General features: G+C 69.0%; 57 protein-coding genes and 1 tRNA gene (2 of these 58 running past the window's edge). 29 read left to right on the top strand and 29 right to left on the bottom strand.

All coding sequences use genetic code 11. The features are described from left to right. The 5 genes in view from F8566_RS29475 to F8566_RS29495 are tightly spaced (at most 52 nt apart) and all read right to left on the bottom strand, a layout consistent with a single transcriptional unit that may run on beyond the window. Positions 1–29: the start of a penicillin-binding transpeptidase domain-containing protein gene (locus F8566_RS29475; protein WP_151565110.1), read on the bottom strand. The gene continues 1,429 nt to the left of window position 1, outside the view; the window shows 29 of its 1,458 coding nt (coding positions 1–29); it begins with the start codon at positions 27–29; its stop codon lies beyond the left edge, outside the window. Positions 30–81: 52 nt separating this feature from the next. Further along, positions 82–1,668: an FtsW/RodA/SpoVE family cell cycle protein gene (locus tag F8566_RS29480; protein ID WP_151565111.1), complete on the bottom strand. Its 1,587-nt coding sequence runs from the start codon at positions 1,666–1,668 to the stop codon at positions 82–84. Further along, complete coding sequence (locus tag F8566_RS29485) at positions 1,665–3,266, bottom strand: Stp1/IreP family PP2C-type Ser/Thr phosphatase (RefSeq protein WP_151565112.1); 1,602 nt, start codon at positions 3,264–3,266, stop codon at positions 1,665–1,667. The genes F8566_RS29480 and F8566_RS29485 overlap by 4 nt, the downstream gene beginning before the upstream one ends. Next, positions 3,263–3,742: an FHA domain-containing protein FhaB/FipA gene (locus F8566_RS29490; protein ID WP_151565113.1), complete on the bottom strand. Its 480-nt coding sequence runs from the start codon at positions 3,740–3,742 to the stop codon at positions 3,263–3,265. Before F8566_RS29490 ends, F8566_RS29485 begins: the two co-directional genes overlap by 4 nt. An 11-nt stretch (positions 3,743–3,753) precedes the next feature. Continuing rightward, entirely contained in the window at positions 3,754–4,506 is a 753-nt protein-coding gene (locus tag F8566_RS29495; RefSeq protein WP_151565114.1) for an FhaA domain-containing protein, read from the bottom strand. A gap of 133 nt (positions 4,507–4,639) precedes the next feature. Between F8566_RS29495 and F8566_RS29500 the strand changes: the two genes are divergently transcribed. Then, positions 4,640–4,722, top strand: a tRNA-Leu gene (locus tag F8566_RS29500). Positions 4,723–5,255: 533 nt separating this feature from the next. Here F8566_RS29500 and F8566_RS29505 read toward each other — a convergent pair. Together F8566_RS29505 and F8566_RS29510 are read right to left on the bottom strand one after the other, a co-directional pair. After that, the gene (locus tag F8566_RS29505; protein WP_151565115.1) at positions 5,256–5,732 is read right to left on the bottom strand and encodes a pyridoxamine 5'-phosphate oxidase family protein; all 477 of its coding nucleotides are present in this window, start codon (positions 5,730–5,732) and stop codon (positions 5,256–5,258) included. Positions 5,733–5,742: 10 nt separating this feature from the next. Further along, on the bottom strand, positions 5,743–7,122 hold the full coding sequence (locus F8566_RS29510) for an MFS transporter (RefSeq protein WP_151565116.1): 1,380 nt from the start codon (positions 7,120–7,122) through the stop codon (positions 5,743–5,745). Positions 7,123–7,264: 142 nt separating this feature from the next. Between F8566_RS29510 and F8566_RS29515 the strand changes: the two genes are divergently transcribed. Next, complete coding sequence (locus F8566_RS29515; RefSeq protein ID WP_151565117.1) at positions 7,265–7,861, top strand: TetR/AcrR family transcriptional regulator; 597 nt, start codon at positions 7,265–7,267, stop codon at positions 7,859–7,861. Positions 7,862–7,967: 106 nt separating this feature from the next. Here the strand turns inward: F8566_RS29515 and F8566_RS29520 are convergent, their stop codons facing one another. Genes F8566_RS29520 through F8566_RS29530 form a run of 3 tightly spaced genes read right to left on the bottom strand, consistent with a single transcriptional unit; the run spans position 7,968 to position 10,392 of the window. Then, positions 7,968–8,744 (bottom strand): ABC transporter permease, encoded by a 777-nt coding sequence (locus F8566_RS29520; protein WP_151565118.1) that lies wholly within the window; start codon positions 8,742–8,744, stop codon positions 7,968–7,970. Continuing rightward, entirely contained in the window at positions 8,741–9,700 is a 960-nt protein-coding gene (locus tag F8566_RS29525; protein ID WP_151565119.1) for an ATP-binding cassette domain-containing protein, read from the bottom strand. The genes F8566_RS29520 and F8566_RS29525 overlap by 4 nt, the downstream gene beginning before the upstream one ends. Positions 9,701–9,726: 26 nt before the next feature. Next, complete coding sequence (locus tag F8566_RS29530; protein ID WP_151565120.1) at positions 9,727–10,392, bottom strand: DUF4097 family beta strand repeat-containing protein; 666 nt, start codon at positions 10,390–10,392, stop codon at positions 9,727–9,729. 306 nt (positions 10,393–10,698) lie between these two features. Here F8566_RS29530 and F8566_RS29535 point away from each other — a divergent pair, with 306 nt between their 5' ends. Continuing rightward, positions 10,699–11,283 (top strand): TetR/AcrR family transcriptional regulator, encoded by a 585-nt coding sequence (locus tag F8566_RS29535; RefSeq protein ID WP_225993637.1) that lies wholly within the window; start codon positions 10,699–10,701, stop codon positions 11,281–11,283. Between the two features lie 187 nt (positions 11,284–11,470). Here the strand turns inward: F8566_RS29535 and F8566_RS29540 are convergent, their stop codons facing one another. The 3 genes from F8566_RS29540 to F8566_RS29550 all read right to left on the bottom strand — a co-directional run bounded on the left by F8566_RS29540 (position 11,471) and on the right by F8566_RS29550 (position 13,362). Next, complete coding sequence (locus tag F8566_RS29540; RefSeq protein WP_151565121.1) at positions 11,471–11,938, bottom strand: hypothetical protein; 468 nt, start codon at positions 11,936–11,938, stop codon at positions 11,471–11,473. 262 nt (positions 11,939–12,200) lie between these two features. After that, the gene (locus F8566_RS29545) at positions 12,201–12,638 is read right to left on the bottom strand and encodes a hypothetical protein (RefSeq protein WP_151565122.1); all 438 of its coding nucleotides are present in this window, start codon (positions 12,636–12,638) and stop codon (positions 12,201–12,203) included. A 58-nt stretch (positions 12,639–12,696) separates the two neighbouring features. Further along, a complete protein-coding gene (locus tag F8566_RS29550) occupies positions 12,697–13,362 on the bottom strand; it encodes a DUF4097 family beta strand repeat-containing protein (protein WP_151565123.1) in 666 nt (221 codons plus the stop codon). Between the two features lie 230 nt (positions 13,363–13,592). On the opposite strand from F8566_RS29550, the gene F8566_RS29555 reads away from it, so the two are divergent. Together F8566_RS29555 and F8566_RS50185 are read left to right on the top strand one after the other, a co-directional pair. After that, positions 13,593–14,348 (top strand): GbsR/MarR family transcriptional regulator, encoded by a 756-nt coding sequence (locus tag F8566_RS29555; RefSeq protein ID WP_151565124.1) that lies wholly within the window; start codon positions 13,593–13,595, stop codon positions 14,346–14,348. Between the two features lie 278 nt (positions 14,349–14,626). After that, entirely contained in the window at positions 14,627–14,782 is a 156-nt protein-coding gene (locus F8566_RS50185) for a hypothetical protein (RefSeq protein ID WP_192809918.1), read from the top strand. A gap of 58 nt (positions 14,783–14,840) precedes the next feature. On the opposite strand, the gene F8566_RS29560 is transcribed toward F8566_RS50185, so the two are convergent. Beyond that, the gene (locus tag F8566_RS29560) at positions 14,841–15,314 is read right to left on the bottom strand and encodes a hypothetical protein (protein WP_151565125.1); all 474 of its coding nucleotides are present in this window, start codon (positions 15,312–15,314) and stop codon (positions 14,841–14,843) included. 317 nt (positions 15,315–15,631) lie between these two features. On the opposite strand from F8566_RS29560, the gene F8566_RS29565 reads away from it, so the two are divergent. The 4 genes from F8566_RS29565 to F8566_RS29580 are packed head-to-tail and all read left to right on the top strand — an operon-like array spanning position 15,632 to position 18,008. Next, positions 15,632–15,907 (top strand): helix-hairpin-helix domain-containing protein, encoded by a 276-nt coding sequence (locus F8566_RS29565; RefSeq protein ID WP_192809919.1) that lies wholly within the window; start codon positions 15,632–15,634, stop codon positions 15,905–15,907. A gap of 16 nt (positions 15,908–15,923) precedes the next feature. Then, on the top strand, positions 15,924–16,553 hold the full coding sequence (locus tag F8566_RS29570) for a TetR/AcrR family transcriptional regulator (RefSeq protein WP_225993638.1): 630 nt from the start codon (positions 15,924–15,926) through the stop codon (positions 16,551–16,553). 56 nt (positions 16,554–16,609) lie between these two features. Continuing rightward, a complete protein-coding gene (locus F8566_RS29575; RefSeq protein WP_151565127.1) occupies positions 16,610–17,470 on the top strand; it encodes an SDR family oxidoreductase in 861 nt (286 codons plus the stop codon). After that, on the top strand, positions 17,463–18,008 hold the full coding sequence (locus F8566_RS29580) for a carboxymuconolactone decarboxylase family protein (protein ID WP_151565128.1): 546 nt from the start codon (positions 17,463–17,465) through the stop codon (positions 18,006–18,008). Before F8566_RS29575 ends, F8566_RS29580 begins: the two co-directional genes overlap by 8 nt. Here F8566_RS29580 and F8566_RS29585 read toward each other — a convergent pair. Next, positions 17,965–18,756: an alpha/beta fold hydrolase gene (locus F8566_RS29585; protein WP_151565129.1), complete on the bottom strand. Its 792-nt coding sequence runs from the start codon at positions 18,754–18,756 to the stop codon at positions 17,965–17,967. The genes F8566_RS29580 and F8566_RS29585 overlap by 44 nt on opposite strands. 294 nt (positions 18,757–19,050) lie before the next feature. Beyond that, entirely contained in the window at positions 19,051–19,845 is a 795-nt protein-coding gene (locus F8566_RS29590; protein WP_151565130.1) for a glutamate ABC transporter substrate-binding protein, read from the bottom strand. Between the two features lie 300 nt (positions 19,846–20,145). Here F8566_RS29590 and F8566_RS29595 point away from each other — a divergent pair, with 300 nt between their 5' ends. Next, positions 20,146–20,757, top strand: coding sequence for a TenA family protein (locus F8566_RS29595; RefSeq protein WP_151565131.1), 612 nt, complete (start codon positions 20,146–20,148; stop codon positions 20,755–20,757). Here the strand turns inward: F8566_RS29595 and F8566_RS29600 are convergent. Both F8566_RS29600 and F8566_RS29605 read right to left on the bottom strand, forming a co-directional pair. Further along, complete coding sequence (locus F8566_RS29600; RefSeq protein WP_151565132.1) at positions 20,754–21,842, bottom strand: alkene reductase; 1,089 nt, start codon at positions 21,840–21,842, stop codon at positions 20,754–20,756. The two genes, F8566_RS29595 and F8566_RS29600, sit on opposite strands and share 4 nt — an antisense overlap. A 322-nt stretch (positions 21,843–22,164) precedes the next feature. Beyond that, complete coding sequence (locus F8566_RS29605) at positions 22,165–22,551, bottom strand: RidA family protein (RefSeq protein ID WP_151565133.1); 387 nt, start codon at positions 22,549–22,551, stop codon at positions 22,165–22,167. Between the two features lie 65 nt (positions 22,552–22,616). Between F8566_RS29605 and F8566_RS29610 the strand changes: the two genes are divergently transcribed. Then, positions 22,617–23,066 carry a MarR family winged helix-turn-helix transcriptional regulator gene (locus F8566_RS29610; protein ID WP_225993639.1) on the top strand — a complete coding sequence of 150 codons (450 nt, stop codon included), beginning with the start codon at positions 22,617–22,619 and terminating at the stop codon, positions 23,064–23,066. 161 nt (positions 23,067–23,227) lie between these two features. Further along, positions 23,228–24,763, top strand: a complete 1,536-nt coding sequence (locus F8566_RS29615; protein ID WP_225993640.1) for a M28 family peptidase — start codon at positions 23,228–23,230, stop codon at positions 24,761–24,763. Between the two features lie 57 nt (positions 24,764–24,820). Here the strand turns inward: F8566_RS29615 and F8566_RS29620 are convergent, their stop codons facing one another. After that, positions 24,821–25,588 carry an SDR family oxidoreductase gene (locus F8566_RS29620; protein WP_151565134.1) on the bottom strand — a complete coding sequence of 256 codons (768 nt, stop codon included), beginning with the start codon at positions 25,586–25,588 and terminating at the stop codon, positions 24,821–24,823. An 83-nt stretch (positions 25,589–25,671) separates the two neighbouring features. After that, positions 25,672–26,499, bottom strand: coding sequence for a hypothetical protein (locus F8566_RS29625; RefSeq protein ID WP_225993641.1), 828 nt, complete (start codon positions 26,497–26,499; stop codon positions 25,672–25,674). Positions 26,500–26,628: 129 nt separating this feature from the next. On the opposite strand from F8566_RS29625, the gene F8566_RS29630 reads away from it, so the two are divergent. Then, positions 26,629–27,054, top strand: a complete 426-nt coding sequence (locus F8566_RS29630; RefSeq protein ID WP_151565135.1) for a hypothetical protein — start codon at positions 26,629–26,631, stop codon at positions 27,052–27,054. Between the two features lie 73 nt (positions 27,055–27,127). Beyond that, the gene (locus tag F8566_RS29635; RefSeq protein WP_151565136.1) at positions 27,128–27,373 is read left to right on the top strand and encodes a hypothetical protein; all 246 of its coding nucleotides are present in this window, start codon (positions 27,128–27,130) and stop codon (positions 27,371–27,373) included. A gap of 116 nt (positions 27,374–27,489) precedes the next feature. On the opposite strand, the gene F8566_RS29640 is transcribed toward F8566_RS29635, so the two are convergent. The 3 genes from F8566_RS29640 to F8566_RS29650 are packed head-to-tail and all read right to left on the bottom strand — an operon-like array spanning position 27,490 to position 31,096. Beyond that, a complete protein-coding gene (locus F8566_RS29640; protein ID WP_151565137.1) occupies positions 27,490–29,817 on the bottom strand; it encodes a heavy metal translocating P-type ATPase in 2,328 nt (775 codons plus the stop codon). Positions 29,818–29,847: 30 nt separating this feature from the next. Beyond that, a complete protein-coding gene (locus F8566_RS29645) occupies positions 29,848–30,882 on the bottom strand; it encodes a hypothetical protein (protein WP_151565138.1) in 1,035 nt (344 codons plus the stop codon). Between the two features lie 7 nt (positions 30,883–30,889). After that, positions 30,890–31,096 (bottom strand): heavy-metal-associated domain-containing protein, encoded by a 207-nt coding sequence (locus F8566_RS29650; protein WP_151565139.1) that lies wholly within the window; start codon positions 31,094–31,096, stop codon positions 30,890–30,892. Between the two features lie 323 nt (positions 31,097–31,419). On the opposite strand from F8566_RS29650, the gene F8566_RS29655 reads away from it, so the two are divergent. After that, positions 31,420–32,283: an Fpg/Nei family DNA glycosylase gene (locus tag F8566_RS29655; protein WP_151565140.1), complete on the top strand. Its 864-nt coding sequence runs from the start codon at positions 31,420–31,422 to the stop codon at positions 32,281–32,283. Positions 32,284–32,452: 169 nt separating this feature from the next. On the opposite strand, the gene F8566_RS29660 is transcribed toward F8566_RS29655, so the two are convergent. Further along, positions 32,453–32,866, bottom strand: a complete 414-nt coding sequence (locus tag F8566_RS29660; protein WP_225993642.1) for an SSI family serine proteinase inhibitor — start codon at positions 32,864–32,866, stop codon at positions 32,453–32,455. Positions 32,867–32,969: 103 nt separating this feature from the next. Here F8566_RS29660 and F8566_RS29665 point away from each other — a divergent pair, with 103 nt between their 5' ends. The 4 genes from F8566_RS29665 to F8566_RS29680 all read left to right on the top strand — a co-directional run bounded on the left by F8566_RS29665 (position 32,970) and on the right by F8566_RS29680 (position 37,755). Beyond that, entirely contained in the window at positions 32,970–33,305 is a 336-nt protein-coding gene (locus F8566_RS29665; RefSeq protein ID WP_151565308.1) for a rhodanese-like domain-containing protein, read from the top strand. Positions 33,306–33,469: 164 nt separating this feature from the next. Then, positions 33,470–34,855, top strand: coding sequence for a purine-cytosine permease family protein (locus tag F8566_RS29670; RefSeq protein WP_151565142.1), 1,386 nt, complete (start codon positions 33,470–33,472; stop codon positions 34,853–34,855). 115 nt (positions 34,856–34,970) lie between these two features. Continuing rightward, positions 34,971–36,833: a sensor histidine kinase gene (locus F8566_RS29675; RefSeq protein ID WP_151565143.1), complete on the top strand. Its 1,863-nt coding sequence runs from the start codon at positions 34,971–34,973 to the stop codon at positions 36,831–36,833. A gap of 397 nt (positions 36,834–37,230) precedes the next feature. Continuing rightward, positions 37,231–37,755 (top strand): ATP-binding protein, encoded by a 525-nt coding sequence (locus F8566_RS29680; RefSeq protein WP_151565144.1) that lies wholly within the window; start codon positions 37,231–37,233, stop codon positions 37,753–37,755. Positions 37,756–37,977: 222 nt separating this feature from the next. Here F8566_RS29680 and F8566_RS29685 read toward each other — a convergent pair whose 3' ends face one another. Beyond that, positions 37,978–39,192 carry an arginine deiminase gene (locus tag F8566_RS29685; protein ID WP_151565145.1) on the bottom strand — a complete coding sequence of 405 codons (1,215 nt, stop codon included), beginning with the start codon at positions 39,190–39,192 and terminating at the stop codon, positions 37,978–37,980. Positions 39,193–39,259: 67 nt separating this feature from the next. Here F8566_RS29685 and F8566_RS29690 point away from each other — a divergent pair, with 67 nt between their 5' ends. The 4 genes from F8566_RS29690 to F8566_RS29705 all read left to right on the top strand — a co-directional run bounded on the left by F8566_RS29690 (position 39,260) and on the right by F8566_RS29705 (position 44,811). Beyond that, positions 39,260–40,549 (top strand): MFS transporter, encoded by a 1,290-nt coding sequence (locus F8566_RS29690; RefSeq protein WP_192809920.1) that lies wholly within the window; start codon positions 39,260–39,262, stop codon positions 40,547–40,549. A gap of 109 nt (positions 40,550–40,658) precedes the next feature. Next, on the top strand, positions 40,659–41,705 hold the full coding sequence (locus F8566_RS29695; protein ID WP_151565147.1) for an NBR1-Ig-like domain-containing protein: 1,047 nt from the start codon (positions 40,659–40,661) through the stop codon (positions 41,703–41,705). Positions 41,706–42,500: 795 nt separating this feature from the next. Next, the gene (tuf, locus tag F8566_RS29700; RefSeq protein WP_151565148.1) at positions 42,501–43,685 is read left to right on the top strand and encodes an elongation factor Tu; all 1,185 of its coding nucleotides are present in this window, start codon (positions 42,501–42,503) and stop codon (positions 43,683–43,685) included. Positions 43,686–43,911: 226 nt separating this feature from the next. Beyond that, positions 43,912–44,811 carry an endonuclease/exonuclease/phosphatase family protein gene (locus tag F8566_RS29705; RefSeq protein ID WP_192809921.1) on the top strand — a complete coding sequence of 300 codons (900 nt, stop codon included), beginning with the start codon at positions 43,912–43,914 and terminating at the stop codon, positions 44,809–44,811. A 552-nt stretch (positions 44,812–45,363) separates the two neighbouring features. Here the strand turns inward: F8566_RS29705 and F8566_RS29710 are convergent. After that, positions 45,364–46,926 (bottom strand): long-chain-fatty-acid--CoA ligase, encoded by a 1,563-nt coding sequence (locus tag F8566_RS29710; protein WP_151565150.1) that lies wholly within the window; start codon positions 46,924–46,926, stop codon positions 45,364–45,366. Positions 46,927–47,040: 114 nt separating this feature from the next. Continuing rightward, positions 47,041–47,178 carry a hypothetical protein gene (locus F8566_RS50190; RefSeq protein WP_192809941.1) on the bottom strand — a complete coding sequence of 46 codons (138 nt, stop codon included), beginning with the start codon at positions 47,176–47,178 and terminating at the stop codon, positions 47,041–47,043. Between the two features lie 239 nt (positions 47,179–47,417). On the opposite strand from F8566_RS50190, the gene F8566_RS29715 reads away from it, so the two are divergent. After that, the gene (locus F8566_RS29715; RefSeq protein WP_151565151.1) at positions 47,418–48,128 is read left to right on the top strand and encodes a response regulator transcription factor; all 711 of its coding nucleotides are present in this window, start codon (positions 47,418–47,420) and stop codon (positions 48,126–48,128) included. Further along, complete coding sequence (locus tag F8566_RS29720; RefSeq protein WP_151565152.1) at positions 48,125–49,243, top strand: sensor histidine kinase; 1,119 nt, start codon at positions 48,125–48,127, stop codon at positions 49,241–49,243. Before F8566_RS29715 ends, F8566_RS29720 begins: the two co-directional genes overlap by 4 nt. A 68-nt stretch (positions 49,244–49,311) precedes the next feature. Here the strand turns inward: F8566_RS29720 and F8566_RS29725 are convergent, their stop codons facing one another. Then, positions 49,312–49,683, bottom strand: coding sequence for a hypothetical protein (locus tag F8566_RS29725; RefSeq protein ID WP_151565153.1), 372 nt, complete (start codon positions 49,681–49,683; stop codon positions 49,312–49,314). Positions 49,684–50,015: 332 nt separating this feature from the next. Between F8566_RS29725 and F8566_RS29730 the strand changes: the two genes are divergently transcribed. The 3 genes from F8566_RS29730 (at position 50,016) to mptB (ending at position 52,915) form a co-directional block, all read left to right on the top strand. After that, positions 50,016–50,354, top strand: a complete 339-nt coding sequence (locus F8566_RS29730; protein WP_151565154.1) for an STAS domain-containing protein — start codon at positions 50,016–50,018, stop codon at positions 50,352–50,354. Between the two features lie 150 nt (positions 50,355–50,504). Beyond that, on the top strand, positions 50,505–51,236 hold the full coding sequence (locus tag F8566_RS29735) for a glycosyltransferase family 2 protein (RefSeq protein ID WP_151565155.1): 732 nt from the start codon (positions 50,505–50,507) through the stop codon (positions 51,234–51,236). Continuing rightward, positions 51,233–52,915 carry a polyprenol phosphomannose-dependent alpha 1,6 mannosyltransferase MptB gene (mptB, locus tag F8566_RS29740; protein WP_151565156.1) on the top strand — a complete coding sequence of 561 codons (1,683 nt, stop codon included), beginning with the start codon at positions 51,233–51,235 and terminating at the stop codon, positions 52,913–52,915. The genes F8566_RS29735 and mptB overlap by 4 nt, the downstream gene beginning before the upstream one ends. Here the strand turns inward: mptB and F8566_RS29745 are convergent. After that, positions 52,797–55,067 (bottom strand): hypothetical protein, encoded by a 2,271-nt coding sequence (locus tag F8566_RS29745; protein ID WP_151565157.1) that lies wholly within the window; start codon positions 55,065–55,067, stop codon positions 52,797–52,799. The two genes, mptB and F8566_RS29745, sit on opposite strands and share 119 nt — an antisense overlap. A gap of 113 nt (positions 55,068–55,180) precedes the next feature. Here F8566_RS29745 and F8566_RS29750 point away from each other — a divergent pair, with 113 nt between their 5' ends. Then, positions 55,181–55,653: the beginning of a glycosyltransferase 87 family protein gene (locus F8566_RS29750; RefSeq protein WP_151565158.1), read on the top strand. It continues 970 nt past the right edge of the window; the window shows 473 of its 1,443 coding nt (coding positions 1–473); its start codon is at positions 55,181–55,183; the stop codon falls past the right edge of the window.

Genomic DNA, 55,653 nt, shown 5'->3' on the forward strand with positions numbered 1-55,653 from the left:
ACTCGGCGAAGCGGCTTGTCCATGTTCATGAGTGATCGCTCCACATCCTGCGTTCGACGGGCGTGCCGTTCATGACGTTCCCTACCTCGTGCTCACGATCTGGGTCATGCCCTCGTCCTGGATCGCCTGCGGGGCGGGCTTGCGCGCGTCGTGGCTCATCCGGACCAGGATCGCGATCAGGATCCAGTTCGCCATCAGCGAGGACCCACCCTGCGAGAGGAACGGTGTCGTCAGACCGGTGAGCGGGATGAGCCTGGTCACGCCACCGACGATGACGAACACCTGCAATGCCAGTACGAACGAGACTCCACCCGCGAAAAGTTTCAGGAACGGGTCGCGAGCGGCGATGGCGGTCTTCATACCGCGTTGCACGATCAGCGCGTATACCAGCAGCAACACCATCAACCCGGTCAGGCCGAGCTCCTCGCCCAGCGAGTCGAAGATGAAGTCGCTGAAGGACAAAGGTGTGCGCCAGGGCTCGCCCTGGCCGAGGCCGGTGCCGAGGACGCCGCCCTCGCCGAGCGAGAACAGGCCCTTCAGCAGCTGGCCGCTGTCGGAGTATTCACCGCCGAGCTTCCTGCATGCGGTCTGGCCCGGGAGTTGGCTGCCGGCGGCTGCGGCCTGCTTGTAGAGGTCGGTGTCGGGATTGACCGGAACGACCTCACCGCTCTTGACCAGGCAGCCGCCGTCGAAGTACGGGCCGGGGTTCTGCCAGATGTCGATGCGCTGGTTGACGTGGCCCATGAACGGCAGCAGCGTGGCGACGAAGATGCCGATGGCGAGCAGACCGACACCGATCATGACCCAGGAGACCCGCTGCGTGGCGATGTAGAGCATCGACACGAACAGTCCGAAGTAGAGCAGCGCGGTGCCCAGGTCCTTTTGGACGAACAGCACGCCCAGGGCGAAGAACCAGATCACCATGATCGGGCCCAGGTCACGGGCGCGGGGCAGGCTGAGCGGCCCGATCTTCTTGCCGATCAGCGACATCGCCTGCCGTTTGTTGACCAGATAGCCCGCGAAGAAGACGACCAGCATCAGCTTGGCGAACTCGCCGGGCTGCACCGAGAACGGGCCGATGAAGATCCAGACACGGGCGCCGTTCACCTGGCCGCCGAGCCCCGGGACGATGGGCAGCAGCAGGAGGATCATGGCCGAGAGGCCGACGATGTAGGTGTAGCGCTGCATGGTCTTGGGGCTGATCGCGAAGCGGCCCTCACCGTTCTTGGTGTCCCGCATGATCAGCACCGCCACCACGAACATGGCGATCCCGATGAACGTCCACATCAGCTGGCCGGGTGCGGACGCCTCGTCCTCGGCCAGCTTCTGGCCGGCCGCCCTGGCGTCGAGCTTGGTCTTGCTGGTGTCCAGGTCGAGCCGGTAGATCATCGCCAGGCCGATCCCGTTCAGCGCCACCGCCAGCGGCAGCAGCAACGGGTCGGCGTACGGGGCGAACTTCGCCTGGACGAAGTAGGCCGCGAAGCCCAGGATGACCAGGCCGCCGCCGTACAGGGGAAGCCCGAGCGGGAGGCGGCCGTCGCGCGCCAGGCCGACCTCGGCGAAGGCGGACAGCGTCAGCACCATCGCGAAGATCAGCAGCGCCAGTGACGCCGCGTTCCGTTTCGTGTACGGAAGCTGTGCTCGGATCTGCTGTCCGATCGAACTCATTGCTTGTTGGCCCCGTCCTGCGGGCAGTCCTTGACCTGCGGGTCCTTGGCCACGCACCGGTCCCGGAGCCGGGTCAGGTCGATCAGCTTCCGGTCGGCGGCGGCGACCCCGATGAACGAGTACATGCCCTTCGTCACGGCGTCGGCGTCGGCCTGGGGCAGCTCGGCCGTCTTCAGCTCGCTGGTCTTGACCTTGGCTTCCTTGCAGCTCTTCTGTTCGCGGCCCTTGATGATGACCACCTTGCCGCCCTCCTGCTGGAGGGAGTACTTGCAGACGACCGCCTTGAGGTCGTTGACGGCGGCGGGGCCCTTGACCTCGTAGGTGTCCTGGACGGCCTGGGCCCGGTCGACGGGCAGATCGGCGAGCAGGATCGGCGGGTTGGGCTGGTCCCTCTGGGCGGCCTTCTTGGACAGGGGAAGGCCCGGGACCTTCTGGGGAGTGCCGCGGAAGAGGACGGCCTGCCCGTTCTCCGCGCCGATGTAGTAGCCGCCCTGCAGGTACCTCACGACGGCGAAACCGCCGGCGATGAGCGCAATCACGACAACGCCGGCGGTCACGATCAGCCAGGTCCAGCGGCGGATGCCACCGCCGGTGGCCCGCCGCTCGTCGCGCCGCGACATCGGCTGCGGCATCGTGCCGGGAGGCGGTGCCGCGCCCATCGGCTCGTTCATCGGGCCGGCTGGAGGCGGCGGCATCTCGTCCACCGCGACCGGCGGCTGAGGCATGGTGTCGCGCAGTTGCGCGGCGCGTCCGGCCGGCGTGTCGACCGCCGTGGGGGCCGCGCCGCCGGGACCGCCTCCGGGCGGCTCCGACGCGGGCGTGGCGTTGGCCGCCGCCCCCACCGCTCGTCCGGGACCGGTCGGCGGCTGCTGCTGGCCCAGGTCGACGACGTCGGCCACCACGCAGGTGATGTTGTCGGGGCCGCCGCCGCGGTTGGCCAGGTCGATCAGGTTGCGGACCGCCTGGTCGGCGTCGTCCACATCGGTGAGCACCTGGAAGATCGTCTCGGCGGTGACCACGCTGGACAGGCCGTCGGAGCACAGCAGATAGCGGTCGCCGACCTTGGCCTCGCGCAGCGACAGGTCGGGGTCGACCTCGCCCCGGCCGTCGAGCGCGCGCAACAACAATGAGCGCTGGGGGTGCGACGCCGCCTCGTCCGGGCTGATCCGGCCCTCGTCCACGAGCGACTGGACGAGGGTGTGGTCGTGCGTGATCTGGAACAGGCTGCCGTCGCGCAGCAGATAGGCGCGGGAGTCGCCGATGTGCACCAGCGCGACCTGGTTGCCCGCCCACAACATCGCCGTCAGCGTGGTGCCCATGCCCTGCAGGGCGGGGTCGGACTCCACGATGCGGTGCAGGTTGTCGTTGGCCGATTTGACCGTGTGCTCGAGCGCGGCCAGCAGCTCGGTGGCGGGCAGCTCCTTGTCGAGCTTGCGGAGCGCCTCGATGGCGGCGGCACTGGCGATCTCGCCGCCGACGTGCCCGCCCATCCCGTCGGCCACCGCGAGCAGGTGGGCGCCCGCGTAGGCCGAGTCCTCGTTGCCCTCGCGCAGCATGCCTACGTCGGAGCGCGCGGCGTAGCGGATTCCCAGAGTCATTTGCGCAGCTCGATCACGGTCTTGCCGATACGGACCGGCACGCCCGGGGGCACCGGCATCGGCCGGCTCACCTTCGTGCGGCCGAGGTAGGTGCCATTGGTCGACCCGAGATCTTCCACGATCCACTGACCGTCCTGCGCGTAAATTCGGGCATGCCGGCTCGAAGCGTAGTCGTCGGTCACCACCAGCGTGGCGTCATTCGCCCGACCGATGGTGATCGGCACCCCCGTGAGGTCTATGACGGTCCCTGCCCGTTCGCCTTGGACGACGACCAGTTTCGTCGGGGCGCTGCGCTGCTGCTGAGCCCGCGGCTGCTTGGGCAGCTTGGCCGCTCTGGCAGGCTGGGGCTGGGCGGCCCGCGTGGCAGCCTTCGAACCGAACAGGTCGGCCCGGATCACACCGACGGCCGCGATGACGAAGAGCCAGAGCACCGCGAGGAATGCCAGCTTTATCAGCGTGAGGGTGAATGGGGTCATCGGAGTCGGGGTTACTCCCTGTCGCGGCGGAACACAAGGGTCGTTCGGCCCATCGTGACGCGGGAACCGTCGACGAGCGTCACCCGCCGTATTGGTTGACCGTTTACGAAAGAGCCATTGGTCGACCCTAGATCCACGAGAACGATTTCGGGACCTTCTACGCGGATCTCGGCATGGTGCCGGGATACGCCCGGGTCGACGAGTCGCAGGTCGCAGTCGGTGCCGCGGCCCAGCAAGGTCACCGGAGTATTGATCTCATACGTGCGTTGCGTCGCGGGCGTGCCCTCCACGGCCGTGGTGACCAACAGCCGCGGATTGCCGCCGAACGCCCCCGCCGGGCCCCGTGGCACGTCCGTCGGCGGCTGGCGGATCTCGCCGCCCTCCACCGTCGTGCCGCGGATGACGCCGGACCTGATCCGGAACATGCCCGTGGCCAGATCGCCGGCGTTCTCGAAACGGACACGCACCGGCCCCACGAAGGAGTACCCCTGCTCCTTCGCGTACTCGCGGGCCAGATTCGCCAGCTCCTGGCTCAGGCTGTCTGCGTACACCTGTAGCCGCTGGCCGTCCTGTTCCGAGATCTCGACGACGAAGTCGTTCGGCACCAGCGTCCGGCCCTGAGCCACGATCGCAGCGCGATCGTCCATCTCGCGCTGGACAGCACTGGCCACCTCGACCGGCTGCAGCTCAGACTTGAAGGCCCGGGCGAAGGCTCCTTCGACCATGCCCTCAAGCCTTCGCTCGAAGCGCTGAATGACGCCCACGGGCACCTCCCTTCCCCACTGGTAGACGATCGTATCGGTGCGAAGGTTCGCTCCAAGTATCTGGATACCTAACCACTGCTGGGCACGTGCTAGCCTTTTCGAGCACGCCCCAAGTGGGCCGATGCGACACCCTGGGCGGGTGGCGGAACGGCAGACGCGCACGGTTCAGGTCCGTGTGTCCGAAAGGATGTGAGGGTTCAAATCCCTCCTCGCCCACTCGGAGTTCGGAGTGGTGTGGTCGCGGGCTGAAGCCCGTCACCCCGCCACTCCTTCGTTGTGTTTGCCTGGAGGGCGACCCCCAGACCCCCGATGTGGGGGCTCCGCCCCCACGCCCCCGATGGGGCTTCGCCGCATACCCCGGCGCCTTCGGGGGTGCGAGCCTTCCGCAGCGTCTTCTGGTGAGCTCTTCGCGGTGTCGATCGCACGCCTCGACGCGCGGGCCGCTGGGGTGCGCGGACGTGCGTCGCGGAGGGGTGCGAGAGGACATGTCCTTACTCTCCCTGGCCTGGAGCGCTCTGGCCACCCGTCCTGGTCACGGCTTTACCTCTGGCGGGATGTTATGCATGGATTTGTGCGTTTCGGAGGCTTACCGAGGTTCTGATCGCGAGACTCGCGCCCGTGATCTCTCTGCCCTTTGCCCGCGACGGAGATCTCGAATCTCTCGGATCAGCGGAGACGTGGACGTGCCCGATGACGGGTCGGTCCGCCGTCACCGGGCACGGTTAGTTGGGCATCTCAGTAGGAATGGTTTAGGACGGCTGCCAGATCTTGCTGCGGAGGTCCCTGCCTCGGATGACCTGGACGCGCCAGGGCTCGAGGCGCAGGACGTGGAGCTTGGGATCGGCGGGGCTCGTCCAGAACTGCCCCAGTTCGTAGCCCGCGCCCTTGGGGCTCGTCCTGCTGTAGAGGTCCCAGACGCGTTTCTTGATGTCGAGGTCGTCGACCCATTCGGCGACGGTGTCGACGGCGACCGCGTTCTGCCGCTTGGTCCAGTAGGAGAACGTGGTGTGCGGGTTGTTCGCCAGGTGTGCCTCTTTGACAGGGGTCTTGTACGTGGCGAGCCAGCCGACCGGCTTGCCGTCCACGACCTCCCAGATGGGGATCAGGACGCGGGCGCGCGGGCGGCCCTTCTTGTCGACCGTGGTCATCGTGGCGTAGACGATGTCGCCGATGTAGGCGTCGAACTCGTCCTGGAGCTCGGCGAAGGTCTTCACTTTCGTGGCCATGACGTTCTCCTCAGACCTGGGCGGGGACGGGCATGGGGGTTCTGCGGGCGAGGCCGGTGGCGGTGACGGCGGAGCCGATGACGGCCGCGGCGACAGGGACGATCAGGGCGGTGCGGAAGCCGTCGAGTCCGGCGCCGGCGGCGACGTTGACGGCGCTCACGGTCGAGATGCCGAGCGCCATGCCGAACTGGATCGAGGTGTAGAGCAGTCCGCCCGCCAGTCCGTGCTCCTCCTCCGCGATGCCGTCGGTGGCCGCGATGGTGAGCGGCCCGTACGTGATCGAGAAGGCCAGGCCGAGCAGCACCATGCTCGGGAGCATGAGCGTGTAGGCCCAGTCGAGACCCGCTGGAAGGAAGAGGGCGTAGGCCGCGACGGAGAGCAGCAGGCCGACGAAGATCACGCGGACGTTGCCGAAACGCTCGACCAGCTTGGGCGTCAGCGTCGGGGCGAGCACCGTGTCGATCCCGATCACCAGCATCGCCAGGCCTGTCTGGAGCGCCGACCAGCCGCGGAGTTCCTGCAGGTAGAGGGTCACCAGGAACTGGAAGCCGGCGAACGAGCCGACGAAGAGCAGGGCTCCGAGGTTGGCTCGGACCAGCGGACCCGATCGCAGGATGCCCAGCCGGACCAGCGGTGCGGCCGAGCGCCGCTCGATCATCACGAACGCGGCCAGGAGCACGAGGCCGACGGCGAATGAGGCGATGGTCCAGTTAAGGCCTTTCGTGGGGTGCTCCAGCCGCACGACGCCGTACGCCAGCAGCAGCATTGCGCCCGTCGCGGTGACCGATCCGGCGATGTCGAAGCGGCCGCGTTCACGAACGGCGTCGTCCTTGATGAGCGGGATCGCGGCCAGCAGGATCACCGCCGACAAGATGACGGGTGCGAAGAACACCCAGCGCCAGCCGAGCGCGGTCAGCAGGCCGCCGGCGACCAGGCCGAGCGAGAACCCGCCCGCCGCCGTCCCCGCGTACACGAGCAGTGCCTTGTTGCGCTTCGGGCCCTCGGAGAAGTTCGCGGTGACCAGGGACAACCCGGCGGGCGCCATGAACGCGGCGGCGACCCCGGTCACGAACCGCGCCATGAGCAGCTGCCAGCCCTCGGTCGCGAACCCGCCCAGGCCCGAGAACGCCAGAAAGACCCCGAGCCAGAACAAGAACATCCGGCGACGGCCCAGCAGGTCGGCGGCGCGGCCGCCGAGCAACATGAAGCCGCCGTAGCCGAGCACGTACGCGCTGACCACCCCGCTGAGCATCCCGGTGGAAAGTCCCAGGTCGGAGCGGATGGCGGGCAACGCCACGTTCAGCATCGCCACGTCGATCCCCTCCAGGAAGATCGCGCCGCACAGGACGAACAACACGCTCCACGCTCGCGCGTCCCATCGATCGGACATGCCGACTCCTTCGTCAGTTCTTTTTGGTAACCGGCAATAGCGTGGGACGGCTCGCGCGGGTCCGGAAGAACGCACTTTGCGGTGCGCTCGGTTACTCCAGAGGAACCACCAAGATTTGTATCGACCGCTATACAATGAGGTCATGAGCAGAACGCCCGGCCGCCCCCGCGCCTTCGACCGTGACGCGGCGCTGGAGAAGGCCCTCAGGGAGTTCTGGCGGCACGGCTACGAGGCGACCTCGATCGCAGGGCTGACCGCCGCCATGGGCATCCGCCCGCCGAGCCTGTACGCGGCGTTCGGCGACAAGCGGAAGCTCTTCGGCGAGGCCGTCGAGCGCTACCAGCAGACCCACGGCGCGTTCACCACGCGCGCTCTCGCCGAGGAGCCCACGGGCCGCCAGGCCATTGAACGTGTTCTTCGCGAGGCCGCCGTCAACTACTGCGATCCCGAGCACCCGCCCGGCTGCCTGATCATCACCGCCGCGATCAACCACGGCCCCGAGGCCGAGGAGGTCGAGGAGGAACTGCGCGCTCATCGTCTCGCCGCCAAACGGGCGTTCGCCGAACGTATCGAGAGCGACGTCAAGGCGGGCCGTATCCCGGCGGATACTGACGTTGAAGGACTCGCCACGTTCTATGCGGCGACGGTGCAGGGGATGTCGCGCCAGTCCCAAGACGGTGCCACCGCCGAAGAGCTCGACCGCGTGGCCACACTCGCCATGCAGGTTTACCCCGCATGAACGCCGCCTGGGCTGCGCTCTCCGCGGGAGTCGTGGTCCGCACTACAGAAAAGGCTCAGGGCCGTCAGACCTTTTGGTCTGACGGCCCTGTTCGGCCGGTTCATGGTCAGGCCTTGTTGAAGGTGTTCTTGGCCCAGAGGTAGGAGACGAGGGCGATACCGGTGCACCAGGCGGTGGCGATGGCGCCGCTGTTGCCGATCGGGGTGCCCATGAGCAGGCCGCGGAGGGTCTCCATGACGGGGGTGAAGGGCTGGTACTCGGCGAACCAGCGCAGGACGGTGGGCATGGAGTCGGTGGGGACGAAGCCGCTGCCCAGGAAGGGCAGCAGGATCAGCGGCATCGGGGCGTTGCTGGCGGCCTCGGGGGTCGGGGACTTCATGCCGAGGGCCACTGCCAGCCAGGTGATGGCCGCGACGAACAGGGTGAGCAGTGCGGTGGCGGCCAGCCATTCGATGGCGGTGGCGTTGGGGCGGAAACCGAGCGCGAAGGCGATGCCGATGACGGCGGCCATGCCGAGCAGTTGCTGGATGACGCTGCCGACGACGTGGCCGGTCAGGACCGAGGCGCGGGAGATGCGCATGGTGCGGAAGCGGGCGATGATGCCTTCGGTCATGTCGGTGGCGACCATGACGGCGGTTCCGGTCGCGGCGGTGGCGACGGCCATGAGCAGGATGCCGGGGACGACGTAGTTGACGTAGGCGTCGCGGCCGCCGCCGCCGAGCCCTTCGCCGAGGGTGCCGCCGAAGACGTAGACGAACACGATCAGGATGATGACGGGCGTGGCGACCAGCTGCACGGTCATGGACGGGTAGCGGAGCAGGCGCTTGAGCTGGCGCCGGACCATGGTGGAGTTGTCGCGCATGGCGAGGGTGAGGGTGCTCATCGGGTGATCTCCTGCTTCTGGCCGGTGAGGGTGAGGAAGACGTCGTCGAGGTCGGGGGTGTGCACGCTGAGGTGGGCCGGTTCGATGCCCGCCGCGTCCAGCTGGGTGAGCAGTTCGCGCAGCGACGCGACATCGCCGTCAGAGGGGACCTGCAGGGTGAGCCGGTCGTCGTCGGAGGGGTCCACGAAGCCCCGGCCGAGCACGCCGAGCGCGTTCTTGAGCGCGTTGTCGTCGGCGAACCGCAGTGACACGTGACCGCCGGGGATGAGGCGCTTGAGCTCGTCGGCGGTGCCTTCGGCGATCAGCCGTCCGTGGTCGAGGAGGGCGATGCGGTCGGCGAGCTGGTCGGCTTCCTCCAGATATTGGGTGGTGAGGAAAATGGTGACGCCGCTGGCGACCAGTTCACGGACGATCTGCCACATGGAGCGGCGGCTGCGCGGGTCGAGCCCGGTGGTGGGCTCGTCCAGGAAGATCAGGCGGGGGTCGCCGACCAGGGTCATCGCCAGGTCGAGGCGGCGTTGCATGCCGCCGGAGTAGGTTCCGGCCGGTTTGCGGGCCGCGTCGACCAGGTCGAAGCGCTCCAGCAGTTCGGCGGCCTTGCGCTTGCCGTCCTTGCGGGACAGGTGCTTGAGGTCGGCCATGAGGAGCAGGTTCTCCTCGCCGGTGAGCAGCTTGTCGACGGCTGAGTACTGGCCGGTGACACCGATCGCGCCGCGCACGTCGTCGGGTTGGCGAGCCAGGTCGTGGCCGGCGACCTGGACGGTGCCGCCGTCGGCGCCGATCAGGGTGGACAGGATCTGGACGGTGGTGGTCTTGCCGGCGCCGTTCGGGCCGAGCAGGGAGAAGATCGTTCCTTCGGGGACGGCCAGGTCGACGCCGTCGAGCACGACCTTTTCGCCGTTCTTGTCGCGGTAGGACTTGCGCAGCCCGGTCGCTGCGATGGCCAGGTTCGTCATGATGGGTGCTCCTTAGAGACTGCGGGTCACAGGCTGCGGGCGGTGATGTCGCCGTAGGCGGTGGTGGCGTGGATGGTGAGCCCGGCGGCACCGTCGTTCTTGAGGCCGTTCTCGATGCGGCCGTAGCTGGTGCCGGCGTCCAGCGAGGCCGAGACTCCCGGCGCCGCGGAGACCTCGATGTCGCCCATGTCCGTGCGCAGGACGACCTGGCCGCGTACGGCCTCGGCGACGCGGATGTCACCCTTGCTGGTGCTGATCTCCCCGGGGCCGGCGAGGCGGCCGACCTCGACGTCACCGGCGACGGCGGTGATGCGGGCGCTCGCGGCCTCGTCGACCTTGATCTGGTCGTACGCGCCTTCGAAGGTCACATCGCCCAGCCGTCCCACGGCCCGGAACTCGGTGGCGGCGGCCTTGGCCTCCACTCGTGAACCGGCGGGCAGCTGGATCATCACCTCGATGGACCCGGATGGGCCGAGGATCTGGTTCTTCTTGTGCGTGGCCTGGATCCGCAGGACGCCGTCGGCATATTCGACCGTGGTCTGCTCGGCCAACTTCACGTCGCGGCCCTTGGAGGGGTTCGCGGGCCGGACCTCGACCGCGGTGTCGGTGCGGTCGGCGGCGACGACCTGGACGCGTCCGGCGGGGATGTCCAGGACGGCGGCGATCGGGGCGGGGGTGTCGAACGTCTGCATCGTTCTCTCCTTGCAGGCTCGTTGTTTCTGATGTTGGAAACGCTACGTTGCCTTCAAGGATCTCGCAACGAGATCTTTGCATCCAAACAATATTTACGCAGGTCAAAGCAGTATAATCATTGCAACAACCATGGAGATTAACGCAACAACACTCATCTGATTGTTGCAATGGATTGAGGGTGAACGCTAAGCCGACCGGTGAGCGGAATGGACCGGCACGTGCCGTGCCGTTTCCAAACGCGATCAGTGTGGACGAAGTCGGGGCCCGTCGTCAACACGGCACGTGCCGTGCCGTAAAGTGGCGGCATGGTTGACAACCAAAGCGCCCGAGTCGCCGACAAGACCGAGGCCATCATGCGCACCACGATCGAGCTGGCCCAGGAGATCGGCTACGCCAAGCTCAGCATCGAGGCGGTCGCCGCCCGTGCCGGCGTCGGCAAGCACACGATCTACCGCCGCTGGTCCTCCAAGGGCGCCCTGTTCCTCGACTCGGTGCTGTCGCTGAACGTCTCACTCGACTACCCGGACACCGGCGACATCCTGGCCGACCTGCGCGAGCAGACCTACACGGCCGTCGATCTGCTGGGCCGGCCGCCGTTGGGTCCTCTGTTCCAGGCCCTCGTGGGCGAGGCCCAGCGCAATTCCAAGGTCGCTGCCGCACTCAACGAGCGCTTCATCACCCCTCAGGCGGAGAAGAGCGTCGCCCGGCTCAAGAAGGCCCGCGACGAGGGGCAACTGTCACCCGAGTTCGACCTGGACCTGGCCATGTCGATCCTTTCGGGGCCCCTGTACTTCCAGTTCCTGATCACGCAAGAGCCGCTGACGCACGAGTACGTGGACCGCGTGTTCGAAGCCCTCTTCGCTGGAATGAGGCCAAGGCATCACGAATAGGGGCTTGGCCAAGTCGGCCTCGCCGAGGTGCAGCGCCCGAGCACCCGAGCTACCGCCTGACCGGTACGGAGCGGATGGCCCCGCCCGGCCACGATGATGTCGTGCTGGGTGACGTCCTGCTGAGGCGTCAACCGCCACCTGGGCTTCCGCCTGCACCCACGGATGCCTTCTCGACCTCACCGGGCGCTCAAGCTGAGGTGACCACACACCAGGGGACGACATCGTCCCTGCGCTCGGAGAGCGAGTTCACGACCTGGGGCGCCGAGCCCGTGGAGTCCTCCGGGGTAGGCGCGAGTTTCCAGTCGCCGTCCCACTTCACGGTCGTGGTCCGGGCTGTGCGGGCGCCGCGCGCGGGGTCCCGCGACACCGTTTCGACCACCGCGGTCTGGGGCGTGTAGGAAACGATCCGAAACCCTGCGATCTGCGCCGCCTCCCCGTCCGATGGCACCTGACGGGAGGCCCGCACCCGCGCATAGGCCGCCTTGCCCTCGCCCGCCACGACCTGCTGCTCCAGGATCTTTTGCCACCGTGTCGACCGGTCGAGCCGCACGCTGATCTGCACCGCGGCGATCAGGGCCCCGCGCGGCGTGTGCGCGTAGCAGCGCGCAATGTCGCCCTGGATGTCCAGTGGTCCGACCGCCGGCGAGAACGGCACCGCAACGCCCCTGAAGCGCTCCCACCACACCTGCCTCGGCGCCGTCCGGGGAACGTCCGGGTGACTGTTGTCGGGACTACACACCTTTGCCCTCGCCGAACTCGCGGCCAAGGGCGCGGACTTCGCGGTGGCCGCGGTCTTCCTCCGGCCCTCCCCTGAACAACCGGCGACGCCCAGGACGACAACGAGGACCGGCAGACACGCTCTCTTGAATATGGGGGGTCACTTCGCACGGCGGATCTGACCGAAGGAACCTGACATGCTAGGCCCTCTTGATCACGCGGCCCTGCCCCGCACGGCGTTTGCAGGCACGCAAGTCCGGCGTTCTGAGTGCCAGGCGTGAGATGGCCGCGAGGGCTGAGGAAGAGAGTGTCAGCCGGGCGTGGGCCGTTCGATGGTAGTCACTGTGGGGGTCTGAAGAGCTGGCGCGGTTGGTGATTTTCAGCACGCGGCGCAGGCTGGTGCGTGCGCCGGTGGTGCTCATCGAGGCTTGGCGGCGACGGAGTGAGCGGTAGGTCGCGAGGGCGATGCGCTCCCAAGGGATCAGCCAGGCGATGGCGACCAGGGCGGCGATCAGCTCGGTGTGGACCAGGGCGTCGAGGAGTTCCTGGGCGGTGATCGTGTTGAGGCCGATGTTCCCCAGGCGGGCGGCAAGGCGGACGGGGGTGAGCTGCCAGAGCGCGAGGAGTGCTTCCTGCATTGCGGCCCACCACCCTTCCTGTCTGTCCGCCGTGATTGGTCATGAATGAGGTGCTCGGTCAGAGGCTGCGGGCGACGATGTCGCCGTAGGCCGTGGTGGCGTGGATGTTCAGGTCGGCGGCGCCGTCGTTCTTGAGGGCGTTGTCGATGCGGCCGTAGGACGTGCCGGCGTCCAGGGATGCCGAGACGCCGCGGGCGGCGCCGACTGACACATCGCCGGCCTGGGTGCGCAGCACGACCGTGCCGCGTACGGCCTCGGTGATGCGGATGTCGCCCTTTGTGGTGCTGACGTCCGCGGGACCGTTGAGCCGGCCGACCTCCACGTCACCGGCATCGGTGGTGAGGTGGACGCTCGCGGCCTCATCCAGCTTGATCGAGCCGTGTGAGCCCTCGAAGGCGACCTCGCCGAACCGTCCGACGCCCCGGAAGTCGGCGCTGGCCGCCTTCGCCTCGACCCGGGAACCGGCGGGCAGCTGAACCGTCACCTCGATCGATCCGGACGGGCCGAGGATCTGGTTCTTCTTGTTCGCCGTGGCCTCGATCCGCAGGACGCCGTCGGCGTAGTCGACCGTGGTCTGCTCGGCCAGCTTCACGTCGCGGCCCTTGGAGGCGTTGGCGGGCCGGACCTCGACCGCGGTGTCGGTGCGGTCGGCGGCGATGAACTGCACGCGTCCGGCGGGGATGTCCAGGACGGCGGCGATCGGGGCGGGGGTGTCGAACTTCATTGCGTTCTCCTTGCGGCTCGTCGTTTCGGATGTTGGAAAAGCTACGTTGCCTTCATGGATCACGCAACGAGATCTTTGCATACAGATGATGTTTCTGCTGGTGAAGGTCGGTAAATCGTTGCAGTGGTCTTGAGGGTAAAGCAACAGAGATTCCTCTCTCTGTTGCAATGAATTGAAGGTGAACGCTATCGTGGAGGTGCCAAGGCTCAAGGAGCACCAAGGAGATCGCGATGCCGGGAGGCAGGCTCACCCAGCAGGACCGCCAGCAGATCGCGCTGGGCTTGGCCGACGGCCTGGCCTACGCCGAGATCGCCAGGCGTCTCGACCGTCCTACCTCCACGATCACGCGTGAGGTGATGCGCAACGGTGGCCCCACTGCCTACCGTGCCGACCTGGCCCACCGCGCCACCGAACGCCGCGCCCACCGGCGCCGCCAGGGCACACCCCGAGAGCAAGCCGCAATCCCGCAAGCCCACGGACGCGATCCCGAGGCCGTGCGGGAGTACGAGGAGACGTTCACCACCGTCCTCATGCAGTCGGGGCTGCCCAAGATGATGGCCCGGGTGATGGGCTGTCTCTACACCACCGACTCAGGCAGCCTCACCGCGTCCGAACTCGCCCAGCGCCTCCAGGTCAGCCCGGCGTCCGTCTCCAAGGCGATCGCGTTCCTGGAGGGCCTGGATCTCGTCCGCCGGGAACGTGACGAACGCCGCCGCGAGCGCTACGTCGTCGACGACGACCTCTGGTACCAGTCGATGATCCGCAGCGCCCGGGACAACGCCCAGTTCGTCGAGACCGCACGGCAGGGTGTGGCCGTCCTCGGTCCCGGCACCCCGGCCGCCACCCGCCTGGAGAACACCGCCCGCTTCCTGGACTTCGTCACCGAAAGCCTCACCCGCGCTGCCGAACAGGCCCGCGAGGTCCTCCACACCAAAGCCGAACCGACCTCGGGCGACTCTGCCAAGACAGGTTCAGCCCGCGAATAGTCAGGCCTGTTTCTGCTGCTTCTTGAGCGCCGAGGCCATGGTGTCGAATCGCTGCGGCGACATCGTCGGCAGGTGCCGAGGGATGATGCTCGGGCCAACCCCTCAGGGCAGGCTTGGCAAGGCTGCCCAGCCCAAATGACTTGCGAGATCGAAGCGCACCAGGGACCCGTGCGTACTCCATGGGCCCCGTCCCCGGCCGTGTTCCTTCGCACGTTCGTCGGCTGCTCGGAACGAGGCGTCGCCAGGCTCGGGCCAGTAGCCAACCCGCGCATGGGCAGATGAAGGTCAGCAAGGGAAAGACCCACAGCGGCTGTAAGAACAGGGGATACCGGTCGCTCAAGAACCTCAAGCTCAAGACCGGCAGCGCCTGCGTTCACCTCTACGTCAGCGGCCGCCAGATCGCCAAGCAGTGCCACCAAATCAGCAAACGATGACCTGAGTGCGGCACTTCCGGGGCCGCAGACCAGTACGGTCTGCGGCCCCTCATCGTGGTCAGGAGGTGAGGTCGCCCACGGCGTCGGCGTAGTACGCGGACTCGGTCAGGTGGAAGGCGATCTGGCGGAACGTCCAACCGTCACCGGGCGAGCGGTCGAGCTGGTCGGGAGACAGGGCGTCCAAGCGGACCGTCCAGATCTGCGCGAGCCGGGTGAGGCGGCTGCGTGCCTCGTCCAGGTCCTTCTGCGTGAACGGGGCCAGGTCCGCAGCGTCGGTGAACGACGACGCGTGCCAGTGGTCGGGGATCGGCCCGACTCCGGCCAGGCGTGCCTCGACCTCGGCCAAGTGGTCCACCAGGTGGTCGGCCACGCGGCGGATCGCCTTGTGCGGGGTGTAGATCCGGTCGTCGATCGGGCAGGGTGTGCCGTCCCAGGCGGTCCAGGTGGCCGCGAGCTCCAGGACGTGATCGACCATCTCGTTGACGACCTGGGACGGCGGCCGGTCGTCGGTGGCCGGTGTTTCGTCTGCCATGGCCAGACGCTAGGCCGCCGAAATCTCGACGCATGTCGAAGTGTGTCCGCCGAGGGGTATCGCCGTGCCACGCGGCGGTTTCTGTCATGGAGGTGAGCGTCGCCGCCGCCCCTCGGCGAGCGACCGCACCCGATGTACAGCCAGATTTACAACTGAAGGTCCGACGAAGAGCCGCGCAAATGACCAGGGGCAACTTCAAGCGATGCACCGGACCGGTGACGTGCCCGCCTCTGCCCGCCGGGTGAATGTATCGCTGGGATGGTCGCGTGTCCGTTTCCGACAAGACGGAACCTGGGCCGGGCTGGTCTTGTGGAGTCATGAGTACTGAACGAGATGACCTGGTGACATTGGCGAACGTCGGTCCGGCCATTGCGCGCAAGTTCGGGCGGATCGGGATTACGCGGGTCGGTCAGCTGGCGGGGCGGGACGCGTTCGAGGTGTTCGAGGAGATGTGTGCGGCGGACGGCGTGCGGCATGATCCGTGTCTGCTCGACACGGTGATGTCGGCCGTGGACCAGGCAGACGGGCTGCCTGGCCGGCCCTGGTGGGAGTACACCGGGGAACGCAAGCGCATCCTCGCCGGGAGCCGCTGACTTCTAGCATGGCCGCGTGGAGAAGCCGTCCTCGTTGCGCACGCATTCCGCCGAGCCGTTGTCGGGCGGGTCGCACGGCCTGACCCGGGAAGAGGTCGCGGCACAGCAGCGAAGCCGTCTGCTGGTGGCGATGGTGGAGGTGGCCGCCGAGAAGGGGTACGTCGCGACCTCGGTCGCCGATGTGCTCAAGCGCTCCCGGGTGTCGCGGCTGACCTTCTACGAGAACTTCGCCAACAAGGAAGCGTGCTTCATCGCCGCGTACGAGCTGGTCACCGACATCCTGGCGGAGCGGATGGAGGCGGCGCTGCGGCTCGGAGGCACCCCGCTGGAGCGGTTCGACCGGGTGATCGGCGCGTACCTGGCGGGGCTGGCGGCGGAGCCCGAGGCGGCGCGGGTCTTTCTCGTGGAGGTGTACGCGGCGGGCGTCGAGGTGCTGGGCCGGAGGCTGACCGTGCAGGCCACGTTGACCGAATGGGTGGCCGAGCTGTTCGGTGCCGTCACCGCAGAGCAAAGGCTCGCGTGCGAGTCGGCCGTCGGTGCGCTGATCTCGTTGGTCACGACCCGTGTTCTTACCGGCGATCACGCGGGGCTGGCGGCGCTCAGGGAGCCGTTCGTCGCCATGGTCGCCCGGTTGATGAACGCATAGACACTGGCGTCTACAGCGATAGACATCAATGTCTATGGCTGTCTAGGTTGTGTGCCGTGACGAGTTTGTCCGGCAAGACGTGCCTGATCACCGGCGCGGCGAGCGGGCTGGGCCGGAGTACGGCGCTGGTCGCGGCGGCACGAGGCGCCGCCCTGGTGCTCACCGACATCGACGCCGGCGGCCTGGCGGAGACGGCCGGTGCCATTCGCGCCACCGGCGCGACGGTGGTCCTCGCCGAGCCCGTGGACGTCGCCGACCACGCCGACGTGCTGCGCCTGGCCGAACGCGTGCACGCCGAGGTCGGAAGCGTGGACGTGGTCATGAACGTCGCGGGGGTGTCGGCCTGGGGCACGGTCGACCGGCTCGCGCACCGGCACTGGCGGCGGATGGTGGACGTGAATCTCATGGGCCCGATCCACGTCATCGAGGCGTTCGTCCCGCCGATGATCGACGCCGGGCGCGGCGGTCATCTGGTCAATGTGTCTTCGGCGGCGGGCCTGTTCGGGCTGCCCTGGCACGCCGCGTACAGCGCGAGCAAGTTCGGCCTGCGCGGGGTGTCGGAGGTGCTCCGCTTCGACCTGCGTCGACATCGGATCGGCGTGAGCCTGGTGTGCCCCGGCGGCATCGACACACCGCTGGTGAACAGCGTGGACATCGTCGGCGTCGACCGGGAGGCGCCCCGGGCCCGGCGGGCGATCGCACTGTTCCGCAAGCGCGCGGTCTCACCGGACCAGGCGGCACGGGCCCTCGTGCGGGGCGTCGAACGCGACAAGTATCTGATCTTCACGTCCGGCGACGTCCGGTTGGTGCATCTGGTCCAGCGCCACGTTCCCGGGGTGTACAACTTGATCATGCGGGCACTGAACGCCGCGATGACCAGATACCTCGACGAGCCGGAGAAGGACGCCCGTGCCTGAGCCCCGTATACCACCCGGTGGACTTCGTGAGGTCGGGCTGCCCAACTGGGTGGCCATCCAGCTGGTAGGCCTCGCGGGCGGCACCACCGCCCCGAACCTCTTCCTGACCTTGGCGAGGCATCGCAAGCTCTTCCGGGCCTGGGTCCGGTTCGGCGGGCGGCTGATGCCGCGCGGCATCCTCCCGCGTCGCGAGACCGAGCTTGTGATCTTGAGGGTCGCGCATCTGCGGGACTGCGCGTACGAGTTCGAACACCACATCCGGCTCGGTCGCCGTGCCGGTGTGGACGCGGACGACGTCACGCGGCTCGGCGTCGGCCCGGTCGCCGACGGCTGGACGCCGCGCGAGCGGACCATGCTCACCGCCGTCGATCACATGCACGAGCATGGCGATCTCGATGACGCCGCCTGGGCCGGGCTGCGCCGGCATCTGTCTCCCCGGGAGTGCGTCGAGCTGTGCATGCTCGCCGGGCATTACGAGATGCTCGCCACCGTGATCAAGTCGCTGCGCATCGAGCTCGACCGGCCGCGCCGGCGATGAAGTCAGTGATCAGCTTGGCCCAGGACTCCGGGCGTTCGGCGAACGGGAGATGACCCGTGTCGAGCTCGGCCAGGCGGGCGCCGGTGATCTGGGCGGCGACCTCGCGGTGCAGGGACGGCGGCACGAGCCGGTCGCGGGTCGTTGAGATCACCAGGGTGGGGACGCTGATCCGGGCCAGATCGGCGCGGACGTCGACCCGGGGCAGGATCTCGGTGTGCTCAGGGGTGCCGGGCGGCAGAGAGCCTGCGGTCGCGTGCACGACCCCGGCAAGGTCGGCCGCGGGTATCGAGTCCAGCGCGGCCGGGCTGTTGGCCAGGAGCAGCAGGAACTCGGCCAGCAGGGTGTGATCGCCGGAGGCGTGGAGCTTGGACCAGATCGACGCCGCGAGGCGGAAGTGGGTGTCGGGGCGGGCGAACGGGGCGGTCAGGACGAGGGCGGTCACCCGTTCGGGATGGCGGGTCGCGGCGCGCACGGCGACGGCGGTGCCGAGGGAGTAGCCGGAGATCGCAAAGGTCTCCAGGCCTTCGGCGACGGCGGCGTCCACGAGCTCGTCCGCCAGTTCGTCCAACTCGAACGGGGTTGCGGCGCGGGGCGTCTCGCCCGTGCCGGGGTAGTCCACACCCACGACGGTGTGCTCGGCCGCGAGGGCGTCCAGGATCGGGCCGTAGTTGGCGGCGATGCCGCCGCCCGCGCCATGGGCGAGGGCCAGGCCGGGACCGGAGCCCTGGACGGTTCGGGCGAGGGACATGAGGTCTCCCTGGTTTCTATAGCGTCTGCTACAGATTAGCCATATTTTGTAGTGGACGCTACATATTGAGGCCGGGAACAACGTGGAGGCGGTCGCGGTTACATCTGATGGTCGGTGTGCCTGGTGTCCCCCGGGCCTAACCATTGCCTTTGCGGAATACCGTTCGGCTGGAGCCGCATTGAGCCTTCCGCCGTGAGGCGACCCGCGCATCGGCCCCGACGAAGGACCCCGTGTCGAGCGGGGTCTTTCGTCGTTCAGGGGTGACTCCCGACGTTCAGGAGCGGCGTCCGACGTTCAGGAGCAGCCCTCGAACTCCGGGACCGACTCGGTCAGCTGGAGCCCGGCGGGGCCGAACCACTTGCGCAGCAGGCGGGAGGCCGTGCCGTCCTGGTACATCTGCGTGATCGCCTTGTTGACGCGCTCGCAGCCCTCGACGTCGCCCTTGCGCAGGCCCACCCCATAACGTTCGTCGGTGAAGGGGGTGTTGGTGATGCGTACCCGGTCCTGCGCCCTGGCCGCGAACCCCGCGAGGACCAGGTCGCCTGTGGAGACCGCGTCGACCTGGCCGGCGAGCAGCTTCTTGAAGCAGTCGCTGTAGGACGGCGACGGCACGAGCCGGGGTGTGATCCCCAGGCCCCGGGTGACGCGTTGAGTCGAGACCGAACCGCTCGCCTCGCACATGCGGCGGCCTCTCAGATCCCGGACCGAGCGGATGCCCTGCTCGTTCCTCCGGATCATGATGTCCTGGTGGGCCACGTAGTACGGCCCGCCGAACGTGACCTTCGTCGCACGTTCGGCGGTGATGGAGTACGAGGCCAGCACGAGGTCGACCCTGCCCGCGCCGAGCTGCCGTTCCCGGTCCTCCGACGTGACGGTCTGGAACGTGACGCGCGTCGCCCCGAGCCGCCGGGCGATGTACGTGCCGACGTCGACCTCGAAGCCCTTGTGGGAGCCGCCTTCCAGCAAGCCCAGGCCGGGTTGGTCGGACTTCACGCCGACCACGATCGTCTTCTTCTGTGAGGCCGTTGCGGCCGCCGTGCAGCCCGTCAGCGCGAGGGTGAGGATCACCGCTCCTGTCGCACGGGCCATGCCAGATCGCACACCTCCACGCTGCCGCGTCCAGACGGCCCTGCAGCGGCCCATTGGCGGCCGTGAGGTGAACGGCCGGTGACGGGAACAATCCCAGGCGGGTGACGGTTACATCTGACGGCCGGTGTGCCTGGGTGTCCCCGGGCCTCACCTTTTGCCTTTGCGGAATACCGTCCGGCTGGAGCCGCATTGTGCCTTTCGCCGAGAGGCGACCCCACACATCGGCTGGGACGTGGGACCCCGCCGGACAGACGTCCGGCGGGGTCTTCGTCATTGCGGGCCCGGTGGGAGACTTCGGGCATGAGTCTCGCGGCGCATCTGGAAGAACTCGGCCTGCCGTTGGTCGAGGAGCAGCTGAAGCACCCGACCGTGGCGGGCATCGCGAGCGGTGACCTGGACGAGGCGGTGTTCCGGTCATGGCTGGAGCAGGACTACCTCTTCCTCCTCGACTATGTGCGGGTCTTCTCGCGGCTGGCCTGGCAGGCTCCCGCGGCGCATCTCGGGGACCTCGTCGATCTCGCGCACTCCACGTTCCACGAGGAGCTCTCCCTGCACCGCTCGCTGGCCGCGGAGTTCGCCGCCGACCTGGAGGGCGCGAGCAAGGGACCGGCGTGCGCCGCCTACACCCGCTTCCTCCTGGACAGCGCCGCCTCGTACGGCGATGGGCTCGCCGCGCTCTACCCGTGCATGTGGGGCTACTCGACGCTCGGGCTCCGGCTCGCCGAGAACCCCCCGGCCGAGCCGCGCTACAGGCGCTGGGTCGACACCTACGCAGACTCCGGCTTCGCCGAGCTGACCAGGCGCTGTGCCCAGATGCTCGATGAGGCCGGCCCGGATCGGGAGCGTGCTGAGCAGTTCTTCCTGGAGGGGATGCGGCACGAGCTCGACTTCTGGAACGTCCCGGTGAGTTAGATGCGCGAATCAGAGAGGGCGGGATAGTCGACGTAGCCCTCGGCGCCGCCGCCATAGGCGGGACCTCGGTTCGGCGGGCTCAAGGGTGCGCCTGAGGCGATGCGGGCGGGCAGGTCGGGATTGGCGATGAAGTGCCGCCCGAACGAGAAGAGGTCGGCCAGACCTGCGCTGAGAACGTTCTCCCCCGCGCTCGGCGTGGTGGGTTCCGGGCCGTTGAAGTTTCCGATCAAGGTGCCCGACCAGCGCGGCCGCAGGTCGGCGAGGGCGCCGTACGCGCCGCGTTCGATCACGTGCAGGTAGGCGAGCCCGAGCGGATCCAGCGTGTCCACGAGCGTCCGGTAGGTGTCCTGCGCGTTCTCCTCCGCGATCTCGTTCTCCGGGTTGTCGGGGGAGATCCGAAGCCCGGTCCGGTCCGCTCCGATCTCGGCCGCGACGGCTTCCACGACCTCGATCGCGAACCGCAGCCGCCCGTTGCGCGAGCCGCCGTAGCGGTCGGTGCGCACGTTGGTGTTCTCGGCGAGGAACTGCTGGATCAGGTAGCCGTTCGCACCGTGGATCTCGACGCCGTCGAAGCCGGCCGCGATCGCGTTCCGTGCCTCGGCGGCGAAGTCCGCAACCGTCGCCTCGGCTTCCGCGGTCGTCAGCGGACGCGGGGTGACATGATCCACCAAGCCCTGGGCCGTGAAGATCTGCTCACCTTCAATACGGACGGCGGAAGGAGCCACGGGCCGCTGCCCGTCCGGCAGCACATACGGGTGCGACATGCGCCCCACGTGCCAGAGCTGGGCATGGATACGCCCGCCGGCCGCGTGAACGGCGTCGGTCACCTCCCGCCACGCCGCCACCTGCGCCTCGGTCACCAGTCCCGGGATGCCGGGTCCGCCCTTGCCCAGCACGTTCGGGTACACGCCCTCACTGACGATCAACCCGGCCCCGGCGCGCTGCGCGTAGTAATCCTTGGCCAGCGGGCTGGGCACGCCGGTCAGATCGTCGGCCCTTCCCCTGGTCATGGGGGCCATGACGATGCGGTTCGGAAGGTCGAGGGCACCGCGCCGGTACGCGCGCAACAAGGGACTGATGGTCATGTGGTCCTACCTCTTTCGGTCAGATCTAGCGGGTCGCATGGTCGCGGACGCTTCCACGCGCATTACGGGCGAACGCGTCGCACCAGCCCGAGCGCGTCGCATGGCGGGCGAGCGTGTGGCGCAGGGTTGCGCTTCTGGCGGGTGAGCAAGGCGATTGGGGCAGGGTCTGGTAGAGCGCGAGCGTGCTCTGCCAGGGGCGAGCGTGTGGCTTCAGCGCGAGAGCGTGGGATCTGGCGCGGACGTGTTGTGCTGGGGCGATGTGTGGCAGCAGCGGGACCGCGGTGCGTTCGAGGGCGCGTCACATTCAGGGCGGGCGTGTCTGTTAGGGGGCGAGTGCGGTTACTTCGACTTCGATCTGCCAGTCGGGCTGGGCGAGCGCGGAGATCTCTAGCAGGGTGTCGGCGGGGTAGGGCTCGCTGAGGAACTCCTCGCGTAGCCGGATCACCTTGTCGAGGTTGGCCGCCATGTCGGTCACGTAGATGCCGACCTTGACGACGTCGCCGAGGCCGGTGCCGGCCTCGGCCAGGACGCGCTCGATATTGGCGAATGCCTGACGGCCCTGGGCCAGGAAGTCGTCGGAGACGGTCTTGCCCTGCTCGTCGATGCCTGCCTGGCCCGAGACGTGGATGAGGCCGCCGGCCTTGATCGCTTGTGAGATCCGGTACGGCGCGTACCAGTCCGGGGTGGTGGCGATCTTCTCGATGCTCATGATCCTCCTTCATGCATGTACATGCGTTGCATGCACATGCAGATATTGGTCTTGCATGTACTGTGGTGTCAACAGGTGAAGGCGAGGACGACATGGACGCGCTGGTCTGGGACCAGGTCGTGACGTTGCACGGCCGGGTCGAGAACGAGCTGGCGAAGGCGCTTCAGCGCCGCCACGGCATCGGGCTCTCGGAGTTCCGGGCGTTGTGCCGCCTCTCCCACGCCGACGACGGTGAGCTGCGAATGCAGGAGCTGGCCGACCTCATCGGCCTCAACCAGAGCTCGGTCAGCCGCCTTGTCGCGCGTCTGGAGACCGCCGGTTTCACTCGCCGCGACCTCTGCGCGAACGACCGTCGCGGCGTCTACACGGTCATCACCGACGAAGGGCGCGCCGCTGTGGAGAACGCGTCGCCGACGTACTACGAGACTCTCAGCCGCTCCCTGGACGACGCCTCAAGCGACCCGCGCGTATCCGGCTTGGTCGCGGCCCTCCGCACTGACGTCCCGGTCGGCTGACGCGACCACGTTTGGCCAGATCAGGCCTTATCCCTGGCTGTGGCCGGTTGTGGGCGGCGCCGGGGTGACTGCGCCCTTTCCTCTGTAGCGGGTCGGCGTTACTTTCCAGGAACGGAAGTTCCGGGGGGTTTGCGTCGATTCGTCCTAACAAAGGAGTTGGCGTGCGTATTCGCCGTCGCAGGCGGGTCGCCGGTGCCGTAATGGTCGCCGCGGCCGTGATCCTGCCCCTGTCCGTGTCCGCGCCGGCCGAAGCCGGTTCCCTCGACGATGTGTTCGCCAAGGTGCTGGTGGCGAAGGTCAAGGGCGAGAACGTCAAGAAGCACCTGGACGCCCTCCAGGCGATCGCGACCGCGAACGGGGGCAACCGGGCAGCGGGGACGCCCGGCTACAACGCCTCGCGCGACTATGTCGCCAAGAAGTTGCGGGCCGCCGGTTACAAGGTGACCCTCGACCCGATCAACTTCGTGGAGAGCTGGAGCGAGAACACCCCGCCGGTCCTGGCACAGACGTCACCGACGCCGAAGACCTACACGCCGGGTACGGACTTCGTCACGTTCGAGCCGTCGCCCGCCGGTGACGTGACGGCGCAGGTCCAGGGCGTCGACCTCGTGCTGCCGCCGACGCCGACGCCGACCTCGACCAGCGGCTGCGAGACCTCGGACTTCAACGGGTTCGTGGCGGGCCGGATCGCGCTGATCCAGCGCGGCACCTGCCCGTTCGCCACCAAGGTGCTCAACGCCGGGCGCGCAGGGGCGTCGGGCATCATCATCTTCAACGAGGGCCAGCCGGGCCGGACGGACCCGTTCCCGCTCAACATCGGTGAGTGGCGGGCCGGGATCCCCATGGTGTTCTCCAGCTTCGCCGTAGGCAACGAGCTCGCCACGGCCCCGGGCGCCACCGTCCGGCTGAAGGTCGACTCCAACCTGGTCCTCGGCACCAACCACAACGTCATCGCCGAGTCGCGGCATGGCAACCCCGGCAACGTGGTCATGATCGGCGCGCACCTCGACAGCGTCCCCGAGGGCCCCGGCATCAACGACAACGGGTCGGGCACTGCGGCGATCCTCGAAACCGCACTGCAGATGCGGCACTTCCCGGTCAAGAACAAGATGCGCTTCGCGTTCTGGGCCGCCGAGGAGATCGGCCTGCTCGGCTCCGACCAGTACGTGGCGAAGTTGTCGCAGGCGGAACAGGACAAGATCCGGCTCTACCTGAACTTCGACATGGTCGCGTCGCCGAACTACGCCTACAAGCTCTACGACGGCGACGACTCCGACGCCACGGGCGCGCCCGCGGGCCCGCCGGGCTCGGCGCAGATCGAGAAGCAGCTGGAGCGGTTCTTCGACCGTCGCAACCTCGGCCACGTCGGCACCGACTTCGACGGTCGCTCCGACTACGGTCCCTTCATCGCGGTCGGCATCCCGTCCGGTGGGATCTTCACCGGCGCCGAGGGCCTGAAGACGCCCGCCGAGGCGGCCCTCTTCGGCGGCACCGCTGGAGTCGCCTACGACGTCTGCTACCACCTGGCCTGCGACACGATCACCAACGTCAACCTGACCGCGCTGGACGTCAACTCCGACGCCATCGCCGACTCGGCGGCCAGGTACGCCTTCAACACCAGAGACATCCCTGTCAACGCGCTCGCGCCCAGCGCACGCGTGGCTCCCAAGGCCACCGTGGGCTCCGGCGCACGATGAGCTGAGCGCGACGAAGGCCGTCCGGGACCCCGGGCGGCCTTCGTCGCGTTCCGCGGGTCAGAGGTGGGAGCCGCCCGTGGCGTCGATGGTGGTGCCGGTGACCCAGCGGCCGTCGGCTGAGGCGAGGAAGGCGACGGCCGCGGCCACGTCGTCGGGCCGGCCGACACGGCCGAGCGCGGCGCGGGAGGCGGCATGGGCCTCGGCATCGGCGTTGCCGCGGAGCCAGTCCGCGTTCATGTCCGTGTCGATGATCCCGGGTGCCACGTTGTTGACGGTGATACCACGCGGGCCGAGGTGCTGGGCGAGCGCGAGGGTGAAGGTGTCGATGGCGCCCTTGGTCATCGCGTACGCGATGGCTTCGGGGAAGGCGATCCGGGTGGCGCCCGTGGTGATGTTGATGATGCGGCCGCCGTCGCGCAGCCGGGAGAGTGCTCGCTGGGTCGTGAAGAACGTGGCGCGGGTGTTGACCGCGAAGACCTCGTCATAGAGCGCGGGCGTGACGTCCTCGATCGTGATGGCCGCGCCGACTCCCGCATTGTTGACCAGGATGTCGATCTCACGGGCGGCTCCGTGCTCGCGCAGGCCTGGATCGAGCGCCGCGAAGAGCGTGTCGACGTCGCCCTCGGTGCCGAGGCGTGCCTGGACGGCGAAGGCGCGCCCGCCGGCGGTGGTGATCGCCGCCACGACCTCCTTGGCCGCGGCCTCGTCCCGCGCGTAGTTCACCGCGACGAGCGCGCCGTCGGCGGCGAGCCGTTCGGCGATGGCCCGCCCGATCCCCCGGCTCGCGCCCGTCACCAGTGCCGTCTTGCCCTCAAGCGTCGCCATCGCCCTGACTCCATTTCGTAGTGATCGATACAGATCGACCGTAACATTGATCTGTATCGATCACTACATAAATCGGGGTGTCATCAGTGGTGGCCGGCGACGATGGTGAACGCTGCGGTGCGGACCACATCGCCGTGCTTGAAGTCGAGGAACGCCCGATAGGTCCCGGGGCCGGGCACCTGTGCGTGGAACGTGATGCCGGGCCCGGGCTCGGTCACCCCGTCGCCCGGCTCCCCGTCCGGGTGGACGTGCACGTACGCCAGATCCCCGGCGCGCAGGATGACCAGGTGGCCGTAGGCGGCGAGGTAGGGCTGCAGGTCGGTGACCGGCTTCCCGTTCTTGTGCACGGTCAGGGTCAGCTGCCGGCCTTGTCCGGGCGTGAGGCCGCCGTCGATCTCGACCTCATAGCCGTCCACGGCATGGGCCGATGCCGGCTCGGGTACCGGCTTCGGCTCGTACGGGCCGGCCACCGCGAGATCGGCGCCCAGTGTGATCGTGCGGCCGAGGTCGCGCGGGGCGATATCGGTGAAGATCCGGTAGGCACCCGCTTCGGGCAGATCCAGCCGGACCGACCAGGTGCCGTCGGTGTCGCGTTCGGGATGCACATGCCAGAAGCCGGTGAGCTCCCGCTGCACCACGATCAGGTGCAGCTCCCGGTCGTGGATCGGGGTGAACGCGGTGACGGGGCGACCGTCCGGGCCGAGGATCCGGAACCGGAAGTCGACCTCACCAGGCTCGAGGATCGTCGCCAGCGGGTCGAGGGTGTAGCCGTCCGCGGAGATCTGCAGACCGCCGGGGCCGCTGCTCGCCTGGTGGCCGTGGTGGTGGCCGTGGTGGCCGTGGTGACCGTGGGGGGCGGTGGTGTACGACGTGGTGGACATTGTGACCTCCCGTTCCGGAGTGGTTCCCATGACCTGAAACTTATACCCCTGGGGGGTATTTTCCCTGCGAAAAGAGCGGTGAGATAGGTCACTCTGCACTGGTCCGATCGTTACTCTCAGTAAAGATTGACCTACACAGTGTTAGGTAAGGTCATCCTTGTGGCAGCACGTCGACGCCGGCTGGTATCGGCCGACCGCAGGACAGGGATGCTGTGGCCGGTCATCTTCGCCGCGACCATCCTGCTGGCCGCGCTCACCTTGGCCGAGGCAGGCGGCGGCCTGGCTGTGCCTCCGGTCCCGCACGCGCAGGCCGTCATCGCCGACCCCGGCAACGGTCCGGGGAGGGGAGAGCGCGACGGCGAGGCGGGCACCGGAGAGCACGAGGCCCGGCCCCGCCCGGCCGCCCGGCGCTTCGGTGGCTGTCGTGACCTTGTTTCGACACCCGCCCGCCACGCGGCGACCACCCGGCTCGCCCTGCTCCGGCATATGGGCCGCCCGCCGTCCACACCCGGGCTGCCCGCCCGCCCCTCCAGCCGAACGCCGGGCGCGTGCCTGCTCATCGCGCTCAACATCTCCCGGACGTAGACCCGGGGGCGCGGCCCCTGCGCGCCTTCCGTGATCCATTCGTCCGCAGATGAGCAAGAGCGGGGATTTCGCAATGCGAACTCGGGAGATTCACGTCATCAGGGAGCGGTGGCACTTCTACTGCCTCGACTGCCTTCGGCCGTACGACGACGTCTACGAGGCACGGCACGCCGACGACGGGCATGGCGGTGATGCGGTCGCCTGGTTCCACGCCGGGATGGCGAGCCAGCCGCCGTGGACCGAGCCGAAGTGTCCCTTCTGCGAGGGCCTGCACGTCAAGGTCCTCCCAGGGGGCACGCTCGTGCCGAAGCAGCGCTGACGAAAGGCCAAGCCACCAAGGTCGGTGGAATGGCGAAGGCCGTGCCCTCCCAGCCTGGGAGGGCACGGCCCTTCGTTTGTGACCGCTTTCTTCTTGAGTTGTGATCGTTGGCGCGGTCAGGCGGCGGCGACCGGCTGCTTGGCCGGGGCCCCGGCTCCTGCGACCGGGGCCGCGCCGGTGCTCAGCGGCTTGAACCGGCGGAGCCGCAGGCTGTTGCTGACCACGAAGACCGAGGAGAAGGCCATCGCCCCTCCGGCGATCATCGGGACGAGCAGTCCTGACGCCGCCAGCGGGATGGCAGCAACGTTGTAGGCGAAGGCCCAGAAGAGGTTGCCCTTGATGGTGGCCAGCGTGCGGCGCGACAGCCGGATGGCGTCGGCCGCGGCGCGCAGGTCGCCGCGGACCAGCGTCAGGTCGGAGGCCTCGATGGCCACGTCGGTCCCGGTGCCCATGGCCAGGCCGAGGTCGGCCTGGGCGAGCGCGGCGGCGTCGTTGACGCCGTCGCCGACCATGGCGACGGTGCGCCCCTCGGACTGCAGACGCTTGACCACATCGACCTTGTCCTGCGGCAGGACCTCGGCGATGACCTCATCGATGCCGACGGCCTCGGCCACCGTACGCGCAACGGTCTCGTTGTCGCCGGTGAGCAGGACGGGCCGGAGCCCGAGCCCCTTGAGCTGCTCGATCGCCTCGGCGGAGGTGGGCTTGACCTGGTCCGCGACCGTGATCACGGCTCGGGCCGCACCGTCCCAGCCCACCGCGACCGCGGTGTGGCCGAGCGCCTGCGCCGCCTTCATCGCCTGCTCCAGATCGTCGGACAGGTGCTGCGACCACTCCGCCAGGAGCTGCGGGCGGCCCACGAGGACGCCGTGGCCGTCGACCATGCCCTGGACGCCCAGGCCCTCGACGTTGGCGAAGTCCTCGACCGTGCCGAGCGTGCCGACCCGTTCGGTCGCACCCTTGGCGATGGCCTGCGCGATCGGGTGCTCGGAGGCGTCCTCCAGGGCACCGGCCAGGCGCAGCACCTCGCCGGCGTCCACGCCCTCGGCGGTGACGACGTCGACCAGGGCCATCTTGCCGGTGGTGACCGTGCCGGTCTTGTCGAGCACGACGGTGTCGATCGTCCGGGTCGACTCCAGGACCTCCGGGCCCTTGATCAGGATGCCCAGCTGGGCGCCGCGGCCCGTTCCGACCATGAGCGCGGTCGGAGTGGCCAGGCCCAGCGCGCACGGGCAGGCGATGATGAGGACGGCGACGGCGGCGGTGAAGGCCGCGGCGATGCCGCCGCCGGTGCCGATCCAGAACCCGAGGGTCGCCACGGCGAGCGCGATCACGATGGGGACGAAGATCCCGGAGATCGAGTCGGCAAGCCTCTGGACCTGGGCCTTGCCGGTCTGGGCCTCCTCGACGAGCTTGGCCATCTGGGCGAGCTGGGTGTCGGAACCGATGCGGGTGGCCCGCACCAGCAGGCGGCCGCCGGCGTTGACGGTGGCGCCGACCACGGTGTCGCCGGGTCCGACCTCGACGGGCACGGACTCGCCGGTCAGCATCGACGCGTCGACCGCGGAGGATCCCTCCTCGACCACGCCGTCGGTGGCGATCTTCTCACCGGGACGGACCACGAAGGTGTCGCCGACGGTGAGCCGGTCGACGGGGATGCGCTCCTCGCGCCCGTCCCGTACGACCGAGACCTCCTTGGCGCCGAGCTCCAGCAGCGCCTTGAGGGCGGCGCCGGCGCGGCGCTTGGAGCGGGCCTCGAAGTAGCGCCCGGCGAGGATGAACGCGATCACACCGGCGGCGGCCTCGAGGTAGATGTTCATCGAGCCGTCGGACCGGGTCATCGAGAACTCAAAGCCGTGCCGCATGCCGGGCTCGCCCGCCGTGCCGAAGAACAGCGCCCACAGCGACCAGCCGAACGCGGCCAGCGTGCCGACCGAGACCAGGGTGTCCATGGTCGCGGCGCCGTGCCGGAGGTTGGTCAGGGCGGCCCGGTGGAACGGCCAGCCCGCGTACACCACCACCGGAGCCGCCAGCGTCAGCGACAGCCACTGCCAGTATTCGAACTGCAGGGCCGGGATCATCGCCATCGCGACGACCGGGATCGCCAGGACGACGGAGGTGATCAGCCGCTGCCGCAGCGGCCGCAGCGCGTCCGCGTCCGCGTCCTCGGCGGCGGGCCGGTCGCCCGTGCTGTCCGTCCCGCTCCCCGTCCTGGGCGGCGGAGGCAGCTCGGCGGTGTAGCCCGCCTTCTCGACCGACGCGATCAGCTCGTCCGGGCTCACCCCGGCGGGGAACTCGACCTTGGCCTTCTCGGTGGCGTAGTTGACCGACGCGGTCACACCCTCGATCTTGTTGAGGCGTTTCTCGATGCGGGCCGCGCACGACGCGCAGGTCATGCCGCCGATCGCCAGCTCGATCTGCCCGGTTGCGGCTCCGGAAGTCATCGCTCTCCTCCTCGTGATCTGTCTTGGTGGTCAGCCGTGGGTGTGGCCGTCGTCGTTGTGGCCGCCGCCCTGATCGCCGGGTGCCTGGCTCGGTGCCTGGCTCGGCGCCGGGGCTTGGGCCTCCGGAGCGGTGCCGGCGACCGCGGTGAACTCGGCGGTACGGACCTTGCCTGCGTGCTGGAAGTCCAGGTAGAGACGGTACGCACCGGAGCTCGGCACTTCGGCGTAGAACGTGATGTCCGGCCCGGGCTTGGTCTTGCCGTCGCCGGGTTCGCCGTCCGGGTGGACGTGCAGGTAGGCGAGGTCCCCTGCGCGCAGCGCGACCAGGTGCCCGTAGGCCTCAAGGTACGGCTGAAGGTCGCTGATCGGTTGCCCCGCCTTGCTCACCGAGAGGGTGAGCTTGCTGGTCTTGCCCGGGACGAGGGTGCCGGCGAGCTTCACCTCGTAGCCGTCGACCTTGGCTGTCTGCTCGACCTTGGGCAGCACGGTGGGCGTGTAGTCCCCGGGTGCGGTGAGGTCGGCGCCCAGTGTCAGCTGCTTCTTGGCGCCGGTCGGCTGCACGTCGGTGAAGAAGCGGTAGGCCCCGGCCTTCGGAACCTTGACCGGCACGGACCAGACGCCGCCGCCGGCCTCGGTCGGGTGCAGATGCTGGAAGCCGGACAGGTCCCGGCGCGCCAGAATGAAGTGGATCTTCTTGCCGTGCAGGGTCTCGAACCGGCTGACCGGCTTGCCGTCCGGGCCGTTCACGGTGAACCGGAAGTCGGTCTGCTCGCCGGGCTTGATCGTGGTGGTCTGCGGGGCCAGGGTGTAGCCGTCCTGCGAGATCTGCAGGCCGCCGGGGAAAGGAACGGCGGCCGTCTCGGTCTCGGTCTCGGTGGAGGTGGACTTCGTGTCACCGCCGTGCGCGGCGTGCCCGCCGGCCTGCCCGTTGCTCTGCCCGCCGTCCGGCCCGCCGGTCTCCGCCGTGGCGCCGACAGGGCCGACGATCTCGCCGACCCCGACGGCCCCTCCGAAGACGGCGGCCAGGCCCAGAGCGAAGGCCCCCAGCTTGGTCGCGGTGTTCATGACGTCCTCACACCTTCACTTCGTATCCGGCCTCGTCGACGGCCGCCGCGATCAGGGCGTCGTCGACGGGGCTGTCGCTCGTCACGGTCAACCGGCCGGACGCGAGGTCCACGTCGACGGCGGTGACGCCGGCGACCTGGCTGACCTCCTCCTTGACCGAGCTGACGCAGTGGCCGCAGGTCATCCCGGCAACGGTGTAGGTGGCGGTGCTCATCGTCGTCTCCCTGACATCTCGTGATTTGTACCCCTGGGGGGTATCTCGTGGACCTCATCGTGCCATAACGCTATGAATGATGCAACCCCTACCCCCTAGGGGTTATTCCCGGATCCTCGTCGCGGGCGCCCGGCGTGCGGATGTCCCTGGTTATCCACAGGTTGTCAGACTCGCCTGTCGAGATCTCTAGGAGGGTTTGATCGTGTTCGTGGAGGTATTGCCCTCGAGATTCGCTTGCGCCGCAGGCGATCGCGCGTTTCACACAGAGTTGTCCACAGGAATCCACAGGCCTGTGGACACAGGATGTCGCGGATACTGGAGTCATGCCTGAGCTACCTGAGGTGGAGGCGCTCGCCACCTTCCTGCGAGAGCGCGCGGTCGGCCATGGGGTCGCCCGGGTCGATGTTCTCGCCATCTCCGCGCTCAAGACGTACGACCCGCCGATCACCGCGCTCGGCGGGTTGAGCGTCACCGGTGTCGACCGGCACGGCAAGTTCCTCGACTTCGACATCGACGGTCTCCACCTGGTCGTTCATCTGGCCAGGGCCGGATGGCTGCGGTGGCGCGACGAGATCCCGGCCAAGCCGGTACGCCCGGGGGGTAAGAACCCGCTGGCCCTGCGCGTGCACCTGGACGACGGGTCCGGCTTCGACCTTACCGAGGCGGGGACCAAGAAGGGCCTGGCCGTCTACCTCGTACGGGACCCGGGTGACGTGCCCGGGGTGGCGTCGCTGGGACCCGATCCGCTCGGCGAGTCGTTCACGCCCGCCATGCTGGCCGAGATCGTCAACGGCCGGCGCACCCAGATCAAGGGGTTGCTGCGCGACCAGAAGGTGATCGCGGGCATCGGCAACGCCTACTCCGACGAGGTCCTGCACGCTGCCAAGATGTCCCCGTTCAAGATCGCCTCTTCGCTCACCGAGGAGGACATCGCGACCCTCCACGACACGATCGTCACCACGCTGCGCGACGCCGTGGAGCGTTCACGCGGCCTGGAGGCGCAGGACCTCAAGGGCGAGAAGAAGACCGGCCTGCGCGTCCATGGCCGTACGGGCGCGAAATGCCCTGTCTGCGGCGACACGATCCGGGAGGTCTCGTTCGCCGACTCCTCGCTGCAGTACTGCCCCACCTGCCAGACGGGCGGCAAGCCCCTCGCCGACCGCCGCATGTCGCGGCTCCTCAAGTAGCCGTGCACATCTAGCCGTCCTGAAGTAGCCGTGCTCATCCAGCCGTGCTCATCCAGTCGTGCACAGCGCCGGCGCTGGCAGAGGCCGGGCTCAGGCATGGCGACGGGCCCCGGTCGCGCGCCGACCAGGGCCCGTCTCCTGCTGACAGAGTCCGAACGGGGTGGACTCGTCAGCGGCTCTTGGGAACGCCGCCGAAGAGCGGGGCGAGCTTCTCCCAGCGGGAGAGCTCACAACCGTCGGTGCGGCTGAACTTGGCGTTCACAGGCTTACCTTGCCATGTTCCCTTCACGGTGGCGATCTCGGGGCCGCCAAAGATCTTTGTGCACATCTGACCGGAGGGCGGGGGCTGGAAGGGATCCTTGGCCTTGGCGACGGCCGCGCAGGCCTCCCCCGCCTTGGGATGATCACCTCCAGCGGGGTCGCAGGACAGCGTCCAGGTCTTGGCGGCGGCCTTGGCGGCGGCCTTCACCTGGACGGTCAGCGTGTCCTTGGGGTTGCCGGAGGAGCCCGAGGGCGAGACGGACGTCGTGGCCGAGGAATCACCGGGGCTGCTCGTGGCCTTGTCGGAGCCGCAGCCCGCCATTGTGATGACCATGGCTAGGCCGGGCGTCGTGAAAAGGAGCGTCCGATACCGCATGGGTGATTCGACGCAGGCGGGTCTGGCGCGGTTCCATGGGGGCGTGATGATTTTCGGGGATGACGTCCCGGCCGTGGACGCGGCCGACGTACCGGAGGGCGCATACCTTCTCGATGTCCGTGAGCAGTACGAATGGGACGCCGGGCACGCGCCGGGGGCCGCGCACATTTCGATGGCCGAGCTGAGCGACCGCGCGGGGGAGATCCCGCGCGACCAGGACGTGTATGTGATCTGCCGGTCCGGGGTGCGGTCGGCGCAGGTGACCGTCGCGCTCAACCAGGCGGGCTGGCTGGCGAAGAACGTCGACGGGGGAATGAAGCGCTGGGCCGAGGCCGGGCGGCCGATGGAGGGCGGGGGCGCGGACGGGCCGCCGCACGTGGCCTGATGTACGATTCGTCCCGTTCCATTCCAATACCCCACCGCGGGAGCTCGGGCCGACCGGGCTGAGAGGGCGACACGTCCGTTCCGAACGGGCAGTCCCAGACGGGCACAGGCGTCGCCGACCGCATGAACCTGTCCGGGTAATGCCGGCGTAGGGAGCGTGTCCCGGTGACGTCTGTCGTAAAAGAACGCCCTCGTAACGAGGTTCCGTACACCCTCGACGAGCCCGCGCCCAAGGTCCTCAGCTTCTGGGACCAGGGCGCCTTCTGGGCCAACCTCGGGGTCAGCCTGTTCGCCTTCTCCGGTGCCTACACCGTGCTGGCTCCCGGCGCCGACGGCAAGCCGGGGCTGTCCATCGTGGCGGGCATCGTCGCGATGATCGTCGGTACCGCCATCGGCGGGCTGATGCTGGGCCTGTCCGCGGCGCCCGGCGCGATCACCGGCCGGCCCGCGATGGTGCTCCTGCGTGGGCTGTTCGGCGCGCGGCTGTCGTACGTGCCGACCGCGCTCAACATCGCCCAGCTCATCGGCTGGGGCACGTTCGAGCTGATCGTCATCGCGGACGCGGCGCGGGCGTTGTGGGACGGAGTCCCGCGCTGGACGTACGTGATCGCGGCGGGCGTGCTCACGACGGTGCTGACCATCTGGCCGCTCGGCTCGGTCCGGATGTTGCGCCGGTACGTGACGGCCGCGGTGATGATCGCGCTGGTGTACTTCTACGTCCAGCTGGTGCGGGAGCCGCTCCCCGACCTGACCGAGGGGTCATGGGGCGGGTTCTGGATCGGTGCCGACGCGGCGCTGGCCGTCTCGATCTCGTGGGTGCCGGTGGCGGCCGACTACACCCGGCACGCGCGCAGCGCTCGCAGCGCGTTCGGCGCGGCGGCGCTCGGCTACTCGGCGACCCAGATCATCGCCTACATCCTCGGCCTGCTGGCGCTGGCCCTGGTCGCGGGCGACTCCACCAAGGTCTTCGACCCGTTCCTGGGCGTGACGCTGGGCGTGCTCTTCTTCGCGGTCTTCGTCCTGCGCGAGGCCGACCAGTCGTTCGCCAACGTCTACTCCACCGCCGTCTCGATCCAGAACCTGGTGCCCCGCGCCGACCGCCGCGTCCTGTCGATCGCGCTCGGTGCGTTGATCACCGGCCTGGCCCTGCTGCTGAACATCGGCGACTACGCCAGCTTCCTCTCCCTGATCGGCTCAGTGTTCGTGCCCATGCTGGGTGTGCTGGCTGTGGACTTCTTTGTGGGCCGCGCTCGGCGGGGGGAGTGGGACACGTCGGTCTCGGCGCCTTCGCGGTGGGGGATGATCGGTGCCTGGGCGGTCGGGTTCGTCACGTACCAGCTGATCAATCCGGGCACGGTGAGCTGGTGGGCGGGCTTCTGGCAGGACGTGCGGGAGGCGATCGGCTTCAGCGCGCAGAGCTGGATGAGCGCCTCGCTGCTGTCGTTCCTGATCGCCGGTCTGGCCGCATTCCTCATCGGCCGGATCGGGCGATCCAACGGGTCCGGCACAGCCGAGCGATCCGGTGGCAAGATCGACCCTTCTGCGACCTGAACGGGTGGTGCGCACCCTGGACGACGAAGGTTTGCGGGCAAATTCCCCGTCAGGTGGAAACGTTTCGGCGGCGGTTGACCGGCGCCACTGCAAGATCCGGTGGCACGATACAGACGTGCAGCTTTCGGTCCACGATCCGATCCTCCGCGCGGTCATCGAGTGCGCGGCCGATGCGATCGTGGCCGTGGACCACTCGTTCCGGGTCACGGTGTGGAATCCGGCCGCCGAGCGGATGTTCGGCTGGCGCGCCGAAGAGGTGCTCGGCAGGGTGCCGCCGATCGTGCCGGACGAGCTCAAGGCCGAGCACAACGCCGTCCAGGAACGGCTGCTGACGCGGCGGGCGGGGGAGAGCGACAGCGGCCAGATCTCGATCGCCACCCGCCGGTTCCACCGCGACGGCAGCCTGATCGACGTCCGCATCGACACCAGTGCCCTGCAGGACCGCGACGGCACGCTTCTCGGCTGGGTCGGCGTCTACCACCCGGTCGAGGAGGACGAGGTCGCGCAGCACCACATGGCCGAACGCGCGCGCCTCGTCCGGCGGCTGAACGACATCGTCGCCGATCTCAACGCCGAGCTGGATCTGGACGTGGTCCTCGACCGGATCACCGCGGCGCTGATCGAGCTGACCGGTGCCGACGCGGGCGGCTTCGTCCGGATCGACGGCGAGCGGCTGCGCCTGGTGAGCATGTACGGGCTGCCCGACCACATGCGCGGCGCCACGGCCGACCTGCGCTCCAGCCTGGTCGGCGAGCTGCTCCGGTCCGGCAAGACCGTGATGCTCGCCACCGGCGAGCGCCGGCTCGGCGACCTGGTCTGGTCCGAGTTGCCCGGCCTGCACACGATCGCGCTGGGCCTGTCGTTCCTGCAGAACAAGCCGTACGGGGCGCTGTACGCGCTCTTCTCCGGCCGCAAGATCGGCCACACCGAGCTGGAGCTGCTGGAGCTGCTCGCCGGGCACGCCGGCGTGGCGGTCGGCAACGCGGTGGCGTACGCCGAGGTCGTGCGGCAGCGCGCCCATGAGCGCGCGGTCATCGACTCCAGCGCGGACGGCATCGCCGTGCTCGACCGTGACGGCACCGTGCGCCAGTGGAACCCGGCCGCCCATGTCCTCACCGGGCTTGCGGCCGAGGACGTGATCGGCCGGCGGCTGCCGTTCGAGAAGCCCGCCCCCGGCGAGATGATGACCTTCCCGCTGGAATCGGGCGTCTGGCTGAACGTGCTCGCCGCCGAGATCGAGGAGACCGGCGAGATCGTGGTCGACTTCCGCGACGTCAGCGCGGCCAAGGCGCTGGAGGAGGCCAAGGACCTCTTCCTGGCGACCACCAGCCACGAGCTGCGGACCCCGATCACCGTCGTCCAGGGCTTCGCGAGCACGCTGGTCAACCGGTGGGACGAGCTCGACGACGCCGACCGCCGTTCCGCCGTGGCCACGATCGCCGAACGCGCCCAGTCGCTCGGCCGCCTGGTGGAGCATCTCCTGCTGGGATCGCGGGCGGGTGCCGACGAGCTCGCCGTGACCATGGAGTCGTTCGACCTGTCCCGTGTGCTGACCGGCGTGGCGGCGGGGTTCCGCTCGCTGTCGAGCCTGCACCGCGTCGAGCTCGACATCGCTCCCGACCTCCCGCCGGCGGCCGGCGACGCGATGGCCACCGACATCGTGCTCGGGCAGCTTCTGGAAAACGCCTTCAAGTACTCGCCCGACGGAGGCACGGTCACGGTGCGCGCGTGGGCGGAGGGGTCCGACGTGCTGGTCACCGTCCAGGACGAGGGCATCGGCATCGCGCCAGGCGATCATGAGCGGATCTTTGAACGCTTCGTCCAGGGCGAGGCCGGCGACCGGCGGCGTTTCGGCGGGATCGGTCTCGGTCTCTACATCGTCAAACGACTGACCGAAGCCCAGGGCGGGGCGATCTCCGCCCATCCCGGGCCTGCGACCGGCACCTGCATGCGCCTGCGGCTGAAGGCCGCATCGTGACGATCATTGGAGGACGAGGCAGGGGGCCGATAGCGGTCATCGGCGACGGGATCGGCCTTCTTGACCGGCTTTTGGAGTGATCTTGACGGGACCGACCCCGGTGTTTCCGTGGGAAAGGTCAGTGTGGCGGCAGTGTGACGGACGAAACGCGCGTGCGAGGAGTAATCCTCCGTGGGCTGGATAGATCTTTAGTTGGTGTTGTGTTGGGGGCGAGGTTCCGTTCGACGCCAGGTACAGGAGTGAGACCCGTGACCGGATGGTCAGTCGCTCGTTGTGCGAGTGGTGGGCCGTTTCGAGGAGGTTTCCAGGCGTCCCCACCTGGGCATTTCGGTCATACCGGAAGACGTGTCGTTCAAGGAGGAAGGGTGACGGCGAGGTGAGGGCATCGAGCGTCGTAATGCTGCCACACGCGCCGTCCAGCGTCGCGATCGCGCGCAAGCGCCTCAGTTCCGACCTGACCGCCTCGGGGGTCTACGACTCCGTCGTCGATGACGCCAGCGTCATCCTCAGCGAGCTTCTCAGCAACGCGCTGCGCCACGCGCGCGCGCTGCCATCCGGGCAGGTCCGGGTCACCTGGTCCTACCAGGGGGAAATGCTCGAGGTCGCCGTCAGTGACGGCGGGGCCATGACCGTGCCGCGGCGCGGGCCGGGCACGCTCTCCTCCCTGGGAGGCCGGGGTCTGGGCATCGTCGAGGCGCTGTCCGAGGGCTGGGGGGTCCGCCACGAGGACGGCGCCACCACGGTCTGGGCCCAGCTGCTGGCCCCGCACGCCTCGAAGATGAACGGTTCGTCGCCGCGCCATGCGGCCCATGCGGCGCTGCCCGACCTCGGTGAGCACCCCGACATGCAGCCTCGGACGCCGGGCAAGGTCTTCAACGAGCCGTGGTACGGAGCCGCGACCGGGCGGGCGTACCCCGGCTGACCGGCCCGGACCGTCCCGGCGGACAAGTCAGGCATACCCCGGCTAGCCGGACCGTTCCCTCACCTTGTAGGGTCCTCCTCAAGCTCGGGCGCTGTCGTGCCCCCGTCGACACCGCCCGAGCCTCCAAACATCGAGAAAGCCCCGGGACGTCCAACGCTCCCGGGGCTTTCCGCGTTCCAAGCCGACCCACCGTTGAGTCCGATACGGGCTGTTTTGGGCACGTCAGACTGCGGGTGGCGGATCGCGGAGGATGGGGCAGGACATGCAGCGGGGCCCGCCCCGGCCGCTGCCCAGCTCGCTGCCGCTGATGCGGATGACCTCGATGCCCGCCGTTTCGAGCTGGGCGTTGGTCTCGATGTTGCGCTCGTACGCGACGGCCAGGCGCGGTGCCACGGCGAGGGTGTTGTTGCCGTCGTCCCACTGCTCGCGTTCGGCGGTCACCGGATCCAGGCCGGTGTCGATGACCTTCAGCCGGTCCAGGCCCATGGCCTCGGCGGCCGCCTCCAGGAAGGGGCGCGGTTCCGAGACGCGCAGATCGCCGTTCGCCGCGGTGACGGTGAACGCGGTCAGCGAGTGGGCGATCGGCGGGTACATCACGACCGTGTCGACGTCGACCATGGTGCACACGGTGTCGAGGTGCATGGTCGCCCGCTGCTGCTCGATCGGAACGGCGAGGACGGTCTGCGCCAGGCCGGCGGTGAAGACCTGGCGGGCGAGGCGTTCGACGCCGGCGGGAGTGGTGCGTTCACCCGTGCCCACGGCGACCACGCCGGGAGACAGCAGGAGGATGTCGCCACCCTCGACGTGTTCGAGCGCGGGGTTGTAGATCGGCTCCACACCGGCGAAACGCGGGTGGTGTGCATAGATCAGCCCGGTGAGGGCGGACTCGCGGCGGCGGGCGGGCATCGCCAGGCTCGTCACGGCGACCCGGTCGCCGATCCAGGCGCTGTTGTCACGGGTGAACAGCAGTCCCGGCAGCGGATCGATGACGAAGTCCAGCCGGTCCATCAGGCGGTAGACGAGGCCGTGGCCGGTCTTGAGCTCCTCGTGGGCCAGGCCGTCGATCAGCGTGTGGGAGAGGTCTTCCGGATCGAGATCGCGCAGATAGCCCTCGACCACGTGGCGCAACTGGTCGCCGAGGCGGTGGTCGCTGAGGACATCGCTGATCGCCTCGTTCCGGGCCACCTCGTACTCCAGGGCGTCCTGGAGCAGCTCCGTCACGTACAGCACCTCGACGTCGCGGTCCCGCAGCGCCTGCGCGAACGCGTCATGCTCCTCCTGCGCACGGCCCACCCACGGAATGGCGTCGAAGAGCAGCTTGTCGCTGTTGCGCGGGGTGAGGCGCTTCAGCTCCGCTCCAGGGCGATGCAGCAGTACGGTCCGCAGCCGCCCTACCTCGCTGGTGACTTGGTGCTCATGCGCTGTTGGTTGTGCCACGTTTCGCAGTCTAAGTCGGGTTGACACCGCCCTTCTGGGCGCCCTGACCGTATGTCACGATCCAAAGGTGATCGGCAGACCGACCGCGCTTCCTCTCTACCTGTCCACGGCGACCTTGTTGCGGGTCTCCGCGGAGGGTGCGTCAACCGCGATCGTCCTCGCCGTGCAGGCTCGCACCGGCCACGCCGCCACCGCGGGATTCCTGCAGACCGCGATGACGTTGCCGTACATCCTGAGCGGACCGGTCATCGGGCATGCGATGGACCGGGTGACCCGGCCCAGGCCGTTCGCCTTCGCGCTGACGGTCGCCTACGCCATCGCCATGGGACTTCTCCTGGTCATCGCGGGTGACTCGCCGCTCGTGTTCGCCCTGATGGTCGCGGCGGTCATCGGCTGCACCGAGCCGATCGTGGTGGCGCTGACGAGCCTGCTCCCCCGTTTCGTGCCCACCAAACGGCTGACCAGGGCATATGGGCTGGAGGCGTCGAGTTACAACCTCGCGGGCATCGCGGGTCCCGGCTTGGCGGCGGGCTTCGCGGCCTGGCTGGGCGGCGGTGGGGCCGGGATCCCGATCGTTGCTTGTGCCTTTCTCGGACTCCTCGCCTTGCCGCTCCTTCCGTTTCGCGCTCCTGCAGAAGGCAAGAGGGCCGTTGACCCGGAGCCGAGTGCGGAGGACCTGGAGTTGAGTGCGGGGGGCGCGGAGTTGAGCACCGGGGGCGCGGGCTCAGGTGCGGGCTCGGCACGGGCTGCGGTGGACGTGGTGATCGGCGGGTTGACCGTCTTGGCGGACAACCGTGTTCTGCGCGCGTTGACGGTGGCGACGACACTAGCCTGGCTGGGGTTCGGCGGGATCGCCGTCACGGCGGTGCTGCTGGCCGAACGGATCGGGGCCGAAGCCAGTGCGGGCGGGCAGATGCTCGCGGCGATGGCGGTGGGTTCGCTCATCGGGTCGCTTGCCTGCGCGCGATGGTTGTCGGTCCGCCACGCCGAGACGGTGATGCTGGCCGGGCTGTTCGCGTTCGGGACGGCCTTGGGCAGCCTCGCGCTGGCGCCCTCGCTGCCGTGGGCCATGCTGAGCTTCCTGCTGGCCGGGGTCAGTGAGGGGCCGGTGTTCGCTGCCACGCTCATGTTGCGGCAGCGCGAGTCGCCGCCCGATCGGCTGGGGCAGGTCAACACGACAGGGGGGAGCCTGAAGATCGCCGCTTCGGCGGTGGGGGCCGCGCTGACGGGAACGTTCGCCGACCGGATCGGGCCAGTGGGACTGGTGTTGGCGATCGCCGGCTGCCAGTTCGCGGGCCTCGCCTTGGGTTACGTGATCCTCCGCACACAACGAACATCCGGCCGTGTGCGTCCGTAAAAGCAGGTGTGTTCCATCTCCACCTGTCCATGATGGTTTGGACAGGTATCGTCGTCATGATCCTGCGGGGCTTGGGGGCAGCTCGATCGAGGCTTGAAAGGCAACAAGGGTGAGTTCAGCGGTTGATCAGGGACAGGACGGGGGCCGGCGCGGACGCAGGTCCCGGCGGCCGGATCCGTCGTCGGGGCCCGTCGCCGGGCTTGCCGAACGGTTGTGGCGGCTGAAGCAGGAAGCCGGCGACCCCTCGTACGCGGAGATGGCCTCGCTCGGCGCTGCTGCGTCGAAGTCCTCACTGGCCGCCGCCGCGCAAGGCCGCAACCTGCCGACATGGGGAACGACCTGGGAGTTCGTCCGGGTCCTCGCGGTCGACCGGCTCGGACGCGACCCGGTGGAGACCGAACGGGAGTGGCGCGCCCTGTGGAAACAGGCGCGCGACGCCGTGATGGCCGCCGAGGACGCCGAAGAGTTCGGGCAGTCCACGTCGGACTCCGCGCCGGACCGCGCACGGCAGACGTCCACCCCGAGGCCCGCCCGCACGACCGCGGAGATGGTCCTGCCGCACGCGGAGCTGGACGGCTACCACGGGCCTGTGGACGATCTCACCGGGGCGCCCGCCCGGATCGTGCACCTCGGCTCGCCGCCCCTGGGGTCGCGGCGGTTCCCCGTCGGAGTCATCGCCGCCGCCGCGGCCGCAGCGATGGTCGTCGCCGGCGGTGCCGCCTACCTTGTATGGCCGGAGGAGAAGGCCACGGGGAAGAACACCCCGGCGGCCGTGCAGTCATCCGACGACCTGGCTCCGTTGAACGCGGTGCCCAAGGACGACTCGGAGTTCATAGGCGACATCACCTTTCCGGACGGAACGCGCGTCAAGGCCGGCAGCACCTTCGAAAAGGTGTGGCGTCTCCGTAATTCGGGAACGGTGCACTGGAAGGGCCGCAAGATGGTCCGCCTCGGATCGTCTCCGTGCCCCGCTCCCCAGAGCGTGACCATTCCGCCGACCCCGCCCGGCCAGCTCGTCGACATCCGGGTCCGGGTGCAGGCCGCCAAGCGCCCGACCCGCTGCAAGATCTACTGGAAGATGCATGACGCGGCGGGGCGGGTGACCATGCCCACGAAGCGTCCCATCTTCTTGGACGTCCGAGTCGTACGCGCCTGACCTGCGATTTCTTTTGTCCAGCGAGAGCTGTACGGCTCCTGGACGAAGTTCCCTTGGCGTGGGACGGCGGCGCGTGCCAACGTTGCCGTGCAGCAACCGGCCGGTCGCTCTCCCCCGCTCAGGGCCCCCTTCATTCCGCTCGGGCCCGATGCGTTCTCAATCGCAAAGTGTTCGCCCATGCATACGGAAGGAATTGCGGCCCTAATGTGCCTGACCCCGCCATATCTTGATGGCCGCGGCGGTCGTGGTCAGGCGATGTCGCCGAGCGGCTCGGCGACATCAATGAACTGGTCATCGTTGAGCGCAGGGCCTGGCGTCAACAGGTCCCCCGCGTTGATTCGCGGGACCTATATAGATGGCTCTTAGCCAATAAGCAGGACCACAATGTCCCCTCCCAGTGGGATGTGGGACCGCCGTTATCCCAGAGACGCGGCGTGCCTGGTCGTTCGGCGCGGATGACCAGGTACGCCGCGTCTTGGTACGTCTCGACACGTTCCACCGAAAAACCGATCGACCTGGACGAGGGGACACCCGTACCCTCGGACCCATGTTCCTCGCAGCCGGCACCCGCATGCTCGCAGACCTCGGTCTGCTGAGCGCGGTGTCGGCTGCCTTCCTTTCGGCAGCAGCAGCAGTCGTCGTCGACGGCGCGCGAAGCTGACCCCTCTCCGTCCCACTTCCGGAGAACCAGCGGAGGGGGGTGGTCAAGTCTCACGGGCACACCTGCCGTCTGGCATGCGGTGGTGCGCCCTGAGGGTTCTCGCGTTCCTACTCCGTACGTGAGGACGAGTTTTCATGGCCAAGCAGCTGTACGAGCGCAGCAAGCCGCATCTCAACATCGGCACGATGGGTCACGTCGACCACGGCAAGACCACCCTGACCGCCGCGATCACCAAGGTGCTCGCCGAGCAAGGGCTGGCCTCCGCCGTGCCGTTCGACGGGATCGACCGAGCCCCGGAGGAGCGCGACCGCGGCATCACCATCAACATCGCGCACGTCCAGTACGAGACCGCGACCCGGCACTACGCCCACGTGGACATGCCGGGCCACGCCGACTACGTCAAGAACATGATCACGGGCGCGGCCCAGATCGACGGGGCGGTGCTGGTGGTCTCGGCGCAGGACGGCGCGATGCCGCAGACCCGGGAGCACATCGTGCTCGCCCACCAGGTGGGCGTCCGCCACATCGTGGTGGCGCTCAACAAGGCCGACATGGTCGAGGACACCGAGCTCCTCGACCTGGTCGAGCTGGAGCTACGCGAGCTCCTGGGCGAGTACGGGTTCCCCGGCGACGAGGTGCCGGTGATCCGGGTGTCCGGCCTGCGGGCGCTGGAGGGCGACCCGTACTGGACCGCCCGGATCGGTGACCTGCTCGATGCGATCGACGCGTACGTGCCGGTGCCGCCGCGGATCCTCGACAGGCCGTTCCTGATGCCGGTGGAGAACGTGCTCACCATCACCGGTCGCGGCACCGTCGTGACCGGCGTCGTGGCGCAGGGCGCGATCCGCGTCGGCGACCACGTCGAGGTGGTCGGGCTCGGTGACGGCTTCGGCTCGGTCGTGACCGGGCTGGAGACGTTCGGGCAGGCGATGGACCACGCCGAGGCCGGCGACAACACGGCGATGTTGCTGCGCGGCGTCCGGCGGGACCAGATTCGCCGTGGCCAGGTCATCGCCGCACCCGGCTCGATCCGGCCGCACGGCCGGTTCCGGGCCAAGGTGCGGGTGCTCACCGCCGACGAGGGCGGCCGGAGCAAGCCGTTCTTCCACGGCTACCGGCCGCAGTTCCACTTCCGCACGACCGACGTGGTCGGCGGCGTGGACCTCGGTGGCGAGGGCGGCATGGCGCTGCCCGGCGACTCCGTCGAGATGACGGTGGAGCTGGGCAAGCCCGTCGCCATGGCCGAGGGCCTGGGCTTCGCCATCCGTGAAGGCGGCCGCACCGTCGGCGCCGGCACGGTGACGACCCTGCTCGACTAGGGATCGCGCGATACGGGCATCGCATGCGCCCGCCCCAGCAGTGGTTCGCTGGGGCGGGCGTTCGGCTGCGGACGGCCGGTCGGCTCCTTCAAGCAGGTCTGTCACGGGACACGGACAGAACGTTAAATTGTCTGGGGCGGGTAGTCTCGTTTTCGTAGCGCGGGCGCCGGTTCATGTGGTGAGATTCGTCGTGATCTTCCCCGCTTGATCCATTGATGGAGCCTGTGTGCGAGCCCCCCGCGCCCTCATTCCCTTGCTTGCCGTCTCCGGAGCGGCCGTCGTGGTCGTCACCGCCGGAGCCGGAGCGGCCATCGAACAGGGCGACGATCCCGTTCCGCCCGTCACCGATGTGGCCGAGGGCACGCGGACGACGGCGGTCAACGTTCTGAACTGGAACGTCTGCGGCGACACCGATCCCCGCTGCCCGGCCGGCGCCAAGCCCGCCGAAGTGGTCAGGACCGTCTCCACCCAGCTGAAGAACAACGTGGTCGGAGGCCGCAAGGTCAAGGCGAACGCGGTGTTCCTGCAAGAGGTGTGCCTCGGGCACGTCAAGGCGATCGCGGGTCAGCCCGGCATGAGCGCTTGGAGCTGGCAGTTCGCACCCGTTCTCCAGTCGAACGGCAAGCCCGCGACCTGCGCGAACGGGCAGGGACAGTTCGGGGTGGCCATGGGCGCCCAGCAGCAGATCACGGGTGTGGAGAAGGTCTACCTGCCCTCGCCTCGAACCCGGCGGTACGTGGCGCTCTGCGGGAACGTCGCGAGCTGGAACACCCGGCTCTGCACCGCACAGTTGAGCAACGAGGCGAACGGGGAGTGGCGCCTCAAGCAGACGCAGAAGCTCACCGAGCTGGCGGGAGCCCGCCGTGTCGTCTTCGGTGGTGACTTCAACGACCAGCCGCAGAAGCCCGCTCTCGACGTCCTCTACCGTTCGTTCAGCGAATGCGACCAGGCTGCGGGCGGTACTCGCGCGGGTGAGCGCACCTACCAGAACGCCCAGGGGCTGGCCCTGGCCAAGACCGACTACGTCTTCGCCAGCAAGAGCGCGGAGGTCGCCTGCGAGGTGCCCAACCAGCCCGTTCGCATCTCCGACCACCGCCCCATCGCGGCCGTGGTCAACTTCCGCTGACACTGCCCTACGCCCGCCAGCACACACCGCGTCACGCACCACAGCAGTAAAGGCTCGCCAAGCCCGACAACGCTCGCCGCGCCATCTCCAAAAGGGGACGCCCCGCCATCCTCCATGGCGCACGCCGTGCCGCGTTCAACGGTGCATGCCCCGCAGCGCGTAAGTCGCCTGTGGGTGCCCAACCAGCCGGTTCGCATCTCCGACCACCACCCGATCGCGGCCGTGGTCAACTTCCGCTGATGCTGCGCTACGTCCGCCAGCGCACACCGCGTCACGCACCACAGCAGTAAAGGCTCGCCAAGCCCGACAACGCTCGCCGCGCCATCTCCAAAAGGGGACGCCGCGCCATTCTCCATGGCGCATGCCGCGTCTCGTTCAATGGCGTATGCGCCGCAACCATTGGCAGGGTAGCCCGCGCCATGTTCGCCGGCGCGCGGTGGTCCGTAGTGGGCTGCCTGCCACGTTCGGCACAGCGAGCGACAACTGGTCACAGGTGCCGGATGACAGGTGCCGGGCGATCTCAGGGAAGGGATCGCCCGGCGCGGGACCGGTCTAGTGCACGGCGCGGTCCTGCCCCTCCCAGTACGGGGCGCGGAGCTCGCGCTTGAGGATCTTGCCGGTCGGGTTGCGCGGGATCGCGTCGCGGCGTTCGACCGAGGTGGGGCACTTGAAGTGGGCCAGGCGTTCGCGGCAGTAGTCGATGAGGTCCTGGTCGGAGACGTCCTCGGACAGCACGACGATCGCCTTCGGCGTCTCGCCCCACTTGTCGTCCGGAACGCCGATGACCGCGCAGTCGGTGACGGCCGGATGGCTCATCACGACGTTCTCGACCTCGGCCGGGTAGATGTTCTCCCCACCAGAGATGATCATGTCCTTCACACGGTCGTGGATGTAGAGATAGCCGTCCTCGTCCAGGTAACCGGCGTCTCCGGTACGGAACCAGTTGTCCTCCAGCAGAGCCGAGGAGGTGGCCTCGGGCATGCCCCAGTAGCCCTGCATGTTCTGCGGCGTCTGGCAGAGGATCTCACCGACCTGGCCGAGCGGGAGCTCCTCCAGCGTGGCCGGATCGACGATCTTCAGACGGCATTGCGGGTTGGGGATGCCGGCGCTGCGCAGGCGGTGCGGGTTGGGACCGCCCGGAACGTGGTCCGCGGTGGGCAGCGTCGTGATCGCCCCGGTCGTCTCGGTCAGCCCGTACACCTGCATGAAATCCGTGCCGGGCAACATCTTCATGGCGCCGCGCAGGACGTCCTCGCTGATCGGCGACGCCCCGTACAGGAGCAGCTTGAGGCTGGACATGTCGGCCTCCGCCACCTCCGGCATCAACTGCATGAACTGGAGCAGCACCGGTACGAGGAAGACGTGCGTGACGCGGTCGCGTTCGATCGCCTTGGCGATGCCGACGGGGTCGGGTTCGCGCACGATGACGCCGGTGATGCCGTCGAAGACGACGCACACCGCCAGCGCGCTGCCCGCCACGTGGTACATCGGCATCGCGACCATCAGCACGGCGTCCCCGGTGATGCCCCAGATCTCGTTGGTCAGCGGCAACACCGAGGTGAAGTTGTCGTGGCTCAGCATCACGCCCTTGGGCAGTCCGGTGGTGCCCGACGAGTAGAGCTGCACGAAAGTGCCGGCGGTGTCGATCGCGCTGTCGTCGACGGCTGCGGCGTCCTCATGGGCGCCCACCCACGTGGCGTAGTCGAGGTACGCGTGCCCCGAGCCGTCGATGACCACCATGTGGGTGGTGTGCTGGAGCTTCCCGGCGATGGCGTCCAGCACCGGGAGGAAGTCGTGTCCGACGATGAAGACCTTGGCCTGCGCGTTGTTGACGATGTAGGCCACCTCGTCGGGCGAGAGGCGATAGTTCACCGGTACCTGGACGGCACCGAGCCGGGCGGCGCCGAAGAGCTGCTCGACGTATTCGATCGAGTTCTTGTCCAGGATGGCGACCCGGTCGTCATGACCGACGCCGGCTGCGGCGAGCGCCGCGGCGGCCCGGTCCGCCCGCTGATCGAAGTCCCGGTAAGTGATCCTTGTTTCGCCCGCGATGAAGGCGACACGGTCGGGCTGTTGCCGCGCACGGTCACGCAGCACTTCGGTAAGGCCTTGCACGAGGGCCCCTTTCGCCGGTCAATCGCCTGCTCGTTCAGGCATCATGCGGTCACCGGCGAACGGGGGGCAAGGGGCCCCGCGTGTTCACTCAACTCGGGCTTCTCAGGTGCCCCGTCAACTGTTGCGGGACATCTTGGAGACGATGGTCACCGCCAGCACGACCAGCACGGCGACGAAGCCGATGAAGAAGAAGAGCTTCAGCATCGAAATGATCGCGCCGATGACCGTCATGAGCAGCCATACGGCAAGCACTACACCAATGATTGTCAGAATTGTCCGACCCATGTTCCACACCGTACGCGCGGGTCGGAGGGCCGTCATCACCCTGCGGGACGATCCGCCCCTGAATCAACCCTGAGAGCCGGCGGCGGGCCGGCTGGTTGATCAACTCTTACGGAGTTGTGACGGGAAACGCGGATCGTCCAGGCCGGACGTACCGTGAGAATGTGATCCCATCAGCAGCACCTGGACGACGACCACGTGAGGTTTCGATGGCGAATCCCGCCGATACCACCGGCCGGATCCTGGTCGTCGACGATGACCCCACGGTGGCCGAAGTCGTGGCCCGCTACCTGCTGCGCGACGGGCACCAGGTCGAGTGCGTGGCCGACGGGGTGGAGGCCCTGCGGAGGGCCCAGGGCGATCCTCCCGACCTGGTCGTCCTTGACCTCATGCTGCCCGGAATGGGCGGCCTGGAGGTCTGCCGCAGGCTCCGCCAGACCTCACCCGTTCCGATCGTGATGCTCACCGCGTTGGGCCAGGAGACGGACCGGCTGGTCGGGTTGGAGACGGGGGCCGACGACTACGTGACCAAGCCGTTCAGCCCGCGCGAGCTGGCGCTTCGTGTCCGGTCCGTGCTGCGGCGGGCCCGGGGCGCGCTCGTCACCACGGGGACCGAGGTGCTGCAGGACGGCGATCTGGTCGTGGACGTCCATGCGCACGAGGCTCGCCGAGGGGACGCCGAGCTGTCCCTGACCGCCCGCGAGTTCGACCTGCTGGCGTTCCTGCTGCGCCATCCGCGGCAGGCGTTCAGCCGGGACCAGCTGCTCCAGGAGGTCTGGGGCTGGTCGTTCGGCGACTCCTCCACGGTCACCGTCCATGTCCGGCGGCTGCGCGAAAAGATCGAGGACGATCCGACCGTGCCGCGGCGGATCGTCACGGTCTGGGGAGTCGGCTACCGCTACGAGCCGGAGGCCGGATGAGCATCCCGCCTGAGGAACTGTTCTGGATCGCCTGGTACGCGACGCTCCCGGCGGCGATCGTGGCCGCCGCCGGACTGGTCGTCCTGCAGTGGCTGCGGAGCCGGTCCGTCGCCATCCAGCTGATCGTCGTCGGGGTGTCGACGGTGCTGGCGACGATCTCGGGCATCATCGTGATCGCGCTGATGATGCTGATCAACCAGCATGACCTCGCGGTGGTGCTCGCGGTCGTGACGGCCGCCGGGATCGTCGCCGTCGGGGTCTCGGTCCTGCTGGGCCGCCGGCTCGTCGCGGCCAACCGGGTGCTGGTGGAGGCCGTACGGTCCGACTCCTACCGGGTCCCCGCCAGACCGCTCCCCGCCGAGCTGGCCGAGCTCTCCCGCGAGCTGGACGCCGCGTACAGCCGCCTGGCCGCCGCGCACGCACGTGAGCAGGCCCTGGAGGCCTCCCGCCGCGAGCTGGTCGCCTGGGTGAGCCACGACCTGCGCACCCCGCTCGCCGGGCTGCGCGCGATGGCGGAGGCGCTGGAGGACGAGGTGGTCGAGGACCCCCAGACCGTCAGCCGCTACCACCGCCGCATCCGCGTCGAGTCCGACCGGCTGACCGAGATGGTCGACGATCTCTTCGAGCTGTCCCGCATCCACGCCGGCGCGCTGCGCCTGTCGAGGCGCCGGATCGGGCTGGCCGACCTGGTGGCCGAGGCGGTCGGTGGTGCCGAGGCGCTCGCCCGTGCGAAAGGGGTGCGGCTGTACGGCGAGGTCCAGCCGGGCCTGCCCGTCGAGGCCGACGCGGGGGAGCTGGGCCGCGCCCTGCGCAACCTGGTCGTGAACGCCATCCGCCACACGCCGAGCGACGGGACCATCGAGATCACGGGCGAGGTCCGGGACGGCGCGGCCTGCGTGACCGTCGCGGACGCGTGCGGTGGCATCCCGGAAGCGGATCTGCCGCGCGTCTTCGATGTGGCCTTCCGCGGTGAGGCCGCCCGTACACCGGGAGGCGGCGCGGGACTGGGCCTGGCCATCGCCCGCGGCATCGTGGAGGCACACGCGGGGGAGATCGGCGTCGTCAACGCCGGCGCAGGTTGCCGCTTCGTCGTCCGCCTCCCGCTGGGCACCTGACACCACGCCGGAGACATCCAGATCGATTTGTCGACAAATCGATCTGTGGGCGTCGATCAGGGTCTCTGTCAGCGGTCGACGGCCTCGGCGATGGCGCGGAACGTGGGACAGGGCCAGCGCCACATGCACGCCCGGCAGCGGCGGATGGGGCTGTCGGGGTCGCTGGTGATGCCGCCGGCGTCCTGGGGCTGGTGCAGGTCGAGGAGGCGGATGCCGAGCTCGGCGAACGCGATCACCTCGTCACGAGCGCCGGCCAGGAAGGTGAGGTCCTCGCGGGAGAGCCGGGTGCGGATCGGCACGAAGCCGGTCCTGTTGACCAGGCGGGACAGATACTGCGTGGACGAACGCCATGAATTGGACTTTTCCGAGCGGACCCTGATGGTCTCCAGGCGTTCCCGGAGTCGTGTCTCCCGCGGATCGGTGTGTCGCTCCGACTTCATCCGCGGCGCACCCCCCGGTGTGCGACGGCCGTCGCGTGCGCTTGCCGCTGTTTCACTTGTTCACCCTCCCTCACTCTGTGTGATCATGATGGGGGAATCCCGCAGTTCGCCAAGCTGGTGACGGCCAAGTATCCGGGCGGTCATCCGGATCGGCGAATCGTTGGCACAGAGAGGGCGATGGCCATCGATACGGGCGCATCCAGGACATAAAGGCGTGTAATCCGCGTAACGACCTCGTGGACGCCTGTCCCTGCTCGCCTGAACGGATCGCGCGACACGGGAGTTGGCGAACTCCCTGGCCCGGGGGCCGTCAGCCCGATAGTGTGCCGGGCGTGGAGCTAAACGTCTCGACTTCGTCGCAGGGAGGTCACGCCGTCGTCACAGCGACCGGCGAACTGGACCTGTACACCGCGCCTCGGCTGCAGACCGCGCTGGCGGGGTTGCTACGCGATCAAGTCGACCGCATCGTGGTCGATCTGAGTGGCGTCGAGTTCTGTGACTCGACCGGCATGAACGTGCTGCTCGCCGCCATGAAGCGGCTCAAGGAGCAGGGCGGCACGCTCGAGCTCGCCGCGCCGCGTCCCGCCGTCAAGCGGATTCTGCAGGTGACCGGACTGGACACGGTCTTCTCCGTGACCGACGCAGTACCCGCCGCCATGGATGCCGGCTGATCGCTCCGAACGTCTCGGCGTTCGGGGCCTGGCCGGCACCACCGATCCGTCCGTACATCCATCGATTCACGGCCCGTGGGGGATCTTTCCCCTGCGGGCCTCCTGCGTTCGGGCCGTGCGCCGCGGCGCGTCGTCGCTACGATCGCCACTATGCAGGATGTTGCGGTGATCATCCCGGCCAAGGACGAGTCGGAGCGGATCGCGGCCACCGTCAAGGCCGCACTCGAACTGCCCGGTGCCGATCTGGTCGTGGTGGTGGACGACGGCTCGGCCGACGGCACCGGCCAGGTCGCCAGGGAGGCCGGGGCCCGGGTGGTGCGGCACAGCCGCAACCGCGGGAAGGGCGCGGCGATGGAGAGCGGCGCCGAGGCCGTACGGCTGCTGGACGAAGGCCGTGATCAGCCTCGCCACCTGCTGTTCCTGGACGCCGACCTGGCTGGGACCGCCCGGGACGCCGCGCCGCTCGTCGAGCCGGTGCGGGCAGGCGAGGCGGACATGACCATCGCGGTGTTCTCCTCGACGGTCAAGCTCGGCGGGCACGGCTTCGTCATCCGGCTGTCGCGCGACGGCATCCGCCGGGCGACGGGCTGGACCGCGACCGCGCCGCTGAACGGCCAGCGGTGCCTGACCCGCGCCGCGTTCGAGGCCGGCCGGCCACTCGCCGCCGGGTTCGGCGTGGAGACCGCGCTCACGATCGACCTGCTGCGCCAGGGTTTCCGGGTGAGGGAGGTCGAGGTGCCGCTCGCGCACCGCGCCACCGGCACCGACTGGCGATCCCAGGTGCATCGCGCGCGGCAGTTCCGCGACGTGGCGCGTGCGCTGGCCGTGCGTGACCCCGCCGTGGTCGGACGGGTGGGCCGGCTCCTCGGCCGCCGCCCGTGACCTCTGCCGGACGGGATCCCCGCAGCCTGGGCACGGCCGGGCTGATCTCCATCGGGGGGAGCGCCGGCTGCTTCCTGCTCACGGCGCTGCTCGGGCCGTCCGCCATGGAGCCCGCGCTGCCCGGCGAGCCGGGGCAACCTCCGTACTCGCTCACCGTCCACCCCTCGCCCTATCTCGTCATCGGCCTGGTGGTCATGGGGATCGCGGCAGGGGTGGCGGGTCTGGGGCTCTGCTTCACCGCCGTCCAGCGGGGCTGGCGACCCCGGCCGTTCCCGCTGCTCATCGCGGGGTTGCTGGTGACGGCGGCGTTCACCCTCATGCCGCCCATCGGCTCCGCCGACCATCTCAACTACGCCGCGTACGGGCGGATGGCGGCCACCGGGCACGACCCGTACACGACACGGGCGGTGGACCTGCCCGGCGACCCGGTGATCGGCGCGGTCGAGGAGTGGCGGACGGCCCCGTCGGTCTACGGGCCGATCGCCACCGCCCAGGAGGCGTTCGCGTCCTGGATCGGCGGCGGGTCGATGCGGCTGACCGTCTTCATGTTGTCGTTCACCAACGCGCTGGCCTTCGTGATCACCGCGCTGGTCCTCTACCGGAGCGCCGGAGGCCCGCAACGGCGGCTGCGCGGCGTCCTGCTGTGGACGTGCAACCCGCTGTTGTTGTTCCACCTGGTCGCGGGTGCGCACAACGACGTCCTGGCGATCGCGCCCATGGTGGCCGCCGTGGCGCTCTACTCGGCGCGCCGCCGCCACAAGGGCGCGGCGGGCGTGCTGCGCGTACTCGCCACCGGCGCTCTCGTGGGAGCCGGAGCCGCAATCAAACTCCCCGCCGCCCTGGTAGGCGGAGGACCGGCCTGGGTCCTGGCCCGCCGCACCCTGCAGGGACGTGTACGCATGTTGCGGCATGACCGCGGCATGCAGGACGGCGATCCCACTCTGCAGGACGGCGAGCGTGGCGTGCAGGACGGCAAGCGTGGCGTGGGTGATGAACGTGGCGTCGGCGGCTGGCGTGATGTGCGAGGGCGCATTGGTGGCGTCTGGGGATGGGATCGGGGGGCGTTGCTTCGGCTGGTGGCGCTCTTCGGGGCGGCTGGGGGTGTGGCGCTGGTCTCGTTCTCGCTGGCCGGGCCGCACGCGTTCGACCAGCTCGAGAAGGCCAGCAACATGGTCTCGTTCGCGACCCCCTGGCACCTGGTGGACATGCTGCTGGGCAAGGGCGGCCAGCGCACGATCATCAAGATCGGCTTCTTCGCCCTGACGGTGGTGCTCGTCTGGCTGCTCGCTCGCGGTCTCCCACGCGATGGGGATGTGGAGGAGAGTCGGCGGATCGCGGCCGCGCTGGTGCTGGCGTGGCTGTTCGCCGCGCCGTACGAGCTGCCCTGGTACGACGGGTTCGGCTGGGCGGTGCTCGCGTTCCTGCCGTGGTCGAGGTTCGACTGGATCCTGCTGGCGCATACCGGCGCGCTCAGCCTCGCCTACCTGCCCGCGCGCGACCCCAAGCTGATCGGTCTGCCGGGCGGGCTGTCGTGGTTGTTCACCGTGGTCCGGCCGGTGGTCATCCCGCTGGTGCTGACCGGGCTTCTGATCGTTCTGGTCCGGGAGTGCCGCCGTTCCGGACGTCCAGCTCCAGCGCCCGGATGCTCCCCGCGAGCATCAGCGGGATCGCGAGGCTGAACGCGACCGCGATGATCACCACGCCGGAGTCGTTCACCAGCGTGCCGATCACGCCCACGGTCAGCGCGCAGATCAGCGCCGGGCGCATGGTCTCGCTGCGCGCGTACGCCCGTTCCATCAACGAGGCCTGGCGGCTCGTCGGCCGGATGAGCACGAAGAAGAGGAAGCCGACCGCGATCGCCACGGCGATCGTGTAGGGAAGGCGTTCGAGGCTGCCCACCATGGACGTGAACTTGCGGGCGACGATGTCCCAGGCGTCCCCGTTGACGAGGTCCTGCCAGAAGCGCCCGAGGTGGGTCGGGTTGGCGCTCTGCGCGTTCACGTACGAGATCAGCAGCACCAGCACCGCCGCCACCAGGCAGAACAGCCCCACCTTGAGCGCCGAGACCCGGCGGCCCGAGATCATCAGACCGAGGATCGCGAACGACGGCACCAGCGCCAGCACGCCCCCGAAGTCGGCACCCCAGGCGGGCAGGCCGTCGACCGCCACCGCCAGGACACCGACCCCCGCGACGGCGGCGACGGCGGCCAGACGGCGGCCCGCGCGCAGCGGGTATTCGGCCAGCCACGCCGCCGAGAGGATCGACGCCACCGCGAACAGCGAGAACGCCTGGTTGCCGAAGCCGTAGAAGCGCCCCGCGACCGTGGCGGTGTAGCCCATCAGCGTGTCGATCTGCAGCCGCGACCCGCTCATCACGTCCACCGCCAGAACCAGCGCGGTCACGGCGGCGATCACCAGGCTGGGGGCGGTCACCGACCGCCGCCACGGCCCGGCCAGCGCGAGCGCGGTCAGCACGGCGCTGAACCCGAGCACGGTCAGGACGAGGAGGGGCGACGGGTGGCCCGCCTTCCACCACGGGACGAGCCCGGCGAGGAACGAGGCGCACGGCACCGAACCCCCGAACAGCGCCATGATCCTCGTGCCGCCCAGGACCCTGGCCCGGGAGCCCGGTGCGTGCCCGCGGCGGCGCAGCACCAGCGCAGCCAGCCCGTACACGATGAGCTGCGTGCCGCCCAGCACCCAGAAGTACATGCCCTGGACGTTGTGGATCGCCTGCGCCGCGACATCCTGCTCGGTGAGCGAGTCGATCTTTTCGGCGGGCGTGACCTTGCTGGGCTCGTTCTTCCACACCGACCCGACGGCGGCCTGGGGCTTGGGGAGTCCGAGGAGGCGCAGCGCGGTCGCGGTGAGGTCGGTCAGCGTCACCAGGGCGCTCTGGCGGGTGGCGGGCGAGGTGAGGATGCCCGGCCCGTACGCGGGGCCGCTGGCGATGGCGACGCGGAGATGGGCCTTGACGCCCACGTCGGCGAGGCCCGCGATCAGGACCGTTGCGTTCGCCGGGATCCCGGCCAGGACCTTGGCGACGTGCCGGTCGGCGGCGGCCGCGGCGGCGCTGCGCTTGGCGGCTGCGACCGGAACCTGGACGCCCGCGGCGTCGACACCCGCCGACACGAAGACACGGAAGACGTCGTCCACGTCGACGGCGGTGAGCGCGCATCTGGTCCAGTCGGCGGCGCTGGCCTTTTCGGCCGAGGCCACGTAGTGGTCGACCTTGCCGGAGCCGTCGGCCAGCCCGAAGACCGCGCCCGGTCCGACCGCGGTCGTGCACTGGCCGCCCTTGTGCACGGCGTCGCCGAGGAGCCCGACCTGGGCGTGGTACGGGCTGTCGGCGTTGTCGTCCTTGATCGACGGCCAGCCGGGCGCGAGGGCCCCGCCCTGGGGAGGGGTCACGCCGCCGGAGGTCTGGGGGGCGACGACGGGAACCGACGGCAGCGCGCAGTCGGCGTTCGCGAGCCTGGCCCGCTGGCCGGCGGACAGCGTCAGCCATCCGTCCATCGGGCAGGTGTTGGGACGGGTCGTGCGGACGCTGAGCGCGCCCGCGCCGCCCTTGCCGGTCAATCCCCAGAGCGCCGGCGTCCCGGTCTGGGTGATGTCGTTCCACCGCAACCCGGGGATCCCGATGATCACAATGGGCGAGGCGGCCGCCGCACCTGAGCGTGAGCCGGTCCCGGTCCCGGTCCCGGTCCCGGTGCCGGTGCCGATGGCGGTGCCGGAGCCGGTGGCAGCGGCGGTGGCGGTGGCGGCATGCGACGGTGACGACGGGAGAACGATCAGCATGCCCACCCCGAGGAGCACAGCCAGTGCGATCATGCATCTGACCACGGAGGCTCTGTACATGCCGATTTCCGCCCCCCGTTGCGCCATGCGACAAGGGTAGTGGGCGGTTGTCTCAGGGAGTTGGCAGGTTGCGCCAGGATGGGTACATGCGTGCAGGCAACGGCGTCCGCCGGGACCCACTCCCGTCGCGGGCACCCTGGTGGCGGGGCGGCCCGGCGGATCTGGCGATCCTGCTCGCCGGGGTCGCCATCGCGGTGGCGGCGATCACGCCGATCGTCGTGCATTGGCTGACCAATCCGCCCGACCAGCGCATGGTGGACCTGGAGGTCTACCGGGACGGCGGGGCCGCGATCCTGCGCGGCGCACCGCTCTACGAGGTGCTGACGCAGCCGCCGCAGCTGTTGCCGTTCACCTACCCGCCGTTCGCCGCCCTGCTGGCCGTGCCGTTCACGGTGCTGCCGTGGCGGGCGGCCCAGGGGCTGTGGACGGTCTTCATGTACGCGGCGTTGGCGATCGTCATCTGCTACGCGTTCCGCGACCTGATCCGGCGCGCCGGGCGCTGGACGCCCGTCGCGGTCGGCGTGCTCGTCGGGGCCGCCGCCTGGATGTGGCCCTCGTA

Source organism: Actinomadura rudentiformis (assembly GCF_008923185.1).
Classification (GTDB): Bacteria; Actinomycetota; Actinomycetes; order Streptosporangiales; family Streptosporangiaceae; genus Spirillospora; species Spirillospora rudentiformis.

Bases quoted from the DNA above. Each gene is read 5' to 3' on its own strand.
- F8566_RS29480 (WP_151565111.1), bottom strand. From the start codon at position 1,668: ATGAGTTCGATCGGACAGCAGATCCGAGCACAGCTTCCGTACACGAAA.
- F8566_RS29485 (WP_151565112.1), bottom strand. From the start codon at position 3,266: ATGACTCTGGGAATCCGCTACGCCGCGCGCTCCGACGTAGGCATGCTG.
- F8566_RS29490 (WP_151565113.1), bottom strand. From the start codon at position 3,742: ATGACCCCATTCACCCTCACGCTGATAAAGCTGGCATTCCTCGCGGTG.
- F8566_RS29505 (WP_151565115.1), bottom strand. From the start codon at position 5,732: ATGGCCACGAAAGTGAAGACCTTCGCCGAGCTCCAGGACGAGTTCGAC.
- F8566_RS29510 (WP_151565116.1), bottom strand. From the start codon at position 7,122: ATGTCCGATCGATGGGACGCGCGAGCGTGGAGCGTGTTGTTCGTCCTG.
- F8566_RS29515 (WP_151565117.1), top strand. From the start codon at position 7,265: ATGAGCAGAACGCCCGGCCGCCCCCGCGCCTTCGACCGTGACGCGGCG.
- F8566_RS29520 (WP_151565118.1), bottom strand. From the start codon at position 8,744: ATGAGCACCCTCACCCTCGCCATGCGCGACAACTCCACCATGGTCCGG.
- F8566_RS29525 (WP_151565119.1), bottom strand. From the start codon at position 9,700: ATGACGAACCTGGCCATCGCAGCGACCGGGCTGCGCAAGTCCTACCGC.
- F8566_RS29530 (WP_151565120.1), bottom strand. From the start codon at position 10,392: ATGCAGACGTTCGACACCCCCGCCCCGATCGCCGCCGTCCTGGACATC.
- F8566_RS29535 (WP_225993637.1), top strand. From the start codon at position 10,699: ATGGTTGACAACCAAAGCGCCCGAGTCGCCGACAAGACCGAGGCCATC.
- F8566_RS29545 (WP_151565122.1), bottom strand. From the start codon at position 12,638: ATGCAGGAAGCACTCCTCGCGCTCTGGCAGCTCACCCCCGTCCGCCTT.
- F8566_RS29550 (WP_151565123.1), bottom strand. From the start codon at position 13,362: ATGAAGTTCGACACCCCCGCCCCGATCGCCGCCGTCCTGGACATCCCC.
- F8566_RS29555 (WP_151565124.1), top strand. From the start codon at position 13,593: ATGCCGGGAGGCAGGCTCACCCAGCAGGACCGCCAGCAGATCGCGCTG.
- F8566_RS50185 (WP_192809918.1), top strand. From the start codon at position 14,627: ATGAAGGTCAGCAAGGGAAAGACCCACAGCGGCTGTAAGAACAGGGGA.
- F8566_RS29560 (WP_151565125.1), bottom strand. From the start codon at position 15,314: ATGGCAGACGAAACACCGGCCACCGACGACCGGCCGCCGTCCCAGGTC.
- F8566_RS29565 (WP_192809919.1), top strand. From the start codon at position 15,632: ATGAGTACTGAACGAGATGACCTGGTGACATTGGCGAACGTCGGTCCG.
- F8566_RS29585 (WP_151565129.1), bottom strand. From the start codon at position 18,756: ATGTCCCTCGCCCGAACCGTCCAGGGCTCCGGTCCCGGCCTGGCCCTC.
- F8566_RS29590 (WP_151565130.1), bottom strand. From the start codon at position 19,845: ATGGCCCGTGCGACAGGAGCGGTGATCCTCACCCTCGCGCTGACGGGC.
- F8566_RS29595 (WP_151565131.1), top strand. From the start codon at position 20,146: ATGAGTCTCGCGGCGCATCTGGAAGAACTCGGCCTGCCGTTGGTCGAG.
- F8566_RS29600 (WP_151565132.1), bottom strand. From the start codon at position 21,842: ATGACCATCAGTCCCTTGTTGCGCGCGTACCGGCGCGGTGCCCTCGAC.
- F8566_RS29605 (WP_151565133.1), bottom strand. From the start codon at position 22,551: ATGAGCATCGAGAAGATCGCCACCACCCCGGACTGGTACGCGCCGTAC.
- F8566_RS29620 (WP_151565134.1), bottom strand. From the start codon at position 25,588: ATGGCGACGCTTGAGGGCAAGACGGCACTGGTGACGGGCGCGAGCCGG.
- F8566_RS29625 (WP_225993641.1), bottom strand. From the start codon at position 26,499: ATGGGAACCACTCCGGAACGGGAGGTCACAATGTCCACCACGTCGTAC.
- F8566_RS29635 (WP_151565136.1), top strand. From the start codon at position 27,128: ATGCGAACTCGGGAGATTCACGTCATCAGGGAGCGGTGGCACTTCTAC.
- F8566_RS29640 (WP_151565137.1), bottom strand. From the start codon at position 29,817: ATGACTTCCGGAGCCGCAACCGGGCAGATCGAGCTGGCGATCGGCGGC.
- F8566_RS29645 (WP_151565138.1), bottom strand. From the start codon at position 30,882: ATGAACACCGCGACCAAGCTGGGGGCCTTCGCTCTGGGCCTGGCCGCC.
- F8566_RS29650 (WP_151565139.1), bottom strand. From the start codon at position 31,096: ATGAGCACCGCCACCTACACCGTTGCCGGGATGACCTGCGGCCACTGC.
- F8566_RS29655 (WP_151565140.1), top strand. From the start codon at position 31,420: ATGCCTGAGCTACCTGAGGTGGAGGCGCTCGCCACCTTCCTGCGAGAG.
- F8566_RS29660 (WP_225993642.1), bottom strand. From the start codon at position 32,866: ATGGCGGGCTGCGGCTCCGACAAGGCCACGAGCAGCCCCGGTGATTCC.
- F8566_RS29680 (WP_151565144.1), top strand. From the start codon at position 37,231: ATGCTGCCACACGCGCCGTCCAGCGTCGCGATCGCGCGCAAGCGCCTC.
- tuf (WP_151565148.1), top strand. From the start codon at position 42,501: ATGGCCAAGCAGCTGTACGAGCGCAGCAAGCCGCATCTCAACATCGGC.
- F8566_RS29715 (WP_151565151.1), top strand. From the start codon at position 47,418: ATGGCGAATCCCGCCGATACCACCGGCCGGATCCTGGTCGTCGACGAT.
- F8566_RS29720 (WP_151565152.1), top strand. From the start codon at position 48,125: ATGAGCATCCCGCCTGAGGAACTGTTCTGGATCGCCTGGTACGCGACG.
- F8566_RS29725 (WP_151565153.1), bottom strand. From the start codon at position 49,683: ATGAAGTCGGAGCGACACACCGATCCGCGGGAGACACGACTCCGGGAA.
- F8566_RS29735 (WP_151565155.1), top strand. From the start codon at position 50,505: ATGCAGGATGTTGCGGTGATCATCCCGGCCAAGGACGAGTCGGAGCGG.
- F8566_RS29745 (WP_151565157.1), bottom strand. From the start codon at position 55,067: ATGATCGCACTGGCTGTGCTCCTCGGGGTGGGCATGCTGATCGTTCTC.